This is a genomic window from Sporosarcina sp. QA0331, from assembly GCF_055808055.1.
This window is the reverse complement of the sequence record NZ_CM147850.1, coordinates 3755503-3813173: the sequence shown is the minus strand read 5'-3', so window position 1 is coordinate 3813173 and position 57671 is coordinate 3755503. Positions and strand designations below refer to the sequence as shown.

The window sequence follows — 57671 nt, the reverse complement described above, 5'->3', positions numbered from 1 at the left end:
GACAGCGACGACGGTGACGCCGGGGAAATGGCATTTGCATCGTATGCTTCAGCAAATTGAAGACATTCCGTTGAATATAGGGATTTTCGGGAAAGGAAGCGCTGCTTTTCCTGAACCGCTTGTTGAACAAGTCCGAGCGGGTGCAATTGGCATGAAGATCCATGAGGACTGGGGGGCGACTCCGTCTGCGTTGGATCAAAGCTTGAAGGTGGCGGATGAATATGATATTCAGATCGCTTTGCACTCCGATACGTTGAATGAAGCTGGGTTTGTCGAGGATACGATCAATGCGATCGATGGACGGGTCATCCACGTTTTCCATACGGAAGGTGCGGGCGGAGGCCATGCGCCTGACCAGTTGAAAATGGCGTCATTGCCGAATGTATTGCCTGCTTCGACGAATCCAACGAAACCGTTTACAGTCAATACGATTGATGAGCATATGGACATGCTTATGGTTTGCCATCATTTGAAGCGCGATGTGGCGGAAGACGTTGCTTTCGCAGACTCGCGAATCCGTCCGGAAACAATCGCAGCGGAGGATATAATGCAGGATCTTGGAATTTTGAGCATCATGTCATCTGACTCCCAAGCGATGGGCCGTGTTGGTGAAGTGGCGATACGGACATGGCAGACAGCGGATAAGATGAAGAAGCAGCGAGGTCCGCTTCCGCAAGATGAAGGAAAGGGCCATGATAATTACCGCGTTAAGCGATACATTTCAAAATATACGATCAACCCTGCGATTGCCCAAGGAATTGCGCATGAGATCGGTTCCATTGAGGAAGGGAAATTGGCGGATATCGTTTTATGGGATCCCGCATTTTTCGGCGTAAAAGCGCAAGTTGTCATTAAAGGCGGCATCGCGATGTATGCAATGACGGGTGATCCAAATGCCTCTATTCCAACTCCACAGCCATTGATGGGCCGTCGGATGTACGGCTATCATGGTCAAGGTCCTCAAAATGCCGCAATGACATTCCTGCCAAAAATTGCAGTGGAGGAAGGACTTCCGGAACAGCTAGGGCTGAAAAAGATGATCGGAACGGTGAAAAATTGCCGCAATGTATCAAAAGCGGACATGAAGCATAATAGCGAAATGCCCGTAATTGACGTCGACCCAGAGACATACGAAGTGAAGATCGACGGCGAACTCGCCACATGCGAACCAGTCGACGTACTGCCAATGGCGCAAAGGTATTTCTTATTCTAAAGCGAAGGGTGCCTGCCTAGGGGCGACAGACATAAGGCGAAGACGCGGAGTGGAAGGTTTTCCACGGAATGGCTTTGACTTATGATCCGAGCCCCTGGCACCGGAGCCTGGATGTTATTCTAAAGATATAAAGGAGAATACAAGATGCTAATTGAAAAAATCATACGCAATATCGGTGATACAGAAGAAATCTCAGGAAAACGCATCGAATGGGTCGAACTCGAATGGGAAGAATTAAGCAAACGGATTTTCCGGACGGAGACGACAGAAGGTACGGATGTCGCATTGCGCATCGATCAGGAAGAGCCATTGAAATACGGTGACTTGCTGTTCGAAGACGACGAGCGATGCATCGTGATCCGGACGAAGATGGAACCGGTTATCGTTATTCGACCGAAAGATATGGTCGAAATGGGCAAAGCTGCATTCGAGCTTGGCAATCGCCATACTCCAGCGTTAATCGAAAAAGACGAAATTGTTGTCCGTGCAGATCACACGTTGGCGCCATTATTGGATGAGGTGGGTGTGGACTATGAGACGACAGAACGAAGATTCAAACAACCTTTCAAATACCGCGGCCATTCCCACTGATATACAGTTTTTGCGATTGCTTCAAATTCACGATTCGGCATTCCCGATCGGCACATATACGCAATCATACGGAATGGAAACGTATATCCAGGAAGATATTATCCGGAAGAAAGAAGAGCTGATCGACTTTTGCACGACTTTCCTCCATCAAAATCTCGTATACGGCGATGCCATTCTCATTCAGGAAGCGCATAAGGCCGCAAAGCATCGGGATACGGATAGACTTATGCATTTGGAGAATCTATGCGGAGCCATCAAACTTGCGAAAGAATCCCGCGACGCGAGTGTCAATTTGGGCAGGCAGTTTATCAAAACAGTTTCACCGCTCGTCGAGGATGCTTTTTTCGACGAGTGGAAAAGCCGGATCGATGCAAATGAAATAAAAGGGCATTATGCAATCCTTTACGGAATTTATTGCGCTGTTAATGATATGGATGCGCATTATGCAGTCCTTTCGTATTTATTTTCGTCGGTGAATGGGCTTGTCCAAAACGCAGTGCGTGCAGTACCGTTCGGACAAAATACGGGTGTGCAAGCAATGCATCAATTGTCTGAAGAAGTCGTTGCAGCAGCTGAAATTGTTGCCGGTTTGCAAGAATCGAATATTAGCAACAATGCACTAGGCATTGAGCTTGCATCGATGAAGCACGAATATTTATTTTCAAGATTATTTATTTCATGACAGGAGGCGTTTCTATATGAAACCAGTACGAATCGGAATCGGGGGTCCCGTCGGATCGGGCAAAACATCGCTCGTCGACGCATTGACCCGCGCAATGCATGAAGATTATAACGTTGCAGTTATTACGAATGATATTTATACACGTGAGGATGCTCAATTCTTAATGAATCACGGTGTGTTGAATGAAAACAGGATTCTCGGAGTGGAGACAGGCGGATGCCCGCATACGGCGATCCGTGAAGATGCTTCCATGAACTTCGCGGCAATCGATGAGCTGAAAGAACGTTTCAATGATCTTGACATCGTTTTCGTTGAGAGCGGCGGAGATAACCTGTCCGCGACATTCAGCCCTGAGCTTGTAGACGGATATATTTATGTAATCGACGTTGCAGAAGGACAAGATATTCCGAGAAAAGGCGGCCCGGCGTTAACGAGATCCGATCTTTTATTGGTCAATAAAACTGACCTTGCACCGCATGTCGGCGTTGACCTTGAATTGTACGAGAGCGACGTGAAGAAGATGCGAGGCGGCCGCCCTTACGTTCTTGCGGATGTCCGTACACGGAAAAATGTCGACCAAATCGTCAATTGGATCAAACGGAATATGTTGCTAGAAGGCGCAGGGACTTCAAGTGCTGGCGAGTAAAGTTACTCGCCGACACCATAATGGAGTGCTGGATATGGTGTTTGAGCCGAGAAGAGGCTACACCCGGATGCCGCATGTATTCCAGCAGCCTCCTTTGAAGGCGAGCCGCGAGTTATACGAAGGTGATGACCCTACGGCGACGGTCTATATGATGGAGTCGTCGGGCGGAATGGTGGCAGGCGACCGGAATGACATTACCATCCGGCTTTTGCCCGGAAGTAAGGCGCGGATCATCCAGCAATCGGCGTTGAAAGTGTACAGGTCCCATACAGGCGAAACTTGCGTGCAATCGATCGATGTAGAGGTCGCAGAAGAGGCGCGTCTTGAATGGATGCCTGAAGTGATCATCCCATTCGCAGATTCCAAGTTTCAGATGGAAACGACGATCCGTTTAGCGAAAGGCTCTACTTTGCTTTGGGGAGAAATTCTCGCTCCTGGCCGGGAGATGCGCGGGGAAGTATTCGATTTCTCTTCATTAAAATCAATGATGAAGATTTATGTCGATGAGGAGCTGCTCGCCTTCGACAGCATTCATTTCGTCCCAGAAAATCTACATCTCAATAAACTTGGTTTACTTGAAGAGGCATTGTATGTCGGATCCATTTGGCTCGTTTCTGAAAAAGCGGACAAAATCGATCTACGGGCGATTCAGGAAGCGATGAACGTTGGTGACGGATTAAGGGCAGGCGTTACCAGACTTGCTGGAAATGCGGTGCATTGCCGTTTTCTTGGGGTCAATCAATGGAGACTGCAGCAGGAATTGAAACGAGTCTTTTCCGAACTGTCAGCGCTCATATGAAAGTGCGAGGGAAACTATGTATAAACGAAAACTAATGATAGTCTTAATTGGAATAATCATGCTCGTTGCCATTGCAGGATGCGTGAAAAAAGAGACGTCTGTCGAGAAAGAAAACAGTCTTATTTATGCTTCAGAGTCAGAGTTTGATGGGCTGAATCCGCTTCTTGAGGAAACGAATTTGGATGCGCTTCTGTTCCGTGGGCTGTTCCGCTTTGACGAAAACAATGTACCGAAAGAGGATATTGCGGAGTCGTTCACTATGACGGATGACAAATTGACATACACGTTCAAGTTAAGAGAGGACATCCGATTTCACGATGGTGAGCCGCTAACTGCGGACGATGTCATCTTTACGATCGAAAGTGTTTTGGACGACAAGAATGCATCGTTTCTGAAGTCCGATTTCAATGAAGTAGAATCATTGAAGAAGTTTAACGACTATGAATTTGAACTGAAGCTGAAGCATCCTTTCACGCCGATCCTCGATAAGTTGACATTGCCGATTTTGCCGAAGCATGCGTTTGAAGGAGTAGATATGCGGACAGCAGATTTCAATAGCCATCCGATCGGTGCAGGGCCATATCAGTTCGACCGATGGGATCGGGGAAATAGCTTGACGTTGAAAGCTTATGAGCAATTCTATGGCACGAAACCATCCATCGAGAAAGTCATTTTCAAATTCATTCCTGACAGCAACGTACGGGCATTGCAATTGGCTTCGGGCGAAGTCGATATTGCTTTGCTCGACCCGGTGCAAGTCGCTGAACTGGAGAAACGAGATCATGTGAAGATTTACAATATCGATACTGCGGACTACCGCGGAATCCTTTTCAATATGCAAAATGATTTATGGCAAGATGTACGGGTGCGGCAGGCATTCAGCTACGCCATCGATCGGGCGCAAATTGTGAAGGGCATTTTGAAAGGGTATGGGGAAGTGGCTTATTCGCCGCTTCAAAAACATGCTTTTCATAATGAAAACATCGAAAAATACAGTTTCGATATCGCGCGTGCCGAAGCCTTGCTGGATGAAGCAGGTTGGGAAAAATCAGAAGACGGTTTCCGTTATAAGGACGGTAAGAAGCTGAGCTTTACGATTACGGCCCCGGCTTCCGATGCGGTGCGTGTCAATATGGCGAACTATGCCGCGGAAGGCTTCAAGTCCATCGGAGCGGATGTCGACGTGGCGGCGCTTGATTGGAGCGCCATCACAATTGAAGAGACAGATGCTTTCATGATTGGATGGGGCAGTCCGTATGACGCGGATCATCATACGTATAGCTTGTTCCATTCTTCGGAATCAAGTTTGACAGGGTCCGGTTATAATTACGGAAGTTATTCAAATGAAAAAGTAGATGCATTGCTTGAAAAAGGGCGTTTGTCGATGGACGAGCAGGAAAGGAAGGCTAGCTATATGGACTTCCAAGAAGAATTGGCGAACGATCCGGCATTCGCATTCATTGCATATGTCAATGCAGTGTATGGCATTCATGGAAATATCGAAGGCGTAAAGGAGCGTACGCTTGGTCATCACGGCTCCGGTTTCCTTTGGAATGTCGAGGAGTGGAAGTGGAATGACCGTTAAATGGGTTGGGAAGCGCATGATGTTGGGGATACTCGTCCTCTTCATCGTGAGCTTCCTCTCTTTTTTCATTATGCATGCGGGACCGGGAAGTTCTGCGACTGCCTATTACGGAGGCAACGCCCAAACGTTGACTGCCACAGAAAAAGAGCGGATCAGCAAGGCTTTTGCATTGGACCGTCCGCTGATCGTCCAATACGGGGCATGGTTGAAGGAGACCGTGAAAGGGAATCTCGGCATGTCTGCTGGTGTTGGCCGTCCTGTTGCTGCGATTCTTGGAGAGCGGCTGCCGAATACGTTATTGTTGTTTGGGGCATCGATGTTTTTCATTATTACGGGGTCGATTTGGCTCGGGATGGCGGCGGGCATGCGGCCTGGATCGTTGCTGGATAGAGGACTATCGGCGTTCAGCATCGCGTCTTCCTCGATTCCGGCGTTTTGGCTCGGAATTTTATTCATTTATATATTCGCTGTTACACTAGGTGTCTTGCCGTCGTCCGGAACGAGAAGCCTAGGAGGGGATGGCGGTTTTGGTGACAAAATGAAACATCTCATCATGCCAGCGGCTGTCATCGTTTTGACGCATGTCGGACTTTACGCTCGCTTCCTTCAAGAAAGCGTCAAATCTGAAGTTGGGAGCTATTATGTAATGACGGCAAGGGCGAACGGGGTGGAAGAGCGGGTGATTAGGCGAGGTGTATTGCGAAATGCCTTCATCCCATATTTGAACTACCTCGGAGTTACAATCCCTTCGTTTTTCGGCGGCTCTGTCATTGTGGAAGCTTTATTTTCCTGGTCAGGACTCGGACAATTGCTCGTGAAGTCGGTCATGGTGAAGGATTATCCGTTGCTGATGGGCGGCATCATGCTGACTGGTTTGATTGTCGTCATCAGTCTTTTTGTCATTGATGTGCTCATGTATCTCCTCGACCCGAAACTCCGGAAAAGGGAGGTGGGCGTATGAAATCGCGGAAGAAACTTGTCTTCTGGTGCTCGCTTTTAGGTTTGATTCTCGCTTTGACGTTGTTTTCGGATTTTTTGGCAACACAACCTGTGAATGAAATGGATTTGGATGCGGTTTATGCGCCGCCGGGTGAAGGCCATCTGTTAGGGACAGACCATCTTGGCAGGGATGTCTATTCTCGTTTATTGCAAGGCGGAAAGGTGACATTGGCTGTCGCGGGCTTGTCGGTCGTTTTGTCATTTGTAATCGGTGTCCTATACGGAGGAATTAGCGGATATGTCGGCGGCTGGACCGATAGTGTCATGATGCGGGTTTTGGAAGCCCTTATTTCAATTCCTTCCCTCATTTTCGTCTTGGCATTTCAGGCGATCATGCAAGGCGGAATGTGGGGGATGACATTTATTATTGGCGTGACGGGCTGGTTTACAACCGCTCGGATTGTCCGCTCGGAATTCATCCGGCTGAAGGACGCGGAATATGTGAAGATGGCGAAAATGTTCGGCACACCGTTGTGGAAGATCATTACGGGCCATCTGTTGCGCAATAGTCTGCCGCCGCTTTTTGTCGTGACGATCTTCAATTTGGCAGGTGCCGTGTTCATTGAAGTGTCCCTCAGCTTCCTCGGGGTCGGCATTCCTCCTTCGGTTCCGTCGTGGGGTAATATGCTGTATAATGCTCAAAATGATTTATTGATCGGCGCTTGGTGGATCGGTGTTTTCCCGGGGATATTGATCTTCATGACGATCTTATCCATTAACTTCATCGGGGAAGCGTTGAAGGATCCTGAAAGGGGGCGGTTCGGTGCTTGAGGTGAAAGGGTTATCGATAGTTATTAATGGAACTCCTGTTGTGAATCAAAGCTCGTTTTTCATTCCGAAAGGGAAAGTGACGGCAATGATCGGCGAAAGCGGCAGCGGGAAAAGCATGACGGTTGCATCGATATTAGGCATATTGCCGATTGGTGCGCATGTGTATGGAGAAATTCGTTTCAGAGGCAAGGATCTGTTAGCAGCCTCGCAGAAAGATATTTTGGCATTGCGGAAACAGGAGTTTTTCACAATCTTTCAAGATGCATTGAACAGTTTCAATCCAAGTGTGAAGATGGGACGACAGCTTTATGCATTTTCTGCAGGCCGAATCGGTGATGATGAGGCTAGCTTTCTAAAGAAGATGAAGGAGATTCTTAAAAGGCTGAGCTTATCCGAAGACATATTGGGTCGGTATCCATTCGAATTATCCGGAGGGATGCTGCAACGATGCATGATTGCTTGCGCTCTGTATGTTGAACCAACCTTGCTCATTGCAGATGAACCGACGTCCGCTCTCGATAAAGTTGTGCAGAAGGAGTTTTTGAAATGGCTCCGTCTATTGAATGAAAACGGAACGACGGTGTTGATTATCACACATGACTTGGATGTCGTGGCGGATACGGCCGATGTAATGATCGTCATGCGGAAAGGCGAGGTCGTGGAGACGGGTGCTGTTGCAGATGTCTTTAGTAAACCGGTGCATGAGTATACGAAGCGTTTGCTGGATAGCCGATTTTAAGAAAGGGGGCGTGGGAATTGTTGCAAGTGGAACATCTTTCAAAAAGCTATGGCAAGGGAAAACGCCGGAAGACTGTTCTTCACGATATTAATTTGTCGATAGGTGAAGGGGAGCTCGTCGGAATCGTCGGCGAAAGCGGCAGTGGGAAAAGCACGCTGGCACGTCTCATCATGCGATTAGAGCCTGTGGATGAAGGAACGATTGCATTCTCTGAAACGGATGATTTCTATGCCTCCTGTCAAATCGCCTTCCAAAATGCGTCCGCCGCCATGAATCCTTCCTGGACAGTCCGCGATATTTTAAAGGAGCCGCTTCGGTCTATGAAAGGCGATCGGGATGCGCATATAAAATTGATGCTTGGAACGGTCGGATTGGAAGAAAAACATTTGGATCGGCGCCCTTCGGAGTTAAGCGGTGGTGAGCGGCAACGCGTGAATTTGTTGCGCTCGATGCTAATTGAGCCGAAGCTCTTAATATGCGATGAAATCGTGTCCAATCTCGATCGTCTAATCCAAAAGGAGATTGTCGAGCTCATTCAGAAATTGAACCGGGAGACGGGCATGGCAATTCTTTTCATTTCCCATGACTTAAAAGTTGTACAGCATTTATGCGAGCGAGTGTATGTAATGGAAGGCGGAAGGATTGTCGAGGAAAGCGTGAAGCGGGATGGCTGTTTTTCATTCATGCATCCTTATTCCCGCCAATTATTTGAGTGAGCTTGTTCAACTAATTAGGTAGTGGGTATACTGGAATAGAGAATTGAGAGGGAGATGGATTATGGAACAACGACCTATGAGTCAATCACGCACGATCATTTCGAAACTTGTATTACCGCCGGACACAAACCATATGCAAACAATTTTTGGTGGAAAAGTTCTGGCGTACATAGATGAAATTGCCGCTATTACGGCGATGAAACATTCGAACAAGTCGGCTGCCGTTACAGCCTCCATCGATTCAGTCGACTTCCTGTCGTCCGCGAAGGTCGGGGATGTACTTGAACTCGAAGCCGTTGTCAGCTCAACAGGGCGCACGTCGATGGAAATATTCGTCTCGGTGCACTCGATGGATCTGTTGACAGGCGCGAAAAAGCTGACGACCGAATCATTCTTGACGATGGTCGCGATGGATGAAAACAACAAACCGACTCCGGTTCCAGGCGTCTATCCGGAAACCGAAGCGGAAAAACGCTTATTTGAAACAGGCCCCGCCCGCCGGAATCACCGGATACTGCGGAGGGAAATAAAGCATTAATGAAAGTCGCCTTTATGGGCGGCTTTTTTTTCTTGAAACCTCCAACGGAATTTTCCGTATATAAGGAAAGGAGTGAGCATGATGAGAGCGGATATAAACGAACGGCAAATGGAACTGACGATGCTCCGGAATGAGCGAAATCGAGTGAACCGCAGGCTGGAAGGTGCGGAGGCACAATATAAGGAAGCGGTTCAGTTGCGTGATCGCCTGCATCGACAGCTGTCGAAGGAGCAACAGGACGTTGTGAAGTTGGGCAAGTTTTCATTTGCAAATAAAATCAAAGAGTGGACGGGCAAATGGGATGAACAGATGGAAAAGGAAATCAATGAAGTCGCGGAGGCCGAGTTGAAATACAATGAAGCTGAAAAGACGGTAACCGACTTGGAGGCGGAAGTCGGGCGGCTGCGCGCAGAGATGAAACGTGATGATTTCCTTTATGTAGATGAAGATTGGGAGGACTTTTTGAAAGAGAAAGAGGCGTGGATCCGGCAAAACGATACGACGGCGAATAGCACACTGCAGAAAATTGCTGACGACCGGGTGCGGGTGCGTTCATTGGTGAGAGAAATCGACGAGGCATATGAGGCGGGCGACAAGGCAAAACGGGCGTTGGACGCCGCACTCGACAAGCTTGGCAATGCGGAAGGGCTGTCGATGTGGGATACATTTTTAGGCGGCGGGCTTATCGTTTCTGCAATGAAGTATTCAGAAATGAACAGCTCGGACGATCTTGTGCACCGCGCGCAACGGGCACTTCGCCATTATGAGACGGAATTGATGGACGTTCAAAATGCCGCCACGGAATCGTTTAACGTGAATCATAACGACTTTTTCACTTTTACGGATATTTTCTTTGATAATATCTTCTCCGACTGGGCGGTACATTCCCGGATTACGGACGCAAAAAGTAAGCTGAACACCGTGCTTCACGACGTCCGCCGCGTGCAGGATCAGTTACGGCGGAAACGTGATGAAGCAATGGAAGAATTAAAGCGCCTTGATCAGCAGGAGAAAGATATTATTGTGTCTTAATCAAACTCTAAAAACTCAATACGATTGCCGAACGGGTCGTGTGTGAAAAATCGGGCACGTCCTGCGATCGGAGGTTCTTCTGAAATTATACATCCGGCTGTTTCCAATCGGGATTTCAATTGTTCAAGCGCATGTACGGTGAAGCCGGGATGCGCTTTTTTGGCAGATGTGAAGTCTGCTTGGATGCCGATATGGACTTCCTGTGCGCCGCATTTGAACCAGCATCCGCCGCGCCCCTGCAAGTTTTCCGGCTTTGGGATTTCTTCCATTCCGAGCAGGTTGCCGTAAAATTCGCGTGCTTGCTCTTCGGAGTGAGGAGGTGCAGCAATTTGGATATGGTCGATGCCAGTGAGAAATTGAGTCATAGTAATTCGCCCCTTTTGTTTTGTTATTTATAGTGTAGATGAGTTTTTCAAGAGAAGCTATGACGGGAAATGAAACAACATGTATAAGTTTTTATTATGGTAATTATACTTTGTAATAAGTGACTCGAGTAATAGTATCTTCGCCGTGCAAAATGCTTTTGGCAAGCTGAAGGTTTTTCATTATCTATTGAATCTGGAAAGTTATCTATTGAATCCGGAGAGTTATCTATTGAATAGCAGAAGTTATATATCGAATCACAGAAGTTATCACCAAAAAGGGACTTTCGATTTATTTCTCATGAATCACTCAAATATCTTTACACTACCACACAACATAGTGTACTATGTAACTAATACACCGATACGGAAGGAGGTAGACAGGTGAAGCAGTGGAACGGTTTATTGCAGAAGGAATGGGTGCAGTGGAGAAGCCAGATCATCGTGCTGGTGATTCTGCTATTGGCGGGATTGTTTATATTGCCGTCATTGGCAGGGGTGCTTGCAGTAGGGGAAGTTCCCGTATTTGAAATTACGATGGTCATCGGCTTCATAGCGGCGGGTGCATGCATATTGGTTCCTGTCATTGCGTTCTCGATGATGTTCAACAAGGACATGAAAAGGCCTGATTTATGGTTTCATTCTACGGCTTCTACAGTGAAGCTTGTCGGGGTGAAAATGGTGATGTCAGCCGGATTGGGCTTGGCATACTTGCTTGTTACGGTACTAGTCGTTGCAATTAGATATGCAATTACACCTCAACCGGAAGCCATTTTCAATGAGTTATTATTTTATGGAAGTTTGCTGGTCATCGGAGTTTTTCTCGCTTCCATACAGTTCATGGTTTACGGATTTTTCTTTATCGTCATCGACCAGTTGTTGAAGCCTTTTCTTAAAGGATTTTCCTTTGTTGTTACATTAATTTTATTCATCATTTCAGTTAGGATTTACGGAGAGATTACGGGTTCCGATTTATACGAGAAATTTATAAGGGTTGGCAGTATTGATCTGATGTCTCTTAAAAACCCGGCGATCGATCTCCAATATGATTACTTCACGGTCACGAATACAGTTTTATACGCAGGAGAGATCATATTCGCTGTTCTCTTTACTGTCGGCTTGTTCTATTTGGCGATCACCTTGTTTGAGAAGAGGGTGAGGCTATGACGAGCTGGAACGGTTTATTGAGAAAAGAGTGGGTGCTCATGCGATATTCACTAGTAACGTTTATGGTAGTCTTTGTCTTGATTGCCGTGTCAAGTTTTGCACCTATGGCGGTTGGCGGTATTATGGATGGAGTCGAGCTTACTCAAATGTTTTCGATGATGCTTATATTTATGGCAGCGGCATTTTTCCTCAACAGCCTTCATACGGATACGAAGCAACCTGATGTCTGGCTTCACTCCCCCTTTTCGATTGTGAAACTTTTGGGGGTCAAGGCATTCACGTCAATTCTATTTGTTTTGGGAGGTTTCATCATTTGGAGCGGGATAGGGGTAGGTGCCTATCTCATCGGTGGTTTTGCTGGTGGAATCCCTGGACCTACATCATTGCTAAAGATACTCGTCAATACTCTTTTCTTCATTTCCGCCGGCCTGCTTATTTGGGTAATCTATAAGGTTATAGAAACCAGGATTGGTTGGTTGGCTGCGATTATTTCATTAATCCCCATCTCTATCGCAGCAATGATATGGGGACTTCTAATTGCAGTGTGGGAGAAGATGGAACTCCCTTTCAGTTCTATTATATATATCACCGTTTCAATCGTATTATTCGCAAGCGGCGCAATATTGCTTGAAAAGAAAGTGAGGTACTGACGATGAGCATTGATTTTCTACCGGATAAGCCGATTTACCAACAGCTCATCGACCGGATTTTAGGGGATATTATGCGAGGCACGCTTACGGCGGGAGAGAAGTTGCCGTCTGTCCGCGAGTATGCGGTCGAAGCCGGCGTGAATGCCAATACGATGCAACGCGTATATAAGGAGTTGGAGCAGATGGAGATCACTGAGACGAGAAGGGGGCAGGGATCGTTCGTGACGGAGGATCAGGAAAAGATCACAGCACTTCGGAATGAAATGAAGGAACAGCTCGTGACGACATTTATTCAAAACGTGAAGGCATTCGGATTTACGACGGACGAAATTGTAAAGTGCCTGCAGGAACGGGGTGGCGAGAATGATTGAATTGAAAAATGTTGTGAAGAAGTATGGCAGCAAAAGAGCGTTGCAAGATGTGGCAGTGTCGATTCCAAGAGGGAAGGTGATTGGCCTTGTCGGTGAAAACGGGAGCGGCAAATCGACATTGTTAAAGATGATGGCGGGTTTATTGACACCAAACAGCGGAAGCGCTACGTTTGACGGAAAGCCAATCACGCGGCAGATTGCTTCGCAAATTGCATATATGTCCGATACGGATGATTTCTATACATTTTTTACTGTTCAGCAGCTCATCGATTTTTATGAATCACAATTCGAAGATTTTGATGTGGTCAAAGCGAAGGAGATCATGCAATTTCTAAATGTGTCTCTTACGTCGCGGATAAAAAGCTTATCTAAAGGGAATCGGGGTCGTGTGAAAATCGCAGTGACGCTTGCGAGGGAAGCGGATTACTATTTGCTCGATGAACCGTTTTCCGGCCTTGACCCGATGGTGCGGGATGATATTTCAAAAGGGCTCATCCGTTTTACGGATCCAGAGCGTCAGACGGTCATCATGTCGACGCATGAAATTCGGGAGGTTGAGCCGCTGCTCGATGAAATTATCGTTATGCGGGGGGGGCAGTTGATTGCCCATGAGGCGGTCGATGAAATCCGTGACTTTTACGGAATCGATGCAACAAGCTGGATGGTATCCTTGTTCAAAGATCAGCAAGTGGAAAGGGAGTTGGGAAAATGAAACCGGTAGTAGAATTAAAGAATTTATCTAAAACAATTCGAGGCAAGAAGATCATCGACAATCTGAATTTGTCGCTGTATCCAGGACAGATTACAGGCTTTCTCGGTCCGAATGGAGCGGGGAAAACGACGACAATCCGCATGATGGTCGGTCTCATGAAACAAACGGGAGGAGACATTGTTATCGATGGCGTGTCGCTTCGTGACAATTTCGAGGAGGGACTTTCGAAAGTCGGTGTTATCGTTGAAAACCCGGAGATGTATAAGTTCATGTCGGGCTATAAGAACTTGGAGCATTTCGCACGCATGCATAAGGGCGTGACGAAGGAGCGAATTGATGATGTCGTTCGCCAAGTAGGGATGCAAAACCGCATCCATGAAAAAGTGGGGACCTATTCACTAGGGATGCGCCAACGACTCGGACTTGCGCAGGCACTTCTACACTCGCCGAAGTTCTTAATTTTGGATGAACCGACAAACGGGTTGGATCCTGCGGGAATCCGCGAATTCCGCCAATACCTACGTAAAATTGCCGAAACGGAAGGGGTATCCGTATTCGTTTCCAGCCATATGCTTTCCGAAATCGAGCAAATGTGCGACCGGATTGCCGTCATTCAAAACGGCAAGCTCATTGATATCCGTGAAATGTCTGAGACACGGGAATCGTTCTATTACTTGGAAGTGACGCCTGGGGAGAAGGCAAAGCAAATGCTTCTTGATGGAGGATTCACAGTTGAAGAATTTAAAGGCGGCCTGCTTGTGAACGCAGAACAGCACCAAATTCCGGGCTTGGTCGAGTCGTTCATTGCCGAAGGGCTGCAAGTATTTGCGGTTCAACCGCATCGGAAGACGTTGGAGGATGAGTTCTTGGAGATGACTGGAGGTGGCCAAATTGCTGAAGCTAATGCAAAATGAATGGATGAAATTGTGGAATAAAAAAGGTACATGGGTCATGGTTGGAATTCTTGTAATCATAACAGCCGGCATGATGGGGTTAATGAAATGGATTAGCACGCAAAATATCAATAGTTTTACGAGAGCAGGAATGATCCAGGATCCGTCATCAATTGGCGGGACGGTTTTATTGTTGACTGTCATTGTTGCGGCAGGTATCGTTGCGTCCGAGTTTTCACAAGGGACGATAAAAATGCTGCTCACACGTCCGGTGAAACGTTGGAAGATTCTTTTGTCTAAATTTCTAACGGTGAATTTATTCGGCATGTTCCTTATGGTGATCGGTTACGTCGTCTATGTCGTGTTGGCGCTTATTTTATTCAAATCAGGTGCGGGCGAGAGCATATCAAGTTGGTCGGTTTGGAGCGAAAGCCTATATATGCTGCTTCTTTCATTCGGTAACGTGTTCATCACAACGACATTCGCGTTTGCAATCGGCAGTGTATTCCGGTCCAGCTCGCTCGCGATTGGGCTGTCGCTGTTCATCTATTTCACAGGCTCTACGATCAGCGCCTTGCTTTCGAGATATGAAATTGCGAAATACTTGTTATTTACACATATGGACTTAACCCAATTTGAGACGGGCATGATGCTAGTTCCGGATTTGACGATGCCGTTTTCACTTGCCGTATTGGCCGTTTATATCATCGTCTTCCTCGTAATCAGCTTTACAACATTCGTAAAACGTGATGTTACTGCTTGATTGATAGGTACAATCAAATAGGGAATTCCTCATTTGCCCAACACCGGTCACATAGATGGCCGGTGTTTTTAGTTCTTTTGGTTTACGGATTTGTCGTTTTGAGGGTGGATAGATAGAGTGAAAAGGCGCGAAAACGGTCGATTCCTATCGGATTTTTCCCAATTTCCTATTGTCGGAATGTTTGCTACAGTGAAGATAGCAACACCGAATCTATTAGGAAAAGAGGAGAATAAATGAAGAAACCATTGAAAGTTCTCGCAGCAATAGCAATTGCAGCCAGCATGGCAATCCCGACAGGAAGCGTATATGCACAAGATGACTTCCGAGATTTCAAAGAGGATCAAATGAAGCAAAGAGGCGAAACGTTCCGAGTGCTCATTACGGCAACGAGTGACCAAGAACTGCAACAGCTTCAACAAAGCTATGAGCTGCGCAATGAATTCGATGGCCGCTCCTATACGACGGATGTGACAGCGAAGGAGTTCGAGGCTTTGCAAAATTTGCCGCATATCACTGTCGAAAAAGTGGACGTCCTTTCGATCCAAATTGATCCGTCCTCTTTGAAGTTGAATGATGAGGTGGATGCAGCGGCTGCTAGCCAGTCCGTTCCTTGGGGAATCAAAGCGATTTATAATGACAATAATCTAACATCTACGACAGGCGGCTCCAACGTGAGAATCGCCGTTCTCGATACAGGCGTTAACGTAAACCATAACGATTTATACTATAACGCAGAACAATGTAAAGACTTCACACAAAGCTCGCCGCTAGTAAACAATTCTTGTACCGACCGCAATGGGCATGGAACCCACGTCGCTGGGACTGCATTGGGCGAAGGCGGAGATGACAGAAGAGGGGTTTACGGGGTAGCTCCGAATGCGAAGCTTTGGGCATATAAAGTGTTGAACGACTCCGGAAACGGATATGCGGATGATATTGCGAATGCAATCCGCCACGCGGCAGATCAGGCATCGGCGCAGCGTGTGAAAGTCGTCATCAATATGTCACTCGGTTCGAATGGAGAAAGCTCGTTGATCACGAATGCTGTCAACTACGCGTATGACCGCGGTGTATTGGTTGTCGCTGCGGCAGGGAACGACGGCTACTCACCTGGGTCGATCGATTATCCGGCGGCATTGCCGTCAGCCATCGCAGTTGCGAATCTTGAAAACCGATTGGAAAATGGCACATATCGTGTCGCCAATTCATCATCCCGCGGCCATGCGAGGACAGCAGGCGATCATCTCATCCAAACGGGAGATGTTGAACTGTCTGCACCTGGCACATCCATCTTCTCGACTTGGTACAACGGCGGGTATGCGACAATTAGCGGTACATCTATGGCAACACCGCATGTGGCAGGACTGGCAGCGAAAGTCTGGGCGGAAAATCCAAGCTTCACAAACGTTCAGCTACGCGCCAACTTGCAAAATCGTGCGAAATCATATGACATCCTCGGTGGTTATCATGCCGGACGAGGAGACGACATTGCATCCGGATTCGGATTCGCACGAGTACGTTAAACTAGCCTCCTAATGAAAATCCCATACATTAGGCCGAAAACAGTCCCTTACTCCCCTGGGACTGTTTTCTCATGTAATCATGTAATCGGCATGATATGTTTGAATAGTAAGAAAGTAAAGGGGTGCTTATGATGAATATCGGATCCATCCTGAAATACTACAGAATGAAAAATAATTTAACGCAAGCCGAGCTTAGCAAAGGTGTCTGTTCCATCTCCCATTTAAGTAAAATCGAGTCAAATAAATACATTCCCCATAATGAAACAATCAATGAACTGTTCAAACGGATGGGCATTGAATGGGAGCGGGAAGTGGATACCTACGAATACTGGAAAGCGAAGTTGGAAACATTCATCATGCACTCGGTCTATTATGACCTGAAATCAATGGAAGAGGTTTTCAACGAGCTTTCCACGCAAGAAGACTATTTGCAATCGACAGACTTAGTGAACCGGTATGAGCTCTATAAGTTGAGATACTATTTGTTCAAGCGGGACATGCCCCGCGCAACTCAACAAGTCTCGATCCTAAAACGAATGGAAACATCATTCACAGACTATGAAAAAGGCGTCTCCAAAGTCATTCACCTCATGTTCGACATTTTTTCTCAAAACTTTACAGAAGCAGAAAACCGCTTGGAACAAATAGAAGAATACCGCGAAAGAATTCCATTCATGTTCGAAGGGGAGCTATTCTATCAAAAAGCATACTTGCTCCACAATAGAACGCAATACGGCAGATCGACATACTTCGCAGAAATGGCTGTCGACCACTTCCGAAAGGATTGCAATTACATCCGACTCCTCCACGCACAGCTTCTGCTGGCCATCAACTATACAAATCGCGACTTCGCCTTGCAAGCGGACGGCTTATTCAAAACAATCCTCCGCAACGCGAAAATGATGGAGATGGATCAGCTGTACCAAGGAGCACTCTATAACTATTCGGTATTGCAAAATCGAAGGGGCCTCCATAAGTCGGCATACGAGATGTTGACGGAATTAAAGGCACTGTTGGAACCGGGGACGGATTATTATCAGGCGGTCCTTATACATTTATTGCAAACTGCTGTTGAAGAGCAGAAAGAACTGGATCCGTTGCTTGATGAACTGGAAAAGCTTACGGAAAGGAAGAATGACCCATATTTGAACGTTCAGTTGAATTACTTTAGGAAGGCAAAAATTTCCCAACAAGAACTTTTAGACTATTGTGAACAAATAGTATTTCCTTTTCTAAAGAAACATGATTATATAGGGGAAGCAAGAAGTATCGCCTGGAGGTTAGCGAACCATTTTCGTTCCATCGGCGACTACGAAAAAGCTGCAACGTACAGTTTGTATCATTATGGCAAAGGAGAGATGAAGTTATGAAGCGAAAGTTATCCATCATTTTACTGACGGCAGTGCTTGCTGCATTTGCCGGAACAGGAAGCGCATTGGCAATGGATCCAAACGACAGCGTAGAAGCAAACACAAAAGGTAAAGATAACTTAACTCCACCATCGATTCTTCCTCCACAAGTATAAGTAAAAAGGTGTCCCCAGCTCTTCGGCTGCGGGACACCTTTTCTATTTGCCGTTTTCATGACGCGATTACAAAAAAAGCACTTCAACAATCACTTATGATTGTTGAATGTGCTGACAAGACCAGTTATTGTGCCAAGGGCGATAAAAGCGAACAGCGCGTACATGATATAAATGAACCACATGAAGACTTCACTCCTTTTTATCGTCAATCCTACATTCCATTGTAGCATCAGTTTTGGGTGGAGGCAACGGCAGACACAAGGATGTCGAATTTAAGATGGCGGTGATTTTTGGTGGTGTTTTGGGTGGTCGTAAAGTCCAGATTTGGTGATAACTTTTGATATTCAATAGATAAGTTTACACATTCGATAGATAACTTCTCGTATTCAATAGATAATAACTGATATTCAATAGATAACCCACAGGATTCGAAAGATAACTAAATAAGAACTTATTTCCTATTAATAGGCATGCCAAACCGCCTGTTTATTGACAAATCTGAAACCCTTCCCCGCCACTCGTCGTATTGTAGCAAAGCAAAAGGGGGTGCTGTGATGCGTAAAATAGTCATTTTCATAGTGATGCTGTTGGTCCTTTCACCGGCACATGTCCATGCAAAGTCATACTCGATTGATCGCGTGCAGATCAAGGGGTGGGTGCAGCCGAATGGTGATATGTTGGTGAATGAGGTATTCACGTATACGTTGGATGGATCGTTTTCGCAGCTGAAGAGATCGTTTCCGGATAAGCATCTCGGACAGGTTGCTCAGTTTGAGGCGTACTTGATCGATGGGCAGGATCCTGTCGTTGGGGAGATTGAACAATCTGACTTGACGAAAGCGACAGTGACGCGTGAAGGAAGCACTTACAAAACAGCCGTTCGTGCGGAGGATAAAGTCGTATCTGTCATTTACATCTACAAGATGCAAAATGCGGTGACGTCATACGATACATACAGTGATTTGTCCGTCACCTATTTTGAGGATGGCGACAATCACGACGAGGATTTGAATAATGTGGACATTGCGTACGTGTTGCCAGGCGATGTTGGTGACGATGTTATCCACGGGTTTATGCACGACCGTGAAGGGGAAGTGCGGATGGTTTATCGCGACGGCATTTCGTTTCATACGCCCAAATCGGCCGCATCCACACTGACGGAGACCCGCGTGCTGTTCCCTTCAACGATTATGACGGAGCAGCAAAAAATTGCAGAGCCGATGTCGTTTGAGGAGGCCATCAATCAAGAAGAGCAGATCATCAATAAAAACGCGTCCAGGTGGGCAAACATCCCTGTGGCAACAAAAGTGGGGAACGGCCTCAGCATATTCTTCATCGTACTTATTGGTATTCTTTTTCTGCTGAGGCAACGTATATTTTCCCTGTTCGGCAACACAGACCTCGTCTTGCAGACCGATCCGACGTATTTGGCTTTTGTCGATCGGAACGGTAAATTCAACCGGAAAAGCTTTCTATCAGGTTTGTTTTCTCTTGCCGAAAAAGCAATTATAAATGTGGAATTGACTGATTCTGCAACACGTTTCCAAGGAAAGGAAGGCGCCCCTGAAAAGACGCTCGTATTTCGACTCCTTCAATCGAATGAACAATTGAAGAAATCGAAACAGAAATTATTGCCCCATGAGCAATATTTAGTGACATGGTTATTCAAAGGAAGGGTAGGTCATCGGAAATTTCATTTGCATGATATGGCAGGGCCGTCCGTCCGTGGAGATAAAGGAAATCGAACCCAACTGCGAAAGCAAAGGCAATTCCATGAAAATCATGAAACTTGGCATGACGAAGTGCTTCAGCTAATGGAGGACGCAGGGGCTCTTTCGACTATGGCGCCAAAAATAATGAAAATAGCTATTTTCCTTCTGACCACGTTCGTAACGATGTACGGATTTTATGCGGATGGTGCAGGAGGTTGGGGAATGGCATTTCCCGCGATTGTTACGATTATCGGGATATATTTTTATAGTACAAATCCCGGAAAGAAATGGCCGGCAATCCTGTTCTTCATCGGAATGTTTTTTGCAGGAGCCCAAATTACCGCTCCAGCATTAACGGACGCAGTCCTTTACGCAATCATCTGTGGGGCGATTTTATTTTTTGTGGTTCCAAAAGCGATGCCAAGCTCGCTTACAGCCCTTTACATAAAGATGAGCATTACGAAATTCAGAAGACAAGTGAAGCGGGGAGTACCGAATTATATCCATTCGGATAAGATTGACCGTTGGATTGCGCGTGCCTATTTATTGAATACATCAAAGAAAAGGATTCCGAAACTAAAACGTAGTTTGCCTGAATCAGCTTCACTGGCTCCACTTTTCGCATTGCATGTGGATCCGCTTTATTTCTCTTATTCCACTTGGGGCCCGATGCCTGTTGAAAAAAGCGCATCTTCCTGGAGCGGCAGCGGATCATATGATTCCGGCGGTGGTTACAGCGGCGGAGGAGGCGGAGATGGCGGCGGAGGGGGAGCGGGGGCAGATTGATATGGAAAATGCCGGCTTGTAAAAGGCCGGCATTTTTCATTGTTTTTCCTTCAATAAATCACGGATTTCTTTCAATAATTCTTCTTTCGCGTCAATGGCTGGAGTTTCTTCCTTTGCAGGCTCCTTTTTCCGCTTAAACTTCATCAGGATTCGGACGAATAGGAAAATCGAGAAGGCGATAAGGAGGAAATCGATAATTGACTGCAAAAATAGACCGTATGTAAGATTGGCATTTCCAATTGTCACATGAAGACCGGATACGTCGACTTTCCCTGTGAGAGCTGCGATAAGTGGTGTGATGATATTCGTTACGAGCGACGAGACAATATTCCCGAATGCTGCCCCGATGACAACGGCAATCGCCAAGTCCAAGACATTTCCTTTAAATGCAAATTCCTTAAAGTCTTTCCACATATATTTCACCTCCTTTCAAGTTGTTTTTCTCTCCTTGTTCGCATATAATGAGAACAAATGTTCCGAACGGAGATGAGAGCTATGCGACAGGCTTTACTAAAAATATGTCAGCGCCATGAATTGGCGGAAATGATTTATATGCGGGCGGATGGCACTTTAACGAAAAGGCGCATCCGTATTCTTGCGGTCAGCATCGATTCATTCAAGGCCTATTGCCATCTGCGCCATGAAAAACGCACCTTCAAAATAGACCGGGTCTTGTCCGTCCAACGTGTCGTAAATCGCAAGCGACAGGCGATTTGAGCTTCATCATAAAAACTCTTCTTCAGGAAACCACCGATGTACTTGCAGATCCACTTTCCCGTTTGCCATAAACTCCACATCTTCCGACTCGAGCAGCTCCCGTTGCAAGCCGCCTTTTTCTTCCCGATCGGAAGGGGTTGATATGCCGCCTTGCGCATTGATAATCCGGTGCCAAGGCAATTCGTATTTAGCGCTCATCGAATGGAGGATTCTCGCGACTTGCCTTGCGCCGCGCGGATTTCCAGCAACACTTGCCACTTGTCCATAAGTCATGACATGGCCGGCAGGGATGTCCCGGATGATTTGTATAACTCGCTCTGTAAATGGAACCATTGTTAAACCTCCTCATTCTGAAACTATCCAAGTCACTTAATCGTACACAAGATATGTAGAAATATAAATGGGAGAGTGGTCACATTGAACAACTTGTTAACGAAGCAGAGTCACATCGGCTATATCATCAAGATTGCCGGAGTTGTCGTGATGGTATGGGGATTCATTCAAGGAATCTATTCCTTGTTCATGATGGCGCAAATGGGCGGCCAGTTTATGAATGAATGGGGAGAAATGCAATATACAAGCGGGATGACGGGCACTGCATTATTCGCATTCCTCAGCATTATTGTGACGCATTTTCTCTATGGGCTACTGATCATCGGATTCGGGGAAGTGATTGATACATTGCAGAAGATTTATTTCCGAATGGATCCGGAAGCGAAGAAGCAATGGGAGAAAGAGCAGAGGGAGAAGAAGGAAGCTCTCACCCCAGATGGAGAGGTACCGTTCTGGGCGGATCAGGAAGTGAAACGCTATTACGAAAAAATGCAAACGAAGGTCCAATCAATCGAAAAGACGAGCGAACCATACGTGTTTAAAATCACAGTAGATGAGCGCATCGAATACATGGAAGTAGGGAACTCCGAACCTCGCATTTTATCCGATGAAGAAGCGGCTAAATTCTCCGAATGAAAAGCACCTCGTCAGTCAACGACGAGGCTGCGTTTCTTTCGCCTGTGAAATTGGACGAACAGGAATGTCGTCAGTGTAAGCCAAAATGAGCTTGCAAGTATGCCGCCTAGGATGTCGCTTGGATAATGAACGCCAAGGTAAATACGGCTTGTCGCAATCATGCTGAACATCAAAATCGCAAAGACTACTAGAGCGATTCGACCTGTCGTTGAACGGATATGGCGCCATAGCAAATAAATGAATAGCGCGTATAAACTGAAGCCCATCATCGTATGGCCGCTTGGGAAGCTGTAGCCGCCAGCTTCGGCAAGTCGATGGAATTCAGGGCGTGCCCGTTTGAAAATGAATTTCAAGGTTTGATTCAATATGCCTGTCCCAATCATCGCAAAGAAAAAGAAATAGGCTTGGCTTCTGGAGCGCAGCCCCCAAAACAAAAGGGCGGTCACTGCAATGATGAGAAGCATGACGATTTTTGTGGAACCGATGAATGTAAAAGCGTGCATGATCGGCGTCAGCCAAGGAGCTTCCAAGCCTTGAATAGCATCGATGATCGATCGGTCGAAGCCGTTGATCATTCCGCTAAGAATCGCTGTTACAATGAAAGCAAAGGCGACACCGAATAAAATACATAAACTAATGGCCACGGAAGGGCGAAACGGTGATTCCTTCATCTAGATCATCCTTTCTTCTGCGACATATTGTACAGGAAAAGACAGGAACTGCATATAGTGGAGTGGGAAAGGGAAGTGGAATCGTATGGATATTGCCATATTGCTTATCGTAGCCTATTTTGTCGGCAATATGCTGACTGCGACAGTAGTCGGAAAACTTTTCTATCAAAAAGATATTCGTTCAGCAGGCAGTGGAAATCCAGGAGCACGCAATGCGGGAAGAGTGTTCGGCAAAGCAGCATTCACGATAGTTTTTCTAGGAGATGCGCTGAAAGGCGTCCTTATCGTGTTGATTGCGAAATGGATGGGAGTAGACGAATGGATTCAACTGGTGGGCGTTCTCGTCGTTATGGCGGGGCATGTTTTTCCGGTCATCTATAAGTTTCGCGGCGGACAGGGTGTATCGACGTTCATTGGCGGGATGCTCGCTTTTAATCCGCTTGTCGTCGCTTGCTTCGTTGTCGTGTTCCTTGTCCTTTATCCAATTCTGAAAAACTTCAGCACTGCCGGATTAAGTGCGATGGCGCTGTCGCCGCTGTTCCTGTTTGGATTGACAAAGGAGTGGTCGCAGACGATTGCCGCAATCCTCGTCGTCGCTTTTCTGTTATTCGCTTATTGGAAGGATTCATTCAGCATAAGGAAAGGGTATAGAAGAAATTAAGACGAACGAGACTAAGAGAAAGGAGAGATCATATAATGAAAGAAATTAAATCTATGGAAGAATGGGAACACGTACGAGATCAATCGAAAAAAGAACTGGTCTTCTTAATGAAACATAGCTCGACATGTCCAATCAGCGCCGCGGGATACAGAGTATTTGAGCAGTACGAAACGGATATTCCGAAATACTTTCTAATTGTCCAAAGAAGCCGCCGACTGTCAAATGAAGTCGAAAGCGAATTGGGCATACAGCATGAAAGCCCACAGCTATTTCTATTGAAGGACGGCGAAGCAGTATGGAATGAAAGCCATTACGGAATTAGCCAATCAAATATCAAATCAGCCATCGGAGCGAACGGCTGAATCGTGCAGGCATCTCTTACAGGGGTGTCTGTTTTTTATTGGTTTCTTGGTCGGGCCAAAAGTCCCAAGATGAGCATAACTCCGTTAGATTGTGCCATAACTTGCCCACACTCGCGCAAAACCCTCCAAGCACCTCCTTATTGTGAAACTCTTCACAATAAATGACACTTATCATATAAAAAGTCATGACGTTCATCTATTATGCAAAGTCCATTTCCCGTTTAGTATGAAGATAAGGAAATTTAACGAGGAGGCGTTCACAATGAGCAAGGAAAAAACGAAGCAATTGCACAAGAATGTTGCACCTTATGCCAAATCGGATTTAAAAAAGAGTGTCATCCAACTGATCAATACAGTTCCGCCTATATTTCTGCTATGGTTTTTGGCGTATCAAAGTTTGTCGGTGTCAGTTTGGTTGACGATCGGAATTGCAATCATTACGGCGGGCTTTGTCGTACGGACGTTCATCATTTTCCACGACTGCACGCACGGTTCATTTTTCAAAAATAAAAAAGCAAATGACATTGTTGGAACAATAACAGGGATTCTCACACTATTCCCATACGAGAAGTGGAAACGTGAGCATGCTATTCACCATGCAACGAGCTCCAACTTGGATAAACGGGGCGTCGGGGATATTTGGGTCATGACAGTCGAAGAGTATATGGCAGCGTCGAAATGGCAGCGTCTTATGTATCGCTGCTACCGGAACCCGTTCGTCATGTTTGGTCTAGGACCCTTATATTTAGTGCTCATTACGGGCAGGATCAATCGTAAGGATGCGCGTCAGAAAGAACGCAATAACACGTATTTGACGAATGTAGTAATCGTCGCGCTTTATGCATTCATGGCATGGCTCGTCGGTTGGGAAGCGTTCCTCATCGTGCAAGGCTCGATCATGTTTGTCGCAGCAGCGCTCGGCATTTGGCTCTTCTACATCCAGCACACATTCGAGGATTCTTATTTCGAAGAAGAGTCTGAGTGGGATTATGTGAAAGCAGCAGTCGAAGGCAGTTCCTATTACAAATTGCCGAAAGTCCTTCAATGGGCAACTGGCAACATCGGCTTCCACCACGTCCATCATTTGGCGCCGCGTGTGCCGAACTACAATTTGGAAATGGCGCACGAATCAACACCACCGCTTCAAATGGCGACAACGATCAACATTAAAACAAGCTTAGAATCACTCCGTTATAAACTATACGACCCGGAGAACAAGCGGTTCATCACATTCAAAGAAGTGAAAAGTGCGGTCAAACGTGCCACTCCGAGCATTGATTTGAATGAATTGAAACCGAAGAGAACGAGCTATGACAGTAAATGATAAGATGCAGCCGCCTTCCTATGAGGCGGCTGTATGTTTTTGGTACAATGGAAGGAACAGGACGGTGAAATGGATGCAAAAATGGTATAGTATTTTCCCGAGAAATCCGTGGCTCAGTATTTATGCATGGGTCGTCTTTTGTCTGCTGCCGTTCTTTTTCATTTTCCGATCATGGTCGGCGGTCGGAATTTCAGTCGGCACCGGGTTATTAGTCCTTTTCTTCATCTCCTATTTCTTTTCATTCAAATCCAAAAGCGGCCTTGTTTATATGTGGGTCAGCTTTGAAATCGTCATTAATATCGTCATGACACTTCTGTTCGGCTATGTATACTTGTCGATTTTCACAGCGTTTTTCATCGGAAATATTAGATCGCCCGTCGGTTTTTTCATCATGTATGGGTTACATATCTTCTTTACGGTCAGCGCAATCGTCACAGGCTTTTTCTTGGAAATCAACCTATTCTTACCGCAAGTGCATTTCATCCTTATAACAGTGATCGGCGTCATCTTGCTTCCGTTCAACCTGTACAACCGCGGGAAGCGAGAAAAACTCGAAGATCAGCTCGAGGATGCGAATGAACGCATTTCAGAATTGATGTTATTGGAGGAACGGGAGCGGATCGCCAGGGATTTGCATGATACGCTTGGCCAGAAATTGTCGATGATCGGATTAAAAAGTGACTTGGCTCGAAGATTGATTTCGAAAAATCCGATTGAGGCGGAAAGGGAATTGGCCGATATCCGTCAAACGGCAAGCACCGCGCTAAAGGAAGTGCGTGAGCTTTTGGCGGATATGCGTGCAACAAGGCTCGTCGATGAAGTGATGCGCGCTCGCCAAATCCTTGCTGCAGCGGAAATCGAATTGGAAATCGAAGGAGATCCAGCTGTGACCGCCATACCTTCCAACGTTGAAAACGTCCTCGGCATGTGTCTAAAAGAGGCGGTGACAAATGTTGTGAAGCATAGCGAAGCAACGGTTTGCAATATCGTTTTCAAACAGGAAGACGATGAAGTTTCCATTATCGTGCGTGATAACGGCATTGGAATGGAAGCGAGGAAGTCGGCCGGTACAGGTTTGAAGGGAATGCAAGAGCGGCTTGAGTTCGTGAATGGCTCGCTCGAAACGGATGAGGACCATGGTACGACATTGAAAATCCGGGTGCCGGTCGTCATTACACATCAAGTTGAGGAGGGGTTGTCATGATTCGAATCGTCATTGCAGAAGACCAAGGAATGATGTTAGGCGCATTAGGCTCCCTTTTGAACATGGAAGACGATATGGAAGTCGTCGGGATGGCACGGAATGGGGAGGAAGCGGTCCGCCTTGTAAAGGAGCATGGGCCCGACATATGCATCATGGATATCGAAATGCCGGTCATGACCGGTTTGGATGCAGCGGAGGAGCTCATTGGGGTGGACTGCAAGATCATCATCTTGACGACATTTGCGCGAGCGGGCTATTTTGAGCGCGCAAGGAAAGCGAAAGTCCGCGGGTATTTATTGAAAGACAGTCCAATCGAAGAACTCGTCAATTCCATCCATGCTATTCAAGCTGGACGCCGGATCTACGCACCCGAGCTCGTAGATATCGCATACGAGGACGACTCTGAAAACCCACTGACCGACCGCGAATCCCAAGTGTTGGGGCTCGTTGCGGAGGGAAAGACGACGAAGGAAATTGCGGGAGAGCTTTATTTGACGCCGGGAACTGTACGGAACTACATCTCCGTCATCCTTGAAAAGTTGGAAGTCGGAAATCGGATTGAAGCGATTTCGAGGTTTAAGGAAAAGGGCTGGTTTAAATAAAGTGTTAGGTGAAGGAATTCTATCTCCTTTGCCTTTTTTATTTTCTGCCTGACGGCAATCGCGTCCAAAGCTTGTCTTCGCGCGTCCAATGCGATGCGTCCAGCGTCCAAAGTAAGGGGTCGCACGTCCAAAGCAGGCCGCCCCGCGTCCAAAGTGAGGGGTCGCACGTCCAAAGCTGGCCGCCCCGTGTCCAAAGTGAGGGGTCGCACGTCCAAAGCAGGCCGCCCCGCGTCCAAATTGAGGGGTCGCACGTCCAAAGCAGGCCGCCCCGCGTCCAAAGTGAGGGGTCGCACGTCCAAAGCAGGCCGCCCCGCGTCCAAAGTAAGGGGTCGCACGTCCAAAGCAAGCCGCCCCGCGTCCAAAAGTGAGGGGTCGCACGTCAAAAGCAGGCCGCCCCGCGTCCAAATTGAGGGGTCGCCGTCCAAAGCAAGCCAGCCCCCGCCCAAAGCAACGCCCCTCCCACTCCGAAAAATCCACAAATTCAGAATGTCCTAGCCCCCACCAATATGCTATGCTTTCCTTAGCAAGACAAAAGGGGGATCTGTATGGTACAACACACTTTATCAAACGCACAGGAACGTGATCGGCAAGACAAACTCGCTTCCTATAGGGATGAATTTTACATACCGGCTAACACGATCTACATGGACGGCAATTCACTCGGTTTATTGTCGAAACGTGCTGAACAAACGCTACTGGAATTGCTGGAGTCATGGAAAACGCTTGGCATCGACGGATGGACGGAAGGGGAGCATTCATGGTTTTATTTATCCGAGCAAGTCGGGGAGAAAATGGCGCCTCTTGTCGGGGGAATGCAGGGAGAAGTCATTGCGACCGGCTCCACAACAACAAACTTGCATCAGCTCGTCACGACGTTTTACAAGCCTGACGGCAATAAAACAAAAATCCTCGCAGACGAATTGAATTTCCCCTCAGACATTTATGCGCTGAAAAGCCAGCTCCGACTAAAAGGCTACGATCCTGACACGCATCTCATCCGCGTAAAAAGTCGAGATGGCCGTTATTTAGATGAAGATGACATTATTGAAGCGATGACCGACGACGTGGCGCTCATCGTGTTGCCGGCGGTGTTATACCGAAGCGGGCAAGTGCTCGATATGGAAAAGTTGACGAAAGCTGCGAATGAACGGAATATCCCAATCGGTTTCGACCTTTGCCATTCAATAGGTGCAGTCGAGCACTCACTCCATGATTGGGGGACGGATTTCGCTTTTTGGTGTACATACAAGCATTTAAATGGCGGACCAGGTTCTGTCGGGGGCTTGTTCGTCCATGAAAAGCATTTTGGCAAGTCACCGGGGCTTGCCGGTTGGTTCGGCTCGAATAAGGAGTCGCAATTCGATATGGATCATACGATGGATCCCGCGCCGGACGTCGGTGCGTATCAAATCGGTACGCCCCATGTGCTAAGTCTAGCACCGGTCATCGGCTCCCTCGACATGTTCGAGGAAGTGGGCATTACGGCAATCCGTTCGAAATCACTGGAATTGACGGGCTATATGATTGAATTGATCGAACAGGAGCTGCTGGGATTGGGCTTCATAATCGGAAATCCGATCGACGGAACACGTGGCGGCCATTTGCTGCTCGAACACGAGGAAGCGGCACGTATTTGCAAGGCGTTGAAGGAAGATGGCATCATACCGGATTTCCGCGCTCCGAATGGCATCAGGTTAGCACCTGTCGCCCTTTACAATTCGTTTGAAGACGTTTGGCATACGATACAGAAGTTGAAAATTATCATGGATGAAAAGAGATACGAGAAGTTTGAAAATAAAAGGGGTGTTGTCGCATGACAGGGGATTGGATTGATATTTCACAGCGGCTGCATAATGGAATCGCTGAATGGCCAGGGGACACGCCGTTTTCCTATGAGGTCAGGTTCCTGAAAGCGGACACGGGTTCCGTCAATATCGGAAAAATGACGGCGAGCATGCATATCGGCACGCATATCGACGCGCCGTTCCATTATGACGATAATGGAATGAAAGTGCATGAGCTGCCAATCGATGTCTATATCGGAAAGGCACGTGTTATCGATGTTTCGGGACTTGAAAGCGTCGGAAAATCCGATTTGGAAGGAATCGATTTCGGGGGCGTGAATCGGGTTTTATTAAAAACATCAAGCCGTCCGAATCAGGATGTGTTCCCGGAGAACTTTACCGTTTTGCGGCCGGATCTCGGTCCTTTATTGAAGGAACGAGGGGTAAGGCTAATCGGGGTCGATACGCCTTCCGTCGATCCGGAAGAGAGCAAGACGCTGGATGCCCACCATTCACTGCATGATAATGGTGTGCTTATTTTGGAAAACATCGTGTTGGACACAATCGATCCGGGAGATTACGAACTGATTGCTCTGCCACTGCCGATTGAGGGCGGAGACGGAAGTCCAGTGCGCGCGGTCGTTAGGAAGTGGCAGTCATGAATGATAAAGGGATTCATACGGATTTTAAGGATAATATGACATATGGGGAGTATTTGCGTCTCGATAAAGTTCTCACAAGCCAAGAACGGTTATCCGGCCACCACGATGAAATGCTGTTCATCATCATCCACCAAGTGAGCGAGCTTTGGATGAAGCTTATTTTGCATGAGCTGAATACTGCAATCGAGCTGATTGAAAAAGATGAACTGCCGGAAGCGTTCAAAATGCTGGCGCGCGTCTCCCGTGTACAGACGCAGATCATCCAGGCGTGGGATGTCCTTTCGACGTTGACGCCTGCCGAATATATGGAGTTCCGGGAAAGCCTCGGTCGCGCATCGGGCTTCCAGTCATACCAAAATCGACTGATTGAATTTGCGCTTGGCTACAAGCAGCCACATATTTTGAAAATCTATGAGAAAGACCCTGATCTTGCGGGTGAATTAAAGATTGCCTATGAAGCACCTGGAATCTATGACGTAGCCATCCGCGCTCTATCACGTGCGGGATTCCCAATCAACAAGGAATTGCTCACTCGCGATTTTTCCGTAACATACAAAGGTGATTCGACCGTGGCAGCTGCATGGCTCGAAGTATACCGCGATGTCGATCGTTATTGGGACTTGTACCAACTCGCCGAAAAGCTTGTCGATATCGAAGACAGCCACCAGCAATGGCGCTTCCGCCATATGAAAACGGTTGAACGGATCATCGGTTTCAAAACGGGCACCGGCGGTTCGTCGGGCGTAGACTATTTGAAATCCGTCCTAGACCATAAATTCTTCCCTGAACTGTGGGATGTGCGTACTAAACTGTGAATGAAAAAAGAGGCTATTAAATAAGATTAACGGGTTCGGTTAATGGGGAGAAAAGAGCAATTAACAAACGTAAATAACAGGTTAATCAGCATATCTTTCAACAGTGAAATAGTTATATAAAAAACAAGTAAAAGCGCTCAGCCTGTTGACAAACGCTCGCATCCGTTGTTGCTCGTGTCGCTCGTCCGCTCATGAACTTTAGTTCTATTCGCGTCTTCGCTCCACTTCGCGCCTAGGCTGACAAGCGTTTTCAATCAGGCTGAAGAAATCCCGATGCATTACAGATTTCCCCAAAAAAGAGTGTAGACAACGCTAAAGAACGACTTTGTCTACACTCTGAAGCGCTCAGAAATCTGAGCGCTTTTTGGCGAAATATTCTACTATCCTTATTGAACTAAAGCACCCGTTCGTTGAAGAAGAATCGTGAAGCTTATTCAACGATCGCGCTCTTTAATTGAATAACTAAAGTCTGACCTCACTCATAATATTACTTAATTCTTCTTCAACAAACACTCTTTGGTGTAAGTACATCTTTTCACATTTAATCTAAATCAAACTCAAACTTAAAACCTGCAAGTTTAGCTTATCCAATACGTTTCATGATGTCCTTTTTCGTTGGGCACATGAACTGGACATATTTGAAAGAGTCCAGTTGCAACAATATATTATGTCTTCTAGTTTGAATACCCTCTTTATAACTTTAGTAATGAAAATAAGCCGATATTATGCAACTCTGTATAAAAAGCTGCATAATATCGGCTCTAAGGATTTTATACGATATAGAAAATTAGCTTTTCGTTACATTAACAGAGCCTTTCTAATCAAAAATTATAGGAAAAATAAATGTAACGAAAGCTGCCCAAAGTCCGTAGATCGGCAAATACTTTGTAACGGCATCTTGGATAGTTGAAGGTCCGGATTTGTTTTGTAGAAAACGCATATAGGAGAGCATAATCCAAATTAGATTTGCCCAGATAAGTATGTTTACGCCTAAAACAGCAAGTCTATTAGGCGTAATCCCGTAAGAAGAAAGTCTGAATACGATGGCTGACAAAGCCACACTGTCAATGATAAGCGCAAGAACAATTAAGGCGAAATTTATATAATCTGAAATGTTCTTTTTCTCGTCTGAGTCGCTCTCGGTAATGGAAAATATAGTAACGGCCAATACACCAAGGAGTATTCCGTTGAAAGCTATCAGGAAATTGCGGTCCAAGAATGGATTTTTTCCGACCCATATAACCGTTATAAGATAGACCAACAATGTGATCAGGACAAGAGGACTAAAAATTTTAGCTATATATGGTGTAATATTCTTAGCAAGTTTAAGATTCATTGATACCAGGTATGCAGCCACAATAGCGAGAGCGGCAGCACCAAATAAAACGACATTACTAAAATAGAAGTCTTCTATATCCAATCCAACAAAGCTAAATAACTGCATGGTTAATGCTGCTAGTACCATTCCGCTAACTGCCATGCTGGCGTAGAGAATACAATATTCCAAATTAAATTTAATATAGGCTAATCTTGTACTTCCTTTTGAATATTCATTTCCTGTAAAAGCAATTCCTACCAATACCCATAAGAATATGGGAAGGTGTAAATAAGCAAGGATAATACTGTCTTTATAATTTATAGGCAGCATATTAAGATAAAACCCGGAAATTAGGAACAACGCTACAAGGGAATAAATCACACTTTTTTTCGGAGTATTATTGTAAACAATATAGGCAGCAATAAAGGGAATTATACCAAAAGCCAGGTTAATTGGAGCAATTGCTTCCTGTTCGACAAAATGGAAGATGATTCTGGTGCTTATCCCGGCCAGAATGGCTAAAATGCCCATGAATAAGAAACCTTTTTGAAACAAGGAAGATTTCTCTGTATTTGTCATCTCCTTGAAATTCAATCTTTCATACCAAACACCAAGAACCTGAGAATCAGGATTTTGGTCCCATGCGTGTGAGAATGATTTTTTAAAAGCTTTCGGGTCTTTTCTATACATTCTCTCCAGCTCATGAGGGTTAGCTATATTTTTAATAATCAAATTGTCAATGTCCATCGTTATACCGCCCCCAATAATTTTTATATTAAGTTTCCTCCACAATGTTTAACTGTCTTCGACACTTTTGTATTCTAAAATATCTCCAGGCTGACATTCTAAAGTCTTACAAATTGCCTCTAAAGTGGATAATCGAATCGCTTTTGCCTTTCCATTTTTCAATATAGAAAGGTTCGCCATTGTTATTCCAACCTTCTCCGAAAGTTCTGTTACGCTCATTTTCCTTTTTGCTAACATCACATCAATATTGATTATAATTGCCATTGTTATTCACCTCAGACCGTTAAATCATTTTCTGATTTGATATTAATTGCTTCTTGTAAAAGTTTTTGGAGAACAGCCGCAAAGACTGCGATAACCATCGAAGCAAAAGGAACAACCAATCCGACAAAGATAACTCCTGGTGCGTCGTCTACTTCCGCAAAGATATAGAAGAGCGGCCAAACTAGCACATGCAAAATACTGATTGTGATGGCACAGTATTTGATTTTCTTTAAAGCTTTTACAGATAAATCGGAGAAAGCTTTATTTTTGTCAATATAGCGTAAGAGTTTGAAAGCCTGATACAAAGCAAAGTAAAAAGGTATCGCCGATACATCAAAAGCGATGAAAACGAGATATTTTATATAAGCAAACTCTGGAAACAATTTTGCTGCAAGATTCGCCATCTCAGGCACCAAAAAGATGCACAGAGCAAGTACTAGGATTCCTAAAAGAATAACAGCTATTTTTAAAAACAGCGTTGTTACTTTTCCCATAAGAGCACCTCACTTATTTATTTTGATGTTAATATATATTTTATCGTTTTGCAATAAAATTTTATTGACTTGGATAAAATATTTATTGCGAGTTTTTGTTTTAAGCAAAGATAAAAAGCATTTCTCATTCAAAGAAATGCTCTATAACTTTAAACCATTAAATCTAAAACTTGTACAGCTAACCTGCCCCGCTAGTTGGAGATCATCATTTCTCAATATTTAATTTATTTCAGCATAGATTTCTCGTCTTCCTACTATATTTTTCTTTTCAATATCCAATTAGCACGTGTATTAACAACGGAATTAACAAAGGCACAATTGGGGTACCAATTCATCAATATAAAGCATCTAAATGTTGATACAACAAGAAAAATAGGGACATCAATTCATATGCGAATTGTGTCCCCGAACTCTGTGTTTCTCCCCATCAACCGAACCCGATAAAAATTAGATGGCCTCTTTATTAAAATTGTCAAAGGAATACAGCGCGAGACGAAGACACGGAAACAAGCGAAACTTCCGCGAAACACGCATAACCTCTGCTAAAAACGCATAAACGTGTCAAATAACGCATAAATCGTAGTATACACGCATAAATTTGCCTAAAGCCGCATAAATCCAAAAATGTACGCATAAATCGACGGGAAAACGCATAAAAGCCTCGCCAGCTCATCCCGGCGAAGCTTCAATATCCTCAAATCGAATCTCTCTTATTTCTCCCCTTTTCATCTGCAACAAAGAATGGTTGACAAAGGTTTTCCCTACGGTAACTATCCCGATATTGTTTTCGGTCTCGACAATCGCTCCCGTCTGCATCTCCAAATAACGGAGACCTTCCTGCCATTTCGCATCCTTCGGGCAATCAATCGCCTTCACGCCATTACGAATCGAAAACCCGTCATCGCAATACCGATAAATCGTCCTTTTCACTCGCCGTCTCGCATTGCCCCAAATCGCAATTTTCATAAGCTTTCCCCAAATACCGGAGAAGCTCATATTATGGGACGGGCTGCTCGTGAACTGTAAAATATCTAGCACTTCCCGTTTCGACGTCAAGCGCGATCGGACCGCAGAAGCATAATGGACATCTCCTGACAGGATGATGCACTGGGACAGACTCCAATGGAACAGCTGCCCGATGAAATCGGTGAATCCTTTGCCGTTATATTTCCATGCCTCAAAATCAAGCACTTCATGAATCGGAAATCCGAGCGCACGTAGTGGATACACATATGAATGAAGAACAGATTCGATCAAGCCCAATCCATATAATGGAGTAGGCGAGACGACAATGAGTGGATCCCCCCGTGTCCAATGAGACTTCAAAAGGGTCCGCGCCGTCACTTTCCAACCGGACGGGCTAATCAATCTCGGTGTCTGGACCGTCTCTTTATACATTCGCCCGACTTTCACCGGTTTCGGGTCTTTCTCAAAATGACGCATTGTCCTCGTATTTAAAAATAGCGCAGCAGGTGTAGTAGGCGCCACGAATTGCCAGCCGTTAAATGACCAAAGCCGATTCGCCCAAACCTCATAAGCAGTTGAGTCAGCAATGAACCCGTCGAAATGACTACACATCGACTGTAGGAACCCCTCCCCGAACCGTTGTGGCTCATTGCCCCAACCTTGGAACGCCCAGTATGCACATAGCCCGTTCGCAATAACGTGTTTCCCTAAAGGTGAAGCGTGCACTGCACTGCGCCAGTCTGCGGATAAATTCCAATCATCCGTCACATCGTGATCATCAAATATCATATACGTAGGCATATTTGCAAAAAGCCTGCGTATCCGGTGAAGCGAACCGATCGCCTCCAGAAGATTCTTGGTCTGCTCTTCAAAACGTCCTCGATATTGCTCGAGTTCATTGCGATCCTCTGGAAAATAAACATATAAGCCATTTTCCTTCACTAACTCATCAAACGTAGGGAGAAATATACCTTCCCATATCGCCGGACTCCAAGAGAGCAAGTACATCGCTGCGAACTCACCAAACGTGAGCAAATGATTCGAAGCATTGGCTGAAGTGAACCGACAAAATCGTTCTGTTATAAACTGCCTTCCATTCACTTGCCAAATGGCCGTTGCAAATGGCTTCTCCTGCAAACTCGGATCGAACTGCCCAAGATCTTCATTACCAATATAGTGTTCGGCGACCGTTCTGATGACTGGGAACAAAGGATCCGCCACATCATCCGCATAAATTTGGTCGCCTGTAAGAAACAAAGTGCTCGGCCGTCCTGCAAGATTCCTCATTTCCCTTTGCAGAAGTGCATCTGCTGCAACGAGGGCATCATCTCCCTTTCCATGAAATTTCCGACAAGATGCATATAGAAAAGTTGGAGCTGCAGTAGCGGGGATGAAAAACGAAGGGTAGGGAAGTCCATCGTATGTGATGGAATCTTCATTTTTGTGAATCAACCCGAGGCTTGCCAAATTATTTATAATTTTTCCAACGCGAAAAAGCAGGTCATAGCCAAGGAGTGTATCCGTTGGAAATTGCCCACGCACCTGCACAAGGTGAATGAACAAACGATGGCCTGCTCGTATTGATGTTGTATTCGTGGCGGTGTCAAGCGGCACAAGCGTGTCAAGACAATAAACGGCAGCGTCCACCTCAACAGGACGGTCCGTCGCAACCCAAATGGCAACAGATTCCGTATCTACCCGCCGTAACATCGGCCCTGCTAAAATCCCCGCACTCTCCATGCAAATCACCACCATCACTGACGTAATTACTACTAGCGTATTCAGTCTTGATGACGATGGTGTGTGCAGAGAGATGAGGGGCTTTGCCATCTCTGCCAAAAGATTTTGCTCGAGTTGGAGGTTGTTATGGCGCAATCTGGCGAAGTTTTGTCGCAATTGGGCGTAGTTATGCTCGAGTTACGGCTTGTTATGGAGCAATCTCACAAGGTTATGCTCATTTTGGGACTTTTCACTCTGCCCATCTTCAGAAATTCTTCAGAAAATCCATGCATGAATCTTCATATTCTTTGTAGACAATAGATGTATTAAAGGAAAAAGGTGAGGTTCTTCCAATGAAAAAAACACTTATGATTCTATTTGTCGCCGCATTGGCGTTTTTCTTCCTCATTAAAGATAAAGACGCTCGTAAAGAAGCAGATCCCCTCTACCACGAGGCGAAGGCCGCTATCGTCCTTGAGGCGGATACGGGAAAAATCCTCTACGAGCAAAATGCGAAAGAAGCACTGCCGATTGCAAGCATGTCAAAGCTGATGACCCAATATATCGTCCTTGAAGCGATCTCCGACGGCCGTCTCTCATGGGACAGCCAATACGAGCCATCCTCGGCCGCCTTATACCAATCGAGACATGCCGTCATTTTAGGGATGGACAAGAACAAGACATACAGTGCCCGTGAGCTATTTACAGCGATGACCGTCACTTCAGCAAATGATGCTGCTATCGCGCTTGCTGAGATGGTGAGCGGTTCGGAAGAGGAATTCGTGAAAGAGATGAATAAGAAAGCAAAACGATTTGGCTTGCGCAACACTCGCTTCATCAATGCAACAGGACTGGATGAAGAAGAGACGAACCGTGCTTCCGCCAAGGATGTTGCTGCTATTGCAAACGAACTTCTCACACAATATCCCGAAGTGCTGGAATTCACCCGCATGACAGACTTTACAACAAGCGAAGGGACAAAGCTATGGAGTACGAACCTTATGCTCCCGGGAATGCCACAAGCGATGACAGGAATGGAAGGATTGAAAACAGGATATACCGAAGAAGCAGGGCCATGTTTCGCTAGCACAGGCATCTACGAAGGGAAACGGATCATCACAGTCGTCATAGGCGTAGGCGAGGACAGCAAAGATACTGCCCCGCGATTCGAACTGACACGTGATCTGATCGACCGTTATGTTTTAAATGAATCGTAGAAGTAACGACCTTGCATGGTATAATGAAACAAAATATTTGCATAAGGGGTCGATAACTGTGAATGAAACCGAAAAAGCCAAGTGGATCGAAAAATTGCCATTACTGCAAAAAATTATTGAAAAGCAGGAAATAATGTGGCGGAACCCGTTGAACGGCGACAGTGCAGTCGGCATCACTCAAACGGGCATTACTGAGACTGACGTGAAAGACGCGAGCGATCGGTTGAAACGTTTTGCTCCGTACATCGCAAAAGTATTTCCCGAGACATCAGAGGCAAACGGCATTATCGAATCGCCGATTACGAGGATTCCAAAGATGAAAGAAGCACTCGCCGCTACATATGAAGCAGAAATAGTAGGGGAATTACTGTTGAAACAAGACAATGCACTTCCAATATCAGGCTCCATTAAAGCACGTGGCGGCATTTATGAAGTGTTGAAGCATGCTGAGACGCTTGCTATCGAACACGGACTCATCCACAAAGAAGACAACTACGAAAAGTTTGCAGAACCGGAATTACGTAATTTATTTGCAAAGCATAAAATAGCTGTCGGTTCGACGGGAAATCTCGGTTTGAGCATCGGCATCATGAGCGCGAAGCTCGGCTTCAATGTTACCGTCCATATGTCCGCAGATGCGAAACAATGGAAGAAGGATCTCCTTAGGGAAAAAGGTGTGACAGTCGTCGAATATGCAGATGATTATAGCAAAGCGGTAGAGGAAGGCAGACGCCAGGCAGAAGCCGACCCACTTTGCCACTTCGTCGATGATGAAAATTCACTTGATCTTTTCCTTGGTTACGCTGTTGCAGGAGAACGGGTCGCTGCGCAATTAAAAGAACGCGGCACAATCGTCGACGAGAACAATCCCTTATTTGTTTATTTGCCATGTGGGGTTGGCGGGGGACCTGGCGGTGTTGCGTTCGGCTTGAAGCTTCAATTCGGCGACAATGTCCATTGCTTCTTCGCGGAACCGACCCATTCACCATGCATGACAATCGGCATGATGACAGGCTTGCATGACAAAGTTTCAGTCACAGACTTCGGCTTGGACAATCAAACAGCGGCGGACGGGCTTGCAGTCGGTACACCATCTGCATTCGTCGGCAAAAAGATGGAACTGCTCCTTGAAGGATGCTACACAATTGCGGATGAAACGATGTTCAAGCTATTGACAATGATTGCCGATACTGAAGACATCCGCCTCGAACCGTCAGCTCTTGCGGGGATGACAGGACCTGTTCAAGTAATCCGTAATGAAGTACCTTTTGCGAATGACGCAAAAGCAACCCATCTTGTCTGGGCAACTGGCGGCAGCATGGTGCCTGAAAATGAAATGGATATTTACTACGGAATCGGCAGGAAATAATCGAGCTATTTCCCGGGAAATCGACGGATTTCGGGAAATATTCCGCCAATAGACTCTCCTTCAACCGCCACAAATAGGACTTTCAAGTCGAACTATGAAGCCTGTAAGCGGGAAATATAGAAATAACCATCAGGAAATAGAATATGAAAAGGGCCCGTTTATTCGGCCCCTTTCATTTCCTTATGCGAAAACGGACATTTCCCGACAATTGGTTCGATATCGTCACCGATGAAAAACTGTTTCCATTCATTATGTGAAGGATCTCCGTAATGGCTAATATCCGGATGCTTCGGCAATTGATCCCACGCTTCGACACGTTCACGCACCTTTTCCCTCGACATGATGCCACCTTTTTCGGTACCCTTCAATCCTTCGAAAATGCGTCTAGGTTGGAAGCCGAGCACCATCGACTGCCCCAAATCCCTAGTCTTCCGCTGCTTATAGGCAGGCGCGTTCCCGAATACGAAGATTGGCTCACCACCAAAATGGAAGTCCCATAAATAATGATCAGGATCGCGGGGACTACTAGCTGGCCACTCCACTTCATCGACGTCATGCAAATATTGCAGAATGTCCCAAAATTGCTTTCGGTATGACTCCAATTCTCCTTCCGCCTCAAATGGCTCTACGAAGACGAATAGCCCATGACGCTTATGCTTCGGATCATCGAACAACTTCAAAAAGGCATGTAACGCGGAAGGCAAGTTCGACCAATCGTCCTGCGTCACATACGCATAACGCAATTCACCCTTCAATTCGCCACCCATGCCGAAATAACATGGAAACGTCTTATCCGTCACCGTCGCATGGAATGTCCGATAACTGTTCAATAACCATTCCGGTAAATCAGGTCGTGTTGCAAAATCCTCTTTCGTCAACAGCATAGTAGTCTTTTCATCAATCAATCATAATTCCCCCCAACTTATATTCAATTGTCCATTTCCCTTATCAGGGGAGCGTAAAACTAATGGTTTAGTTCAATCATAAGAGGGAATAGACGATATGGAGAAAAAAGATGTGGAGGATGAATGCATGAGTTCCCCTGTGGAAGATCAGTCAAAAACGAACGTTAATACAGAATATGATACTTTAAAGAGAGTTATCCTTTGCCAGCCGAAATTCATGGCAATTGAAGATGTCATCAATGATACCCAAAAGCAATATGCAGATGAAAACATAGACGTGGAATTGGCGATGAAGCAGCATGAGGAATTCGAAAAGCTGCTCCGTGAACACGGCGTAGAAGTGATCAAGCTACCTTCATCAGAACAATTTCCCGAGCAAGTCTTCACGCGGGACATCGGTTTCACGGTCGGAGAGGATGTATTTGTCGCTGAAATGGCGAGCGATATTCGAAAGGGAGAGGAAGAGGCGCTAGAGGAATTTCTAGAAGACGAAAACATTCCTTACCAGACGACGACAGACAGAGTTGAAGGCGGGGATGTCATCGTTGATCGCGACAAAGTGTATGTCGGCATTAGTAGCCGCACATCGAACGAAGCTGTCCGCAAGTTACAGCGAGATTTGCCAAAACATACTATTATCCGCGTACCGTTCAATGAAAAATACTTACACCTTGATTGTGTATTCAACATACTGTCACCCGAAATCGGCTTGATCTTTCCGGAAGCACTTTCAGCAGACATGGTTGAAACGCTTTCGAACAATTATAAGCTGATCGAAGTATCGGCAGAAGAGCAATTCACAATGGGTACAAACGTATTGTCGATCGGGGACGGCAAAGTATTCAGCCTCCCGCAAAATGAAAACGTCAACACCGCAATGCGCGCCAACGGATTCGAAGTCATCGAAGTCGACTTCTCCGAAATCATCAAATCCGGCGGCTCCTTCCGATGCTGCTCGATGCCGCTCGAGCGGGAATAAACCTCACGAAAAGTGAGGTTTTTTAGTGGAATCAATTCTAAAACCGCATAAATGCTGATATTCACGCATAACCCGTCAGAAAACCGCATAAATCCATTCAAAAACTTATAAATCCAACAAGAAACGCATAAATCGATATTTTCGCGCATAAATCTTTGAAAGCACGCATAAAATTGCTGGAGCTATCTATAAATAGAGTCCAGCTAGAAAAATGCCTAAAGCTTCTTCATAGATTTCAGCAAACTGGGTAATTGGCAAAGGGTTGATTCCAGAACCCAACTCGACAGTGAACCCAGGTCTTCGCCAATCTTGAATAAACCAATCCTTGTAGCCGGCATAGCTTTCAATTGTTTGGACCGGCTCGTAGCCGCTTACACGGCTAAATTCATTGACCATAATTTCCGAATAAGGTGGTTCCAATCCCTGGTATCCCCAATAGATGACTTCACCTTGTGTATGAAATGCGAGTACCCACGCAAAATCCCGCTCCCTCGTCAGGTCTGCCATCGTGATCGCTTCCGGTTCTGAGAGTGGTCGTTCTCCTCCATAATCCCGGGGACCCGGGGTTTTCGGATTGCGCTCCCGCTCCAAATCCCAATTGGCCGGGAATTGATCGTTCAAATCGACACCTCGAATATTCGCCTTCCATCCAGAGAAATCTGTGCTGCCGTTGTTCCATTCAACGACTCTCGTTCTCCATGGCTCCGTATCCGGTGGTCCTTCCTGAACTAGTGTAACTCCGTCAGGATTCACCATTGGGACAATAGACAAGGTAGATTGCTCGTATAAAGGGAAAGTCGTTAAGCCTCGTATCGAAGTTTGATTCGTAAGGGAAAGCAAATAGTCATTAAGGAAAGTCATAAGAACGGGCGTTGTAATCCATTCATTTGCATGGAAGGAGGCATTGTAGTGAACCCGTTTCGGTCCGGTTCCAAGTTGAATCTCTGGAATGTTCTTTCCGATAACCGAATTCCCAATTGACGTGTTCCGGATGAAGGGATACACAGATTGTAGTCTTCTCAAGTCGTTGATCATCATTTCATAGCTATACGTTTGCTCACCGTTGACGAGCCTCCAAGTGATGCGCAAAGGAACACGGATTGTCTGCCCAACTTGCAGGCGGTTTGGATCTATCGATGGATTCACAAGAAAAATTGTCTCGATGGGGACATTTCTTCGCTGCGCAATTAACCATAACGATTCTCCCTGATTGACTTGCACTTCAAACGCCACAAATCCCGGAATTCGGATGCGTTGCCCGACCAAAAGGACCTGTAAGTTTGCATCACGATTCGAATCTATAATCAATTGAACTGGAACTCTAAATAGTTGGCTGTAGTACCAGAGCGAATCTCCCGGTCGCACTGTAATGTCCACGCCACTCCTCCTCTTTACATAACTCATCCAGTATATGAGGGGAAACTAAAAAAGGACCATCCGAAGATAGCCCTTACCGATCAAACTTCCGATTCTACAATATGATTGTCATCATGCATTGGACTTTCATAAGCAACGAGCGTCACGCCAAGCTCATTCTCCAAAGCACTCAATACCTTCAACTGTTCCTCATTCAATTCCGCAAGCGGCGCTCGTTCGCGTTCAGGCATCATCGGTAACACTCCCTTTCAATTTACAGATAGGGTAACCAATCGGGGTTTCGATATACGAATGATCTAACGTAAAAAAATCCACATTAGCCTAGAACGCTTCTGTGGATGTAAGCTTGTCCTATTTACTTATCCGACTTGCCAAGGACGATTGACCTTCGACTTTTTCTTCGGCTGCTTAGCCCCTAATTCAGCTCGCGTCATTCGCTGAGGTTCCATTCCTTTTTCGATCCGTGAACTCACTTCTCTAGAAAGAGAATGCAGGTTAGGTGCTAAAAAGACTCGATTTGAGACGTGTCCACAGTCCGGGCAGTCTGCTATTTCTTTATTGCCAGCCATTGACTTGAAGAACAGCGTAAATTCACCGCACTCCTTGCAACGGAATGTATAACTAGGCAAAACGATTCCTCCTTATTTCGGCATAATGTCTTTATCGAAAATTTGAGTAGGAATCGCGATTGTACAGCAAGCATTCGGAATATCGACAATACCGTTAATACGCCCCTCAACCGGCGCGGTACTCAAAAGCATATACGCCTGCTCGCCCGTATACCCAAGAGTCTTCAAATACTCGATCGCATTCAAGCAAGCTCTGCGGAATGCAATATTCGCATCCAAATACGTCTGTTGTCCATTGCGATCATCAACCGAAATCCCTTGGAACACAAGGTAATCATTATAGTTCGGCTCAACAGGACCAGGCTGGAACACAGGGTTTTCATGAATCTTATACTTTTCCATGCCGCCCTTAATAATGTCCACCTTCAACTCGATCCAGCCGGACATCTCAATCCCGCCGCAGAACGTAATTTCTCCATCCCCTTGCGAGAAATGAAGATCGCCGACAGATAACTTCGCCCCTTCGACAAAAGTCGGGAAGAAGATCCTCGATCCCTTCGATAAATTCTTAATATCACAGTTTCCGCCATTTTCCCGCGGCGGCACAGTACGTGCGCCTTCCTTTGCAACTCTATCAAACTCTGCACCCGATAACGTACCAAGTACAACACTTTCCGAAGTAGGAGCATTCGCTAGCGCAGGCACTCGATCCGGATCCGTATCTATCAGTTTTTGCTCTCGATCATTCCACTTTTGCAAAAGCTCCATAGAAGGCGCAACACCGATAAGTCCCGGGTGAATAAGCCCCGCAAATTTCACGCCAGGCACATGCCTCGAAGTCGTATAAATACCTTCAAAGTCCCAAATCGACTTTTGTGCTTCCGGGAACTCGTCCACTAAAAAGCTTCCGCCATTCTCCTTCGCAAAAATCCCGTTAAAACCCCATTCATACCCCTGATGCGCCCCGATATCCAAAATATCGACAACAAGCAAATCACCAGGCTCCGCACCATTCACATACACCGGGCCACTCAAAACATGAACACGCGAAAGATTCACCTTCCGGACATCCTCCGCACTATCATTATTTCCAATCTGCCCATCCGTCCATTCCTTGCAATCCATTCTAAAAGAAGTACCAGGATCTACAGAAAAAGCAGCAGGAATATCCGGATGCCACCGATTGTGACCCGGATGTGCTTGCTCTTCCATCGGCTTACTCAAATCAAGTGCATACATCGTTTTCGCCATTCCTATTCCCCCAATCATAGATTTCGAATGCGCTTTCATAGTAGCAATAATATATTTAACTGTCAAATAAATAAGAAATTTGTAAAATTATATTTTGATGGGGAATTAAACAGGCGATTTGGATAATGATGGAATTCAGTGAGGTCGAAGGGAATGTGTATTGATTAAACTGGATGAGTCATTATTAGCTGATGAAAGGCAAAGAACACACAGGATACTTTGACTTGTTGAATTTTCCGAATTAATTTAGCTTTAGTTAGAAAAAATGCTACAATAGTAATAGAATGCACAAAAGCTAGAATTGATTAATTAAGTTAACTAGAGGAGATTTGGAATGACTAGAATCATTCATGTAGTCGGTGCGGTTATACATAATGAAGAAGGTAATATTCTCTGTGCTAAACGTTCGGAGAATATGACATTACCTGGTTATTGGGAATTTCCCGGCGGTAAAGTTGAGGTAGGTGAAACACCACAGACAGCTTTGCTACGTGAAATAAAAGAAGAACTTCACTGTGATATTGCAGTGGGGCATTTTATTGAAGACACGACCTACTTATACGATTCAAGCACAATACGTTTAGTAACCTATTTTGCTGAAATAATTAATGGTAAACCAACTCCTTATGAACATAGTGAATTAAAATGGGTACCATTTAAAGAACTATATTCATTGCAATGGGCACCAGCAGACATTCCAGCCGTCGAAAGGGTGATACAACAATGCAAGAAGGGATTTATGAACAATTAATAAACAAGAAAATTAAAGCTGCATTGGACGAGCTTCCAGCTATATTTGCTGTGGAAAAGGAAGTAATAGACGAAGCTGAGGCAAGAGTTCTTTTATCCAGTTATATTTCATCTGTAACTAAGAATGCGTTATCACATATTCGAGATGGTGGAAATAAGGAAGATGCACTCCTTAGACAAATTCAAATTTGTAATGAAATCATTGATGTGCTTCACCAAAAATTAAATGATGATGATTTTGCGGGACTTAAATTAGATGAGCATGCAGAAATTCTCACCTCGATTTATAAAACAATTAATACTGCTCAATCTCTAAAAAAGAAAAAAGGGGTTAGACCTGTTACCCCATTAACACAAAGCTCTTTATTCACCGGATCACATGCCGAGCCTAATATGTTGGAGGAATTAAAAAAGGAAATTGCTACTTCTGATGAAATTGAATGGCTGGTTTCATTTGTGAAGTGGTCTGGTTTGCGCATTATTATTGAAGAGCTTCGTAATTTCACTGAACGTGGCGGCAGTCTAAGAATTATTACAACGTCATACATGGAAGCGACAGATTACAAAGCACTTCAAGAGCTAAGCAAGCTCCCTAATACTGAAATTCAGGTTTCTTTGGATAAAGAAAGAACACGGTTACACGCAAAAGCATATTTGTTCAAACGAAAAACAGGGTTTAGTACTGCTTATATAGGTTCCTCAAACCTTTCCAACCCAGCACTAACCTCTGGACTTGAGTGGAATTTAAAAGTAACAGAGAAAGATTCATTTGATATTATACGGAAGTTTGAAGCGACTTTCGAAGGTTATTGGAATGATGAAGAGTTTAAAAGCCTGTCGGCAAACGACGAAGAAAACTGGTCAAAAGTTCGCAATTCTTTGATGAAAGAACAAGTGGCGGAGACGAAAGAACAGTATTACTTGGATATTCGACCATATCATTATCAGCAAGAAATTTTAGACGAACTGGAAGTAGAACGTACTGTACATGGGCATATGAAAAACTTAATCGTGGCGGCTACTGGAGTTGGCAAGACAGTCATCTCCGCCTTTGATTTCAAGCGTTTCTTACAGCAGAAACCAAACGCGAAGTTATTGTTTATCGCCCATAGAGAAGAAATACTTAAGCAAAGTATGTATACTTTTCGTGCGATTTTAAAGGACGCCAACTTTGGAGAAATGTTTGTCGGGCGTTTTGAACCTACTTCATTCGACCAACTTTTTATGAGTATCCAAAGCTGGAATAGTAGAAAGATGATAGAAAAAACAACTGCTGATTTCTATGATTTTATCATCATGGATGAATTCCATCATGCTACCGCGCCAACATATCGAACCTTATTGGAATATTATGAGCCAACCATTCTATTAGGGCTAACAGCTACCCCAGAACGAATGGACAATCAAAATGTACTTAGTTATTTTGACGACCGAATTGCAACTGAGATGCGATTAACAGAGGCGATCGACCGGAAATTGTTAAGTCCCTTTCATTATTTCTGTGTAACGGATAATGTCGATCTCTCAGCTATTAAATGGTCAAGAAGAGGTTATGATACTGATGAGCTCACAAATGTTTATACTTCCAATGATCGTCGAAGCGATCTTATTATCCGCAGCATCAATAAGTATGTTACTGCTTTAGATCAAGTAAAAGCTTTAGGATTCTGTGTGTCGGTTGAACACGCGATCTATATGGCTTCTTACTTTAACTCAAAGCAAATTCCTTCCATCGCTTTGCATGGAGAATCTTCTGATAAGGAGAGGAATACAGCGAAGTTTAAATTAGTAAACGGTGACATCAAATTTATATTTGTTGTGGATTTATACAATGAAGGAATCGATATTCCAGAAGTTAATACAGTACTATTCCTGCGACCGACTGAAAGTCTAACCGTATTTCTACAGCAATTAGGTAGGGGACTACGTCTTGCAGACGACAAAGAGTGTTTAACTGTATTAGATTTTGTAGGGCAAGCTCACGCAGATTATCCATTCGAAGAGAAATTTCGGGCACTGGTTGGAAGGACGAAGCATTCCATTCGACATTATATTGAAAATGGATTCTTTCATTTACCGAAAGGATCCGTCATTCAAATGGAGAAGCAAGCGAAGGAATATATATTACGGAATGTAAAAGAAGTAAAAAATACTAAACAAAATCTTATTACGAAGATCAAATACTTTGAAGAGGATACAGGGGACCAGCTTACGTTATCAAACTTTCTTCATTATCATCATCTTACGCTTGCTGAATTTTATGGTAGGGGAAGAAACAGGTCCTTTGAAAGGCTCAAAATCGAAGCGGGGATCACAGATGATTTTGACAGCAAATATGAGGAGGTTGTAACAAAGCGGATTCATGCTTTGTTTCATCTAGACTCAGCTGATCTAATCGAATTTTATCAGAAATACTTAGTAGGTGGGTTAATTGAAAATGAAGAACAACATCTGATGGTGGGGATGTTATACTATTCATTCTTCGACGCACCGCCAGGAAATTTAGGTTTTACATCAATGCACGATGGTATACAAAAACTCATATCAGCTGAAGTGCTTAAAAGTGAAATACAGCAAGTGCTAGACGTGTGTATGGATAAAATCCGTTCCGTTGAAAAGCCATCGCCATTTGGCTATACATTTCCACTCCGTGTTCATGCGCAATATACATCTGACCAAGTGCTTGCAGCTTTTGGTTATTTTAATGAAGAAGTCAAACCAGCATTCCGAGAAGGAGTCAAATACTTTGAGGATAAACAAACCGATATATTCTTCATCACATTAAACAAATCGGACAAAGATTTCTCACCGTCAACACAGTATGAAGACTATGCGATAAGTGATCGACTATTCCATTGGCAATCACAGAATAAGACTTCAGACTCGAGCCCGACTGGAAAGCGATACATTAATCATAGACAAACAGGAAATAAAATTGCCCTGTTTGTTAGAGAGTATAGACAGAAAGATGGCTATACTTCGCCATTTGTTTTCCTAGGGACTGCTGATTATGTGAGACATGAGGGCAATAAGCCAATTAGTTTTGAGTGGCGATTACATGAACGGATACCTGCATGGCTACTACCAGTGGCAAATAAAAGTGTTTTATAATTATTAGCAAACAACTAAGCTCAATCAGCAATTCCTTCAACACTAGCCAGCTTAGAACTAATATCATCAAAGAACTGAGCCATAGACGTTCACGGAGAATATTTGAGGTGGAAATAAATGAAGAATGATCGCACAGTAATGTTTTATTTTCCGGACACGCAGCACGCTAACTCTTTGCGTATTATTCAGGATCCGACGAGTCAGATCCGGGGGTTTTATTTTACAAAAAGTCGCTTGAATGATGTTGAATCGTTGGAGTATGCAAACAATCATGCCGTTTATTTTTTGTTTTCCGATTCTGATGAATCGAGTGTGTATGTGGGGCAATCCGTGAACGGCATTCACCGGATCAAATCGCATTTGCGTGAAAAAGATTTTTGGCAGTTTGGCATATTATTTGTGACGGACAATAACAGTTTTGATAAGTTGAGTATTGATTACTTGGAGTATTATTTCATCCAAGCATTTTCCAAGACGCAGTACAGTTTGGATAATCGGGATATGCGTACGGTTGAGCCAAACGTCAATGTGTTCAATCGATCGACCCTTAATTCATTTGCCTCCCATATTCAATTCCTGCTGGAGGCGTTAGGGGTTTCTTTCCGTGCGAGTGTTCCAAACGAGATTGAAGTGGATGATGAAGTTGAAGTTTTTGAGGCGAAGTCACCGTATGAAGCATCGATTCGACTTGCGGATGGGAAATTCATCCTGCAAACCAATTCGATCATTTATGCACCACTTGAACATACAAAGGATTGGAGCGATGGAGGTACGTTTTATCGGCGATCGCTTCGACGGTATGAGCAGTTGATTGAATCAAACAAAGCCATCAAGCTTGATGAAGGTTCTGCGAAGTTAATTGACGATGTTGAGTTCAATAAACCGAGCACGCCTGCCGAGCTCTGTTCCGGTCGTTCACAAAACGGGTGGATGTTTTGGGACGGATTAAATGAGAAGAGGAATAAGGAAAAATAAAAGAAGCAGAGCTCCATTGTTTCTGGAGTTCTGCTTTTTATTACTCAAAGTGGGGGTGCGTATTGAACATCATTCAACAAGGTTCATCAACCGCGGTAATTGTCGTACACGAGATCTATGGGCTGAATCGGCATATGAAGGATATTTGCAGCTCCTTGGGTGAACAGGGATTTGATGTGTTTTGCCCGGATTTATTGGGCCGGCCAGCTTTTGACTATGCGGAGGAACAAGAGGCTTATCGTTATTTCATGGATCATGTCGGGTTTTTAATTGCAAAGCATCAAGTGGATGATCTGATTGATGACGTGCGGAATGCTTATGAAAAGGTCGTTATTGTTGGCTTTAGTGTAGGAGCGACGGTAGCTTGGTTGTGTAGTGAGGATGGGCGTATTGATGGTGTTGTTGGATATTATGGTTCGCGTATTCGGCAGTTTTCGAAACTGAAGCCGAGCTGTCCAGTTTTGTTGTTTTTCCCTCGGAAGGAGCCTTCGTTTGACGTCACTGAATTACTGTTGTCATTACAGAAAAAGAATGTAAGCTATCGTCAATTTGAAGGGGAACATGGTTTTGATGATCCATACTCGGATCGATTCGATGAAATGTCATCGCAAGAGGCCTTTCGCGAAATGAGTAGTTTTATTAGGGAGATATGAAATAAGAATGGAGTGGATAATATGTTCATCGTCAACACAGAAGCAGCCATATACAAGGACGGCCGCTACTTACTATGCAAACGAAGTGAAAAGGAAGAACACGCGCCTGGCGGATTGGCGTTAGTTGGTGGGAAAGTTGAGATGGAAGGGGCTTCTTCGGACATTTTAGAGCGTACCGTTGCGCGGGAAGTGGAGGAGGAAGTAGGGCTTGTCATTGAAGGACGTCCACAATATGTACATAGTACAAGCTTTGTGACGGACAAAGGGGAGCCGGTTGTGAATGTTATCTTTTTGTGCGAGCGGTTTAGCGGTGAACCCCGTGCAGTGAGTGCTGATGAGGTGGCGGCTGTGTATTGGATGACGCCTGAAGAGGTGTACGAGTACCCCGAAGCTGCGGATTATTTGAAGGATTATATCCGAAAAGCGGAAGATGTTCGTAAGAAAGGTCTTTCGGTTTAATTTAATGGCGCCGCATAATGGGGATGGCTATCCTATGATATAGCAAGAAATGGGAACGTATGTGTGGCGAAATAGAAGAGTAATAGAAAAGGTGACTCAAGGATGATCGGCCATTTTCCCGTAAAGGGCAATCTATGTTTGCGACGTCCTCTTAAGAGTGCTGATGCCTTAATTTCTGCAAAGGTCGCAGAAATTAAGGCAAATCGAACCCTACGTAGTTCTATTTGCTGGTATTTACATTTGCAGCGCTGATCATAGCTATATTGTCATCAAACGAAAAAAAATAATCCATCCTTGAGTTGAAGGCTCATTTAGGATGGAATATTTTCACCATTCTGCCGATCCCATAGGGAACTGACGCTATTACATTGACCGTCCAATGTGCGACCAATGGGCGGTCCTTTTTTCTGTGCACTTTCTCTACCCTCATTATATAGAATTCAGACATTTCTTTCAACGAATCGGAAAGTTTTACGTTTCGAAATTTTTTTTCATGAAAAGTATCCTTTTTGACCCCTCCTCTCTATATAGAGGGTAAAGGGGGAGTTTAACATGATGTATTACTTGAAAGAATACTCACGTTTCGCCACAATCGAGGAAATGGACGCAGCTGCGGAACGGCATGTTGTACGTCACTGGGATGAATTGACGAAATCGGATCGTCAGGTGCTTGACGTCATCCGACGTTATTCGGTGAAATATGGGGCGGCCCATTTGAAACATGGAACGATTGAAGAAGCGATCGGGAAGTCAAACGCAACTGTCCGTCGCGCCATCCAGAAACTTGTTCACTTGCAAATCATCGAGAAAGTTCACTACATTCGTCCTGTCATGAGCGGTCTCGGCGCCAACATTTACATCATTTTACCCTTCGATGACCAGGGGAAAATGAACGACCGTGACCACGACGACAAACCGCTTGAAGACGCAGTGAATGAGCATTTTCCAGCAGACGAAGCTGTACTTTCTAAATCTATTTTAAAAGCTAAAGATCTTAAATACACGTCTCTACAAGAATCGTCAAAGTTATCCACAAGCCTTTTCAGTCGTATGAAAAACCTTCTTGCAGGAACGATTGGAGACACGAAAAAGGCCCGTGAACTTTATGGGATTCACAAATCCATTTCGGAAAGAATGCTAAAGTATGAGATTTATAAAGAGGACAAGCGCATCTTCGAAGATCTTGCCTATCGTGCGCTGACAATCACCATCTTGGCAACGAAAAGAAAGGCAATTCGCAACATGCCGGGATACTTCAGAGGTGTGCTGGACAAGTTGGTGGATGAAACGTATTTCAAGGATATGTTTATGATGTTTGACGTGTTGGTGGAAGGGTTTTATTGTCCTAAAAGATGACAGTGTAAGAATGCTATAATAAACTTTCTGAGAAAAAATTAAGAAAAATGTGTTAAGATATTCAAATAGTTTTCGCAATCAACTATGAGGCTTTTACAATCCAGCTGAATCAAAGAGGCGAGCATCCATGCTATTAAGAATTGTGTTACTTATTGTTCTTGGTTTTCAAATCGTCATTAATGCAACCCGTCCAATCATTACATTATCCGCATACGATATGAATGCTTCCATGTTGGAGATTGGAATACTGACAGCTTCGTTTGCCGCATTGCCGCTTTTAATCGCAATTAAAGCAGGGAAAATAACGGATGCAATCGGTGATCGCCTTCCGGTTATTCTTGGTTTACTAGGTATGGCCGTCGGGATGTTGGTTCCTTATTTATTTGAATCGATTTGGGCTTTGTATATCAGCCAAGTTTTGGTTGGTTCTTCCAGTATTTTTATTGCTATCTCTTTACAAAATGTGCTTGGCAATCATGCGACAAAAGAAACTCGGGATTATTATTTTAGTATGTTTGCATTAGCGGTTGCCGCAGGGGCATTCGTAGGTCCTGTAATGGGTGGCTATTTATCCGAGCATTTTTCTTATTCGGCCGGTTTTCTCGTATCGATGATTATTTGTATTCTTTTGATCGCCGTTGCTTTTTATATACCAGTCATACTAAAAGAGCAGCCTGCAGAAAAAGTGAGTCTCCGCTCTTCGCTACAATTAGTGAAAGAACCACTTATTCAAAAAGCGTTATTTTCAAGTGCACTTGTGCTGTATTCAAAGGACATATTTGTTGCCTACTTTCCGTTGTACGGAAAGAAATCGGAATCTCAACCTCCACAATTGGTTGGATCCTTGCCATTCAAGGATTAGCGACGATGATTGTCAGGTTTGTTTTGCCTAAACTATTGCAGCTGATGGGCCGCGAAGTTGTGTTATTCAGTTCTATTTTGCTTGCAGGTTCTTCTTTTCTCGTTTTCACGTTATCAAATAACTTCATTCTTTTCTGTGTTTTTAGCTGTCTGATGGGGTTTGGATTAGGGTGTGGACAACCGATTTCGATGACGACGACCTACAATGCTTCGCCAAAATCGCGCACGGGGGAAGTCCTTGGCATTCGATTAATGACCAATCGACTTTCTCAATTCATTGCACCGGTCTTTTTTGGGGCGGTGGGCGGCTGGGTAGGTGTCGTATCTGTCTTTTATGTTAGCGGAGCTTTCCTAATTGGTGGAGCGTTTGTGATGAAACCTGGAAAAAATAAAGGCGAATCAGAAACGGAATAGTAAGGTGATACATAATTAAAAAACAATCCATCCCCGAGTACAAAAGCTCGTGGGATGGATTGCTTTAATTATATGGTCACTTCTTGATTGCTAGACAGTGCTCGTTCCAGCGAATATAGTTGTTCTTCATTCAACGGAATCATCGGTAAGCGCACACCCCCGACTTGGATTCCTTTTAGATTCAGCGCTGCTTTAACAGGTGAAGGATTCGGAGCTGCAAAGAGTGCTTTCATCTTCGGCAGTAGTTGACGATGATTGCTAGCAGCTTCAACTGTGTTGCCGATTTTGAAATTGCGGATCATCGTTTGCATTTCATTCCCCAACACATGGGCAGATACTGAAACGACGCCTGTTCCGCCAATCGATAATACTGGAAGCGTCAGCGCATCGTCGCCGCTATACAATGAGAAGCCTTCACGTGTACGCTCGATAATTTCTGCCATCGCGTCTAAATCACCGCTCGCCTCTTTGACGGCAACGATATTTGGAATTTCTGAAAGGCGGATGGTCGTTTCGACTGACATGTTGACAGCGCTGCGCTCTGGAATATTGTACAGCATGACCGGTAAAGAAGTGGCCGCCGCAATTGTCTTAAAGTGTTGATATAATCCTTCCTGGCAAGGCTTGTTGTAGTACGGGGTGACAAGCATGATGCCATCGACGCCTGCATCTTCTGCATGCATTGTCAGTTCAATTGATTCTCTTGTATTATTCGAGCCTGTTCCTGCAATGACCGGGACTCTTCCATTCACCACTTCCACTGTAAATCTGAACAATTTCACTTTTTCTTCGTTCGATAACGTAGGGGATTCTCCTGTCGTCCCTGCTACCACCAAGCCATCTGATCCATTTGCAATTAAGTGATTGATCAAGCTCCTCGTTGCTTGGAAATCAATTTCACCTTGTGCATCAAAAGGAGTTACCATAGCTGTTACAATTTGTCCGAAATTCATCGTTTCTCCACATCCTGTCTTTTATTTTGGTAAATAAAATAGAGGGAGAAGGGCAATTGCAAAAAGAACACAAAAAGCAACAACGAGGGCTCGTTGTTGCTTGAAATAATAAAATAAATTATTTCTTTGCATAAGATAGCCCTCCATATAGTTTCCTATATGACAATCCTGGACTTATTCAACCCAGAACCAGCTTCGAGATAAATGAGAGTCTCTCCACTTCGGCAAATTCCCCTTTCCACAATCTTCAAAGGATCTCATTATCCTCTGATTGTGTACTGATGGTCTTTGCGCCTCTATCCTTACTTCAAAACTTGCGAAATAAGATATTGTTAAATTAACTATCACTTTACAACGAATCGTGCAAAATTGCAAGTGAAACGTGAAAATAATGTGAATTTATGATATCCCAAGTATACTATCAATGCCTATTTACTATATTTTGAGGTGCCAGTAGTAGACTCAACTCATTCTGCCGTCTTAATTTTTACATCGCCTACGCCGATGTCGAGGGAAATGTCTATGATAGTGTCTGCCCCTGAATAGGCGTCATTGACATATATACCATCGTTTTGTTTAGTGAAGTCTTTCAAATCAACTCTTCCAATCCCTTTTGAAACATTTACTCTAACGCCGGTCTGTTTCGGAAGGATGATCGTTACGTCGCCAACTCCCAAGTCAAAATCAGCCCGGAAGCCTTTGTTCCATTTGCCGCTTAGATCGATGACGGATTCGCCAACTCCGCTATCGATGGAAAGGCTGTTTAGTTGAATGCCTTGTAAGTCCAATGTGGAGCTTGAAACGCCCATGTCCACTTCCAAATCTATAGGGACATCGTTAGTCAGCTGTAGGTCCCATTCGTTTTTCAAATTACGTTTGGTAAAGCCGAAGATTGGTTTTGAGCCTTGCTTAATATCTACGAAGCCAATGTCCTTCCGTTTCTTATAAGATACTTTTGGTTCCAGTCTTTTGTGGTTATAAGTAAACTCACCGCTGACCCACTCCGAGGAACCGCCCTGGATGTACAGGTCGCCAACTCCAAAGTCAATGCTTACATCTAAAGCATCAGCATTGTCTTTTTCAATCGAAATGTCATTGCCGCTAGCCTTCGCAAACCATTTGTTATACCCATAGATGCCAAAGATGACTAAAAAGATCGTTATTAGCGTGGTCCATAGAAATTTATTCATATCATTTCTCCTTCTATCCCATTTTATTCTATTCTACCTTATTCAATTGAATAACTTACCAGTCGTATGTTTGATTTTCACATACGTCTCAAGGCTGAGGGGAAATGCATCTTGCGCATGGGTGTCGGTTGCTCTGTTTCTAACATGTTTTGTCCCGCTCGTTAATATATTGGTAAAAAGAGTGACGGAAGGATGAGGGAATGAGGCGGGTGTTACTATATTCAGCCACTGTCTTTGTTGGAATTGCACTGGGCATCATCATTACAGTTTTAATGGAGTCCTAATCATTCATGAAAAAACAGAACCTACAGCGGCTGCCTTAGGTTCTGTTTTACATATACATAAATCCTATTTACATAGTTTTAGATTCCAAGTCAAAGATTCGTGATTTAATGCTCATGAGTTCCTTTGAGACAGCTTGTCCTTCGGCGATGCGCTGGCTAGTTTGGTGCTCAAATTGACCACCAATTCCTTCTAAAAGATCATCGACTCGATCAAACCGGCTGTGCATTTCTGATCTCAAGCTGCCTACATCGGATTTTAGGTCGCCCATTTCCGATTTCAAGCTGCCTACATCGGATTTTAGGTCGCCCATTTCCGATTTCAAGCTGCCTACATCGGATTTTATGTCGCCCATTTCCGATTTCAAGCTGCCTACATCGGACTTTAGGTCGCCCATTTCTGATCTCAAGCTGCCTACATCGGATTTAAGATCACCCATTTCCGATTCAATATTGTCGACCTTGGCGTTTAAACTACCTATCTCCGACTTTAATCCTTCAAGCAATTGAAGAATCCTTTCCTCCATCTCTTTATCCTCCTTTCCTTATCGTCTGGTGTCTACGTATTCGTGTTTAGTCTGTTGTTTATAGTATACAGTAAATGTAAAAGAAAGTCCATGCAAACAGGAACGTTTGTTCTGTATTATTTAGTGCTTTGAAACTATGTTATTTATTAAAAATCATAAAAACTGTACACTTACCTCTTGTCCTGTCTGTAAATCGACGTACTCTATGGAGACGGGGGGATCGTGAATCCAAACCGCGCACTTCCCTTGTCAATCAAAGGGGAGGAGGTATGGACATGTCATTATTTTTTGAAGATGAAATAAAGAAGGTGAAGGGGAAACTCGGTCCTTCGGAGTTAGAAGAAATGATGTCGCAGGACCCTCGCCTGAATGGCCAATTAGATGAGCTCCGCGCTTTTCAACGTAGATACAGAGCGGAACAGCTGGAAGCTTCACGCAGGCGTCAGACATATTATTATCATGCTTGAGTGATCAATGCAGCCCGCCAATCATTAAGTCGATTGGCGGGTTGTATTGTAGATTCTGTTTCGGGGATGCTTATTGGAGGAGACTTGCTTTTTCTTCAACTGCCTGGACAACATCATCAATCGACATGCCCTTCATCGTGATGACAGGGAAATTGAATTCATGCGTGTTCCCTTCATTGAGTGCCCGCACGATCCCGATGTCATAGCCGGTCACATCTTCGTCAGTTGTAAACATCTTTGCTTCATAGCCTTTTGCTACTAGTGCATTCATGACGTCTTCATACGGCTGTTCAACAGCAATTTTCACCAATTTCGTTTCCTCCTTTCATTCATATCCAAAGTTCTACAATACGGTTCCCTGAATTGATGGATTTATGAGTGAAAGGTGTGCAAATCTCGGTTAATCGAAGGGCTGACAATTCGTGGATGGTTGAGCTGTGCGATTACCCGGATACTGCTGTAAGATTAGAAGTAGCATTATCGGAATACAAGATATGGAAAGGGAGGAACTGAAAATGATTCATAAAATCGGACAAATTATGTTGTATGTGAACAATCAAGATGAGGCAAAAGCGTTTTGGACCGAGAAAGTTGGTTTTGTCGTAATTTCCGAGCAGGATAATGGTCAAGGAATGAGATGGATCGAAATTGCTCCGACTTCGGAGGCGGAAACAAGTATCGTTCTGCATAATAAAGAGCTTATCGCAAAAATGCAGCCGGAGTTGAATCTTCAACCTCCTTCGCTACTATTATTCACGCAAAACCTCGATTCACTCTATGAGGACCTACAAAGCAAACAAGTGAAAGTTGGGGAACTGGTCACAATGCCTACAGGCAGAGTGTTCAACTTTGCTGACAATGAAGATAATTATTTTGCGGTCTTAGAACAGAAATAATCGCACTTGATTATGAATCGGACAACTTAGAAATAGGAGTTGAAAACGATGACAGAGAACAAAGAGTTCGGATGGCATTTCGATAACAGTTACACTCGGCTGCCGGAGCCGTTTTTCGCAGAAACCAATCCGGAGGAAGCTCCTTCACCAGAATTGGTTGTATTCAATCATCCACTGGCGGAATCGCTCGGATTGAAGGCAGAATTATTGCAAGGCAAAGAAGGAATAGATATCCTCGCGGGAAATAAGATTCCTGAAGGCGCTGCACCAATCGCACAAGCTTATGCAGGTCACCAATTTGGACACTTTACGATGCTCGGAGATGGACGAGCTGTGCTTCTTGGCGAACAGATAACACCTGAAGGAAAGCGAGTCGATATTCAGCTGAAAGGTTCTGGCAGGACGCCCTTTTCCCGTGGCGGCGATGGACGCGCTGCGCTTGGTCCGATGCTTCGTGAATTCATTATGAGTGAAGCGATGCATGCGCTCGGAATCCCGACGACGCGAAGTCTTTCAGTCGTTGTAACGGGAGCGCCGGTTTATCGTGAAGAGACGCTCGAAGGAGCTGTTTTGACACGTGTTGCGGCAAGCCATATCCGTGTCGGCACGTTCCAATATGCGGCCGCACGCCAAGTCGTCGAAGATTTACGGACGTTGGCTGACTATACGATCGAAAGGCATTATCCGGAAGTAGCAAGTGACTCAAATCCTTATGTATCCTTGCTTGAAAAAGTGATGGAAAAGCAAGCTTCGTTAGTGGCAAAGTGGCAGTTGGCCGGCTTCATTCACGGTGTCATGAATACGGATAATATGGCGATCAGCGGTGAAACAATCGACTATGGACCATGCGCCTTCATGGACACATATGACCCAGCGACCGTCTTCAGCTCCATTGATCGTGAAGGGCGCTATGCTTATGGCAATCAACCCGGAATCGCCGAATGGAATCTTGCACGTTTTGCAGAAACGCTCTTACCGCTCTTCGATGAAGACTCAGAAAAAGCGATCGATATCGCGCAACAAACACTATCGGGATTTGCGAAGCTCTATCACGGGC

Annotated in this window: 63 protein-coding genes and 1 riboswitch (2 of these 64 only partly in view); of the genes, 46 read left to right on the top strand and 17 right to left on the bottom strand. The window is 44.9% G+C overall.

Annotated features, from left to right (window positions below; genetic code table 11):
• The 12 genes from ureC to AC0L13_RS19390 all read left to right on the top strand — a co-directional run.
• Window positions 1–1213, top strand: the 3' portion of a protein-coding gene (ureC, locus tag AC0L13_RS19445) for an urease subunit alpha (protein ID WP_473642382.1). The gene continues 503 nt to the left of window position 1, outside the view; 1213 of the gene's 1716 nt are visible here — the last part of the coding sequence; the start codon falls outside the window, past its left edge; it ends in the stop codon at window positions 1211–1213.
• Window positions 1214–1357: 144 nt separating this feature from the next.
• Complete coding sequence (locus AC0L13_RS19440) at window positions 1358–1804, top strand: urease accessory protein UreE (protein ID WP_473642381.1); 447 nt, start codon at window positions 1358–1360, stop codon at window positions 1802–1804.
• A complete protein-coding gene (locus AC0L13_RS19435) occupies window positions 1746–2486 on the top strand; it encodes an urease accessory protein UreF (RefSeq protein ID WP_473642380.1) in 741 nt (246 codons plus the stop codon). Before AC0L13_RS19440 ends, AC0L13_RS19435 begins: the two co-directional genes overlap by 59 nt.
• 16 nt (window positions 2487–2502) lie before the next feature.
• The gene (ureG, locus tag AC0L13_RS19430) at window positions 2503–3132 is read left to right on the top strand and encodes an urease accessory protein UreG (RefSeq protein ID WP_473642379.1); all 630 of its coding nucleotides are present in this window, start codon (window positions 2503–2505) and stop codon (window positions 3130–3132) included.
• A 34-nt stretch (window positions 3133–3166) separates the two neighbouring features.
• Entirely contained in the window at window positions 3167–3931 is a 765-nt protein-coding gene (locus AC0L13_RS19425) for an urease accessory protein UreD (protein ID WP_473642378.1), read from the top strand.
• A 16-nt stretch (window positions 3932–3947) separates the two neighbouring features.
• Window positions 3948–5516: an ABC transporter substrate-binding protein gene (locus AC0L13_RS19420; protein ID WP_473642377.1), complete on the top strand. Its 1569-nt coding sequence runs from the start codon at window positions 3948–3950 to the stop codon at window positions 5514–5516.
• Window positions 5506–6477, top strand: a complete 972-nt coding sequence (locus AC0L13_RS19415) for an ABC transporter permease (protein ID WP_473642376.1) — start codon at window positions 5506–5508, stop codon at window positions 6475–6477. Before AC0L13_RS19420 ends, AC0L13_RS19415 begins: the two co-directional genes overlap by 11 nt.
• Window positions 6474–7286: an ABC transporter permease gene (locus AC0L13_RS19410; protein WP_473642375.1), complete on the top strand. Its 813-nt coding sequence runs from the start codon at window positions 6474–6476 to the stop codon at window positions 7284–7286. Before AC0L13_RS19415 ends, AC0L13_RS19410 begins: the two co-directional genes overlap by 4 nt.
• Window positions 7279–8025: an ATP-binding cassette domain-containing protein gene (locus AC0L13_RS19405; RefSeq protein WP_473642374.1), complete on the top strand. Its 747-nt coding sequence runs from the start codon at window positions 7279–7281 to the stop codon at window positions 8023–8025. Before AC0L13_RS19410 ends, AC0L13_RS19405 begins: the two co-directional genes overlap by 8 nt.
• Before the next feature lie 26 nt (window positions 8026–8051).
• On the top strand, window positions 8052–8741 hold the full coding sequence (locus AC0L13_RS19400) for an ABC transporter ATP-binding protein (RefSeq protein WP_473647146.1): 690 nt from the start codon (window positions 8052–8054) through the stop codon (window positions 8739–8741).
• Window positions 8742–8802: 61 nt separating this feature from the next.
• Window positions 8803–9279 carry an acyl-CoA thioesterase gene (locus AC0L13_RS19395; RefSeq protein ID WP_473642373.1) on the top strand — a complete coding sequence of 159 codons (477 nt, stop codon included), beginning with the start codon at window positions 8803–8805 and terminating at the stop codon, window positions 9277–9279.
• An 81-nt stretch (window positions 9280–9360) separates the two neighbouring features.
• The gene (locus tag AC0L13_RS19390; protein ID WP_473642372.1) at window positions 9361–10311 is read left to right on the top strand and encodes a hypothetical protein; all 951 of its coding nucleotides are present in this window, start codon (window positions 9361–9363) and stop codon (window positions 10309–10311) included.
• On the opposite strand, the gene AC0L13_RS19385 is transcribed toward AC0L13_RS19390, so the two are convergent.
• Entirely contained in the window at window positions 10308–10676 is a 369-nt protein-coding gene (locus tag AC0L13_RS19385; RefSeq protein ID WP_473642371.1) for a VOC family protein, read from the bottom strand. The two genes, AC0L13_RS19390 and AC0L13_RS19385, sit on opposite strands and share 4 nt — an antisense overlap.
• A 381-nt stretch (window positions 10677–11057) precedes the next feature.
• On the opposite strand from AC0L13_RS19385, the gene AC0L13_RS19380 reads away from it, so the two are divergent.
• The 10 genes from AC0L13_RS19380 to AC0L13_RS19335 all read left to right on the top strand — a co-directional run bounded on the left by AC0L13_RS19380 (window position 11058) and on the right by AC0L13_RS19335 (window position 20775).
• Complete coding sequence (locus tag AC0L13_RS19380) at window positions 11058–11840, top strand: hypothetical protein (RefSeq protein ID WP_473642370.1); 783 nt, start codon at window positions 11058–11060, stop codon at window positions 11838–11840.
• Window positions 11837–12490, top strand: coding sequence for a hypothetical protein (locus tag AC0L13_RS19375; RefSeq protein WP_473642369.1), 654 nt, complete (start codon window positions 11837–11839; stop codon window positions 12488–12490). Before AC0L13_RS19380 ends, AC0L13_RS19375 begins: the two co-directional genes overlap by 4 nt.
• Before the next feature lie 2 nt (window positions 12491–12492).
• Window positions 12493–12861 carry a GntR family transcriptional regulator gene (locus tag AC0L13_RS19370; RefSeq protein WP_473642368.1) on the top strand — a complete coding sequence of 123 codons (369 nt, stop codon included), beginning with the start codon at window positions 12493–12495 and terminating at the stop codon, window positions 12859–12861.
• Window positions 12854–13573: an ABC transporter ATP-binding protein gene (locus AC0L13_RS19365; protein WP_473642367.1), complete on the top strand. Its 720-nt coding sequence runs from the start codon at window positions 12854–12856 to the stop codon at window positions 13571–13573. The genes AC0L13_RS19370 and AC0L13_RS19365 overlap by 8 nt, the downstream gene beginning before the upstream one ends.
• Window positions 13570–14487 (top strand): ABC transporter ATP-binding protein, encoded by a 918-nt coding sequence (locus AC0L13_RS19360; protein WP_473642366.1) that lies wholly within the window; start codon window positions 13570–13572, stop codon window positions 14485–14487. The genes AC0L13_RS19365 and AC0L13_RS19360 overlap by 4 nt, the downstream gene beginning before the upstream one ends.
• Window positions 14465–15229, top strand: a complete 765-nt coding sequence (locus tag AC0L13_RS19355) for an ABC transporter permease (protein WP_473642365.1) — start codon at window positions 14465–14467, stop codon at window positions 15227–15229. Before AC0L13_RS19360 ends, AC0L13_RS19355 begins: the two co-directional genes overlap by 23 nt.
• A 233-nt stretch (window positions 15230–15462) precedes the next feature.
• Window positions 15463–16752 carry a S8 family peptidase gene (locus AC0L13_RS19350; protein WP_473642364.1) on the top strand — a complete coding sequence of 430 codons (1290 nt, stop codon included), beginning with the start codon at window positions 15463–15465 and terminating at the stop codon, window positions 16750–16752.
• Between the two features lie 131 nt (window positions 16753–16883).
• Complete coding sequence (locus AC0L13_RS19345) at window positions 16884–18122, top strand: helix-turn-helix domain-containing protein (protein WP_473642363.1); 1239 nt, start codon at window positions 16884–16886, stop codon at window positions 18120–18122.
• Window positions 18119–18277 carry a hypothetical protein gene (locus tag AC0L13_RS19340; RefSeq protein ID WP_473642362.1) on the top strand — a complete coding sequence of 53 codons (159 nt, stop codon included), beginning with the start codon at window positions 18119–18121 and terminating at the stop codon, window positions 18275–18277. Before AC0L13_RS19345 ends, AC0L13_RS19340 begins: the two co-directional genes overlap by 4 nt.
• Before the next feature lie 554 nt (window positions 18278–18831).
• Window positions 18832–20775 carry a DUF2207 domain-containing protein gene (locus tag AC0L13_RS19335; protein ID WP_473642361.1) on the top strand — a complete coding sequence of 648 codons (1944 nt, stop codon included), beginning with the start codon at window positions 18832–18834 and terminating at the stop codon, window positions 20773–20775.
• 36 nt (window positions 20776–20811) lie between these two features.
• Here the strand turns inward: AC0L13_RS19335 and mscL are convergent, their stop codons facing one another.
• Complete coding sequence (gene mscL, locus AC0L13_RS19330; protein WP_473642360.1) at window positions 20812–21189, bottom strand: large conductance mechanosensitive channel protein MscL; 378 nt, start codon at window positions 21187–21189, stop codon at window positions 20812–20814.
• 81 nt (window positions 21190–21270) lie between these two features.
• Here mscL and AC0L13_RS19325 point away from each other — a divergent pair, with 81 nt between their 5' ends.
• The gene (locus tag AC0L13_RS19325) at window positions 21271–21492 is read left to right on the top strand and encodes a transcriptional regulator (RefSeq protein WP_473642359.1); all 222 of its coding nucleotides are present in this window, start codon (window positions 21271–21273) and stop codon (window positions 21490–21492) included.
• 6 nt (window positions 21493–21498) lie between these two features.
• Here AC0L13_RS19325 and AC0L13_RS19320 read toward each other — a convergent pair whose 3' ends face one another.
• Window positions 21499–21825 (bottom strand): MGMT family protein, encoded by a 327-nt coding sequence (locus tag AC0L13_RS19320; protein ID WP_473642358.1) that lies wholly within the window; start codon window positions 21823–21825, stop codon window positions 21499–21501.
• A gap of 84 nt (window positions 21826–21909) precedes the next feature.
• Here AC0L13_RS19320 and AC0L13_RS19315 point away from each other — a divergent pair, with 84 nt between their 5' ends.
• Window positions 21910–22461, top strand: coding sequence for a hypothetical protein (locus tag AC0L13_RS19315; RefSeq protein ID WP_473642357.1), 552 nt, complete (start codon window positions 21910–21912; stop codon window positions 22459–22461).
• An 11-nt stretch (window positions 22462–22472) separates the two neighbouring features.
• Here AC0L13_RS19315 and AC0L13_RS19310 read toward each other — a convergent pair whose 3' ends face one another.
• Window positions 22473–23132: a phosphatase PAP2 family protein gene (locus AC0L13_RS19310; RefSeq protein ID WP_473642356.1), complete on the bottom strand. Its 660-nt coding sequence runs from the start codon at window positions 23130–23132 to the stop codon at window positions 22473–22475.
• An 85-nt stretch (window positions 23133–23217) separates the two neighbouring features.
• On the opposite strand from AC0L13_RS19310, the gene AC0L13_RS19305 reads away from it, so the two are divergent.
• The 8 genes from AC0L13_RS19305 (at window position 23218) to kynA (ending at window position 30546) form a co-directional block, all read left to right on the top strand.
• Entirely contained in the window at window positions 23218–23793 is a 576-nt protein-coding gene (locus AC0L13_RS19305; protein WP_473642355.1) for a glycerol-3-phosphate acyltransferase, read from the top strand.
• A 35-nt stretch (window positions 23794–23828) separates the two neighbouring features.
• A complete protein-coding gene (gene ytxJ, locus AC0L13_RS19300) occupies window positions 23829–24155 on the top strand; it encodes a bacillithiol system redox-active protein YtxJ (RefSeq protein ID WP_473642354.1) in 327 nt (108 codons plus the stop codon).
• Between the two features lie 262 nt (window positions 24156–24417).
• Window positions 24418–25479 (top strand): Delta(5) desaturase DesA, encoded by a 1062-nt coding sequence (desA, locus tag AC0L13_RS19295; protein ID WP_473642353.1) that lies wholly within the window; start codon window positions 24418–24420, stop codon window positions 25477–25479.
• Window positions 25480–25552: 73 nt separating this feature from the next.
• Window positions 25553–26683, top strand: coding sequence for a sensor histidine kinase (locus AC0L13_RS19290; protein WP_473647143.1), 1131 nt, complete (start codon window positions 25553–25555; stop codon window positions 26681–26683).
• Window positions 26680–27285, top strand: a complete 606-nt coding sequence (locus tag AC0L13_RS19285; RefSeq protein ID WP_473642352.1) for a response regulator — start codon at window positions 26680–26682, stop codon at window positions 27283–27285. Before AC0L13_RS19290 ends, AC0L13_RS19285 begins: the two co-directional genes overlap by 4 nt.
• A 545-nt stretch (window positions 27286–27830) precedes the next feature.
• Window positions 27831–29102 carry a kynureninase gene (gene kynU, locus AC0L13_RS19280; protein WP_473642351.1) on the top strand — a complete coding sequence of 424 codons (1272 nt, stop codon included), beginning with the start codon at window positions 27831–27833 and terminating at the stop codon, window positions 29100–29102.
• On the top strand, window positions 29099–29731 hold the full coding sequence (kynB, locus tag AC0L13_RS19275) for an arylformamidase (protein ID WP_473642350.1): 633 nt from the start codon (window positions 29099–29101) through the stop codon (window positions 29729–29731). The genes kynU and kynB overlap by 4 nt, the downstream gene beginning before the upstream one ends.
• Window positions 29728–30546 (top strand): tryptophan 2,3-dioxygenase, encoded by an 819-nt coding sequence (gene kynA / locus AC0L13_RS19270; protein ID WP_473642349.1) that lies wholly within the window; start codon window positions 29728–29730, stop codon window positions 30544–30546. Before kynB ends, kynA begins: the two co-directional genes overlap by 4 nt.
• 817 nt (window positions 30547–31363) lie before the next feature.
• On the opposite strand, the gene AC0L13_RS19265 is transcribed toward kynA, so the two are convergent.
• The 4 genes from AC0L13_RS19265 to AC0L13_RS19250 form a co-directional block, all read right to left on the bottom strand.
• Window positions 31364–32611: a DUF4153 domain-containing protein gene (locus AC0L13_RS19265; RefSeq protein ID WP_473642348.1), complete on the bottom strand. Its 1248-nt coding sequence runs from the start codon at window positions 32609–32611 to the stop codon at window positions 31364–31366.
• A gap of 48 nt (window positions 32612–32659) precedes the next feature.
• Entirely contained in the window at window positions 32660–32875 is a 216-nt protein-coding gene (locus tag AC0L13_RS19260; RefSeq protein WP_473642347.1) for a helix-turn-helix domain-containing protein, read from the bottom strand.
• 11 nt (window positions 32876–32886) lie between these two features.
• Complete coding sequence (locus AC0L13_RS19255) at window positions 32887–33369, bottom strand: DUF2975 domain-containing protein (RefSeq protein WP_473642346.1); 483 nt, start codon at window positions 33367–33369, stop codon at window positions 32887–32889.
• Between the two features lie 669 nt (window positions 33370–34038).
• Complete coding sequence (locus AC0L13_RS19250) at window positions 34039–36075, bottom strand: DUF7800 domain-containing protein (protein ID WP_473642345.1); 2037 nt, start codon at window positions 36073–36075, stop codon at window positions 34039–34041.
• A 332-nt stretch (window positions 36076–36407) separates the two neighbouring features.
• Between AC0L13_RS19250 and AC0L13_RS19245 the strand changes: the two genes are divergently transcribed.
• Both AC0L13_RS19245 and AC0L13_RS19240 read left to right on the top strand, forming a co-directional pair.
• Complete coding sequence (locus AC0L13_RS19245; RefSeq protein WP_473642344.1) at window positions 36408–37271, top strand: D-alanyl-D-alanine carboxypeptidase family protein; 864 nt, start codon at window positions 36408–36410, stop codon at window positions 37269–37271.
• Window positions 37272–37329: 58 nt separating this feature from the next.
• Entirely contained in the window at window positions 37330–38640 is a 1311-nt protein-coding gene (locus tag AC0L13_RS19240; RefSeq protein ID WP_473642343.1) for a D-serine ammonia-lyase, read from the top strand.
• A 158-nt stretch (window positions 38641–38798) separates the two neighbouring features.
• On the opposite strand, the gene AC0L13_RS19235 is transcribed toward AC0L13_RS19240, so the two are convergent.
• Window positions 38799–39524 (bottom strand): YqcI/YcgG family protein, encoded by a 726-nt coding sequence (locus AC0L13_RS19235; protein ID WP_473647141.1) that lies wholly within the window; start codon window positions 39522–39524, stop codon window positions 38799–38801.
• Between the two features lie 148 nt (window positions 39525–39672).
• Here AC0L13_RS19235 and AC0L13_RS19230 point away from each other — a divergent pair, with 148 nt between their 5' ends.
• Entirely contained in the window at window positions 39673–40524 is an 852-nt protein-coding gene (locus AC0L13_RS19230; protein ID WP_473647139.1) for a dimethylarginine dimethylaminohydrolase family protein, read from the top strand.
• 186 nt (window positions 40525–40710) lie between these two features.
• Here the strand turns inward: AC0L13_RS19230 and AC0L13_RS19225 are convergent, their stop codons facing one another.
• From AC0L13_RS19225 to fmdA, 4 genes are all read right to left on the bottom strand, one after another.
• A complete protein-coding gene (locus AC0L13_RS19225; RefSeq protein WP_473642342.1) occupies window positions 40711–41901 on the bottom strand; it encodes a M14 family metallopeptidase in 1191 nt (396 codons plus the stop codon).
• 80 nt (window positions 41902–41981) lie between these two features.
• Entirely contained in the window at window positions 41982–42134 is a 153-nt protein-coding gene (locus AC0L13_RS19220; protein WP_473642341.1) for a hypothetical protein, read from the bottom strand.
• A 126-nt stretch (window positions 42135–42260) separates the two neighbouring features.
• Window positions 42261–42530 carry an FmdB family zinc ribbon protein gene (locus tag AC0L13_RS19215; RefSeq protein WP_473642340.1) on the bottom strand — a complete coding sequence of 90 codons (270 nt, stop codon included), beginning with the start codon at window positions 42528–42530 and terminating at the stop codon, window positions 42261–42263.
• Between the two features lie 12 nt (window positions 42531–42542).
• On the bottom strand, window positions 42543–43721 hold the full coding sequence (gene fmdA / locus AC0L13_RS19210) for a formamidase (protein WP_429918516.1): 1179 nt from the start codon (window positions 43719–43721) through the stop codon (window positions 42543–42545).
• Between the two features lie 334 nt (window positions 43722–44055).
• On the opposite strand from fmdA, the gene AC0L13_RS19205 reads away from it, so the two are divergent.
• The 8 genes from AC0L13_RS19205 to AC0L13_RS19170 all read left to right on the top strand — a co-directional run bounded on the left by AC0L13_RS19205 (window position 44056) and on the right by AC0L13_RS19170 (window position 52300).
• Window positions 44056–44472, top strand: a complete 417-nt coding sequence (locus tag AC0L13_RS19205) for a (deoxy)nucleoside triphosphate pyrophosphohydrolase (RefSeq protein ID WP_473642339.1) — start codon at window positions 44056–44058, stop codon at window positions 44470–44472.
• Window positions 44445–47582 (top strand): DEAD/DEAH box helicase, encoded by a 3138-nt coding sequence (locus tag AC0L13_RS19200; RefSeq protein ID WP_473642338.1) that lies wholly within the window; start codon window positions 44445–44447, stop codon window positions 47580–47582. Before AC0L13_RS19205 ends, AC0L13_RS19200 begins: the two co-directional genes overlap by 28 nt.
• A 117-nt stretch (window positions 47583–47699) precedes the next feature.
• A complete protein-coding gene (locus tag AC0L13_RS19195; protein WP_473642337.1) occupies window positions 47700–48557 on the top strand; it encodes a GIY-YIG nuclease family protein in 858 nt (285 codons plus the stop codon).
• A 62-nt stretch (window positions 48558–48619) separates the two neighbouring features.
• On the top strand, window positions 48620–49210 hold the full coding sequence (locus AC0L13_RS19190) for a dienelactone hydrolase family protein (RefSeq protein WP_473642336.1): 591 nt from the start codon (window positions 48620–48622) through the stop codon (window positions 49208–49210).
• Window positions 49211–49231: 21 nt separating this feature from the next.
• Complete coding sequence (locus tag AC0L13_RS19185; RefSeq protein WP_473642335.1) at window positions 49232–49669, top strand: NUDIX hydrolase; 438 nt, start codon at window positions 49232–49234, stop codon at window positions 49667–49669.
• 552 nt (window positions 49670–50221) lie between these two features.
• Window positions 50222–51025 carry a hypothetical protein gene (locus tag AC0L13_RS19180; RefSeq protein ID WP_473642334.1) on the top strand — a complete coding sequence of 268 codons (804 nt, stop codon included), beginning with the start codon at window positions 50222–50224 and terminating at the stop codon, window positions 51023–51025.
• 127 nt (window positions 51026–51152) lie between these two features.
• Window positions 51153–51887 (top strand): MFS transporter, encoded by a 735-nt coding sequence (locus tag AC0L13_RS19175; RefSeq protein ID WP_473642333.1) that lies wholly within the window; start codon window positions 51153–51155, stop codon window positions 51885–51887.
• Window positions 51803–52300 carry an MFS transporter gene (locus AC0L13_RS19170; protein WP_473647137.1) on the top strand — a complete coding sequence of 166 codons (498 nt, stop codon included), beginning with the start codon at window positions 51803–51805 and terminating at the stop codon, window positions 52298–52300. The genes AC0L13_RS19175 and AC0L13_RS19170 overlap by 85 nt, the downstream gene beginning before the upstream one ends.
• A gap of 68 nt (window positions 52301–52368) precedes the next feature.
• Here the strand turns inward: AC0L13_RS19170 and dapA are convergent, their stop codons facing one another.
• The 3 genes from dapA to AC0L13_RS19155 form a co-directional block, all read right to left on the bottom strand.
• Window positions 52369–53253: a 4-hydroxy-tetrahydrodipicolinate synthase gene (dapA, locus tag AC0L13_RS19165; protein WP_473642332.1), complete on the bottom strand. Its 885-nt coding sequence runs from the start codon at window positions 53251–53253 to the stop codon at window positions 52369–52371.
• Between the two features lie 128 nt (window positions 53254–53381).
• A riboswitch (Lysine riboswitch) is annotated at window positions 53382–53560 on the bottom strand.
• A gap of 160 nt (window positions 53561–53720) precedes the next feature.
• A complete protein-coding gene (locus AC0L13_RS19160; RefSeq protein ID WP_473642331.1) occupies window positions 53721–54443 on the bottom strand; it encodes a toast rack family protein in 723 nt (240 codons plus the stop codon).
• 352 nt (window positions 54444–54795) lie between these two features.
• Complete coding sequence (locus AC0L13_RS19155; RefSeq protein ID WP_473642330.1) at window positions 54796–55251, bottom strand: hypothetical protein; 456 nt, start codon at window positions 55249–55251, stop codon at window positions 54796–54798.
• Window positions 55252–55526: 275 nt separating this feature from the next.
• Between AC0L13_RS19155 and AC0L13_RS19150 the strand changes: the two genes are divergently transcribed.
• Window positions 55527–55718, top strand: coding sequence for a hypothetical protein (locus AC0L13_RS19150; protein WP_473642329.1), 192 nt, complete (start codon window positions 55527–55529; stop codon window positions 55716–55718).
• A 70-nt stretch (window positions 55719–55788) separates the two neighbouring features.
• Here AC0L13_RS19150 and AC0L13_RS19145 read toward each other — a convergent pair whose 3' ends face one another.
• Window positions 55789–56025: a YkuS family protein gene (locus AC0L13_RS19145; RefSeq protein ID WP_473647135.1), complete on the bottom strand. Its 237-nt coding sequence runs from the start codon at window positions 56023–56025 to the stop codon at window positions 55789–55791.
• Window positions 56026–56233: 208 nt separating this feature from the next.
• On the opposite strand from AC0L13_RS19145, the gene AC0L13_RS19140 reads away from it, so the two are divergent.
• Complete coding sequence (locus AC0L13_RS19140; protein WP_473642328.1) at window positions 56234–56614, top strand: VOC family protein; 381 nt, start codon at window positions 56234–56236, stop codon at window positions 56612–56614.
• A gap of 48 nt (window positions 56615–56662) precedes the next feature.
• Window positions 56663–57671, top strand: the 5' portion of a protein-coding gene (locus AC0L13_RS19135) for a protein adenylyltransferase SelO (protein ID WP_473642327.1). The gene runs 452 nt beyond the window's last position; 1009 of the gene's 1461 nt are visible here — the first part of the coding sequence; its start codon is at window positions 56663–56665; its stop codon lies off the right edge, out of view.

Bases quoted from the DNA above. Each gene is read 5' to 3' on its own strand.
- AC0L13_RS19155 (WP_473642330.1), bottom strand. From the start codon at position 55,251: ATGGAGGAAAGGATTCTTCAATTGCTTGAAGGATTAAAGTCGGAGATA.
- AC0L13_RS19435 (WP_473642380.1), top strand. From the start codon at position 1,746: ATGAGACGACAGAACGAAGATTCAAACAACCTTTCAAATACCGCGGCC.
- AC0L13_RS19320 (WP_473642358.1), bottom strand. From the start codon at position 21,825: ATGGTTCCATTTACAGAGCGAGTTATACAAATCATCCGGGACATCCCT.
- mscL (WP_473642360.1), bottom strand. From the start codon at position 21,189: ATGTGGAAAGACTTTAAGGAATTTGCATTTAAAGGAAATGTCTTGGAC.
- AC0L13_RS19205 (WP_473642339.1), top strand. From the start codon at position 44,056: ATGACTAGAATCATTCATGTAGTCGGTGCGGTTATACATAATGAAGAA.
- AC0L13_RS19265 (WP_473642348.1), bottom strand. From the start codon at position 32,611: ATGGACATTGACAATTTGATTATTAAAAATATAGCTAACCCTCATGAG.
- AC0L13_RS19335 (WP_473642361.1), top strand. From the start codon at position 18,832: ATGCGTAAAATAGTCATTTTCATAGTGATGCTGTTGGTCCTTTCACCG.
- AC0L13_RS19340 (WP_473642362.1), top strand. From the start codon at position 18,119: ATGAAGCGAAAGTTATCCATCATTTTACTGACGGCAGTGCTTGCTGCA.
- AC0L13_RS19185 (WP_473642335.1), top strand. From the start codon at position 49,232: ATGTTCATCGTCAACACAGAAGCAGCCATATACAAGGACGGCCGCTAC.
- ureG (WP_473642379.1), top strand. From the start codon at position 2,503: ATGAAACCAGTACGAATCGGAATCGGGGGTCCCGTCGGATCGGGCAAA.
- AC0L13_RS19180 (WP_473642334.1), top strand. From the start codon at position 50,222: ATGATGTATTACTTGAAAGAATACTCACGTTTCGCCACAATCGAGGAA.
- AC0L13_RS19140 (WP_473642328.1), top strand. From the start codon at position 56,234: ATGATTCATAAAATCGGACAAATTATGTTGTATGTGAACAATCAAGAT.
- AC0L13_RS19195 (WP_473642337.1), top strand. From the start codon at position 47,700: ATGAAGAATGATCGCACAGTAATGTTTTATTTTCCGGACACGCAGCAC.
- AC0L13_RS19345 (WP_473642363.1), top strand. From the start codon at position 16,884: ATGAATATCGGATCCATCCTGAAATACTACAGAATGAAAAATAATTTA.
- AC0L13_RS19375 (WP_473642369.1), top strand. From the start codon at position 11,837: ATGACGAGCTGGAACGGTTTATTGAGAAAAGAGTGGGTGCTCATGCGA.
- AC0L13_RS19285 (WP_473642352.1), top strand. From the start codon at position 26,680: ATGATTCGAATCGTCATTGCAGAAGACCAAGGAATGATGTTAGGCGCA.
- AC0L13_RS19395 (WP_473642373.1), top strand. From the start codon at position 8,803: ATGGAACAACGACCTATGAGTCAATCACGCACGATCATTTCGAAACTT.
- AC0L13_RS19410 (WP_473642375.1), top strand. From the start codon at position 6,474: ATGAAATCGCGGAAGAAACTTGTCTTCTGGTGCTCGCTTTTAGGTTTG.
- kynU (WP_473642351.1), top strand. From the start codon at position 27,831: ATGGTACAACACACTTTATCAAACGCACAGGAACGTGATCGGCAAGAC.
- fmdA (WP_429918516.1), bottom strand. From the start codon at position 43,721: ATGGCGAAAACGATGTATGCACTTGATTTGAGTAAGCCGATGGAAGAG.
- AC0L13_RS19255 (WP_473642346.1), bottom strand. From the start codon at position 33,369: ATGGGAAAAGTAACAACGCTGTTTTTAAAAATAGCTGTTATTCTTTTA.
- AC0L13_RS19350 (WP_473642364.1), top strand. From the start codon at position 15,463: ATGAAGAAACCATTGAAAGTTCTCGCAGCAATAGCAATTGCAGCCAGC.
- AC0L13_RS19305 (WP_473642355.1), top strand. From the start codon at position 23,218: ATGGATATTGCCATATTGCTTATCGTAGCCTATTTTGTCGGCAATATG.
- kynA (WP_473642349.1), top strand. From the start codon at position 29,728: ATGAATGATAAAGGGATTCATACGGATTTTAAGGATAATATGACATAT.
- AC0L13_RS19310 (WP_473642356.1), bottom strand. From the start codon at position 23,132: ATGAAGGAATCACCGTTTCGCCCTTCCGTGGCCATTAGTTTATGTATT.
- AC0L13_RS19385 (WP_473642371.1), bottom strand. From the start codon at position 10,676: ATGACTCAATTTCTCACTGGCATCGACCATATCCAAATTGCTGCACCT.
- desA (WP_473642353.1), top strand. From the start codon at position 24,418: ATGAGCAAGGAAAAAACGAAGCAATTGCACAAGAATGTTGCACCTTAT.
- AC0L13_RS19420 (WP_473642377.1), top strand. From the start codon at position 3,948: ATGTATAAACGAAAACTAATGATAGTCTTAATTGGAATAATCATGCTC.
- dapA (WP_473642332.1), bottom strand. From the start codon at position 53,253: ATGAATTTCGGACAAATTGTAACAGCTATGGTAACTCCTTTTGATGCA.
- AC0L13_RS19290 (WP_473647143.1), top strand. From the start codon at position 25,553: ATGCAAAAATGGTATAGTATTTTCCCGAGAAATCCGTGGCTCAGTATT.
- AC0L13_RS19440 (WP_473642381.1), top strand. From the start codon at position 1,358: ATGCTAATTGAAAAAATCATACGCAATATCGGTGATACAGAAGAAATC.
- AC0L13_RS19325 (WP_473642359.1), top strand. From the start codon at position 21,271: ATGCGACAGGCTTTACTAAAAATATGTCAGCGCCATGAATTGGCGGAA.
- ytxJ (WP_473642354.1), top strand. From the start codon at position 23,829: ATGAAAGAAATTAAATCTATGGAAGAATGGGAACACGTACGAGATCAA.
- AC0L13_RS19230 (WP_473647139.1), top strand. From the start codon at position 39,673: ATGAGTTCCCCTGTGGAAGATCAGTCAAAAACGAACGTTAATACAGAA.
- AC0L13_RS19250 (WP_473642345.1), bottom strand. From the start codon at position 36,075: ATGGAGAGTGCGGGGATTTTAGCAGGGCCGATGTTACGGCGGGTAGAT.
- AC0L13_RS19235 (WP_473647141.1), bottom strand. From the start codon at position 39,524: ATGCTGTTGACGAAAGAGGATTTTGCAACACGACCTGATTTACCGGAA.
- AC0L13_RS19175 (WP_473642333.1), top strand. From the start codon at position 51,153: ATGCTATTAAGAATTGTGTTACTTATTGTTCTTGGTTTTCAAATCGTC.
- kynB (WP_473642350.1), top strand. From the start codon at position 29,099: ATGACAGGGGATTGGATTGATATTTCACAGCGGCTGCATAATGGAATC.
- AC0L13_RS19260 (WP_473642347.1), bottom strand. From the start codon at position 32,875: ATGGCAATTATAATCAATATTGATGTGATGTTAGCAAAAAGGAAAATG.
- AC0L13_RS19415 (WP_473642376.1), top strand. From the start codon at position 5,506: ATGACCGTTAAATGGGTTGGGAAGCGCATGATGTTGGGGATACTCGTC.
- AC0L13_RS19220 (WP_473642341.1), bottom strand. From the start codon at position 42,134: ATGATGCCTGAACGCGAACGAGCGCCGCTTGCGGAATTGAATGAGGAA.
- AC0L13_RS19370 (WP_473642368.1), top strand. From the start codon at position 12,493: ATGAGCATTGATTTTCTACCGGATAAGCCGATTTACCAACAGCTCATC.
- AC0L13_RS19160 (WP_473642331.1), bottom strand. From the start codon at position 54,443: ATGAATAAATTTCTATGGACCACGCTAATAACGATCTTTTTAGTCATC.
- AC0L13_RS19425 (WP_473642378.1), top strand. From the start codon at position 3,167: ATGGTGTTTGAGCCGAGAAGAGGCTACACCCGGATGCCGCATGTATTC.
- AC0L13_RS19245 (WP_473642344.1), top strand. From the start codon at position 36,408: ATGAAAAAAACACTTATGATTCTATTTGTCGCCGCATTGGCGTTTTTC.
- AC0L13_RS19360 (WP_473642366.1), top strand. From the start codon at position 13,570: ATGAAACCGGTAGTAGAATTAAAGAATTTATCTAAAACAATTCGAGGC.
- AC0L13_RS19390 (WP_473642372.1), top strand. From the start codon at position 9,361: ATGAGAGCGGATATAAACGAACGGCAAATGGAACTGACGATGCTCCGG.
- AC0L13_RS19365 (WP_473642367.1), top strand. From the start codon at position 12,854: ATGATTGAATTGAAAAATGTTGTGAAGAAGTATGGCAGCAAAAGAGCG.
- AC0L13_RS19150 (WP_473642329.1), top strand. From the start codon at position 55,527: ATGTCATTATTTTTTGAAGATGAAATAAAGAAGGTGAAGGGGAAACTC.
- AC0L13_RS19200 (WP_473642338.1), top strand. From the start codon at position 44,445: ATGCAAGAAGGGATTTATGAACAATTAATAAACAAGAAAATTAAAGCT.